This window comes from Dictyobacter arantiisoli (assembly GCF_008326305.1).
GTDB classification, from domain to species: domain Bacteria; phylum Chloroflexota; class Ktedonobacteria; order Ktedonobacterales; family Ktedonobacteraceae; genus Dictyobacter; species Dictyobacter arantiisoli.
Window position 1 is genome coordinate 1 of the sequence record NZ_BIXY01000033.1, and the last position, 57,671, is coordinate 57,671.

The 57,671-nt window shown below is 49.9% G+C and carries 40 protein-coding genes (1 of these 40 running past the window's edge); 20 read left to right on the plus strand and 20 right to left on the minus strand.

The features are described 5' to 3' along the window. Nucleotides 1-139: 139 nt before the first annotated feature. Nucleotides 140-1,792 carry a S53 family peptidase gene (locus tag F1593_RS12365; protein WP_149401875.1) on the minus strand — a complete coding sequence of 551 codons (1,653 nt, stop codon included), beginning with the start codon at nt 1,790-1,792 and terminating at the stop codon, nt 140-142. A gap of 335 nt (nt 1,793-2,127) precedes the next feature. Here F1593_RS12365 and F1593_RS28335 point away from each other — a divergent pair, with 335 nt between their 5' ends. After that, nucleotides 2,128-2,265: a hypothetical protein gene (locus F1593_RS28335; RefSeq protein ID WP_172632076.1), complete on the plus strand. Its 138-nt coding sequence runs from the start codon at nt 2,128-2,130 to the stop codon at nt 2,263-2,265. Between the two features lie 248 nt (nt 2,266-2,513). Here F1593_RS28335 and F1593_RS12370 read toward each other — a convergent pair whose 3' ends face one another. The 3 genes from F1593_RS12370 to F1593_RS12380 all read right to left on the minus strand — a co-directional run bounded on the left by F1593_RS12370 (nt 2,514) and on the right by F1593_RS12380 (nt 9,307). Continuing rightward, complete coding sequence (locus tag F1593_RS12370; RefSeq protein WP_149401876.1) at nt 2,514-5,294, minus strand: transglycosylase domain-containing protein; 2,781 nt, start codon at nt 5,292-5,294, stop codon at nt 2,514-2,516. 556 nt (nt 5,295-5,850) lie between these two features. After that, nucleotides 5,851-8,172: an alpha-xylosidase gene (gene yicI / locus F1593_RS12375; RefSeq protein WP_149401877.1), complete on the minus strand. Its 2,322-nt coding sequence runs from the start codon at nt 8,170-8,172 to the stop codon at nt 5,851-5,853. Nucleotides 8,173-8,557: 385 nt separating this feature from the next. Then, nucleotides 8,558-9,307, minus strand: a complete 750-nt coding sequence (locus tag F1593_RS12380) for a CAP domain-containing protein (protein WP_172632077.1) — start codon at nt 9,305-9,307, stop codon at nt 8,558-8,560. A gap of 581 nt (nt 9,308-9,888) precedes the next feature. On the opposite strand from F1593_RS12380, the gene F1593_RS12385 reads away from it, so the two are divergent. Continuing rightward, entirely contained in the window at nt 9,889-11,448 is a 1,560-nt protein-coding gene (locus F1593_RS12385; protein WP_149401879.1) for a carboxypeptidase M32, read from the plus strand. Between the two features lie 265 nt (nt 11,449-11,713). Here the strand turns inward: F1593_RS12385 and F1593_RS12390 are convergent, their stop codons facing one another. Further along, nucleotides 11,714-13,015, minus strand: a complete 1,302-nt coding sequence (locus F1593_RS12390) for a dihydroorotase (protein ID WP_149401880.1) — start codon at nt 13,013-13,015, stop codon at nt 11,714-11,716. A gap of 163 nt (nt 13,016-13,178) precedes the next feature. Here F1593_RS12390 and F1593_RS12395 point away from each other — a divergent pair, with 163 nt between their 5' ends. The 3 genes from F1593_RS12395 (at nt 13,179) to F1593_RS12405 (ending at nt 16,082) form a co-directional block, all read left to right on the plus strand. Next, nucleotides 13,179-14,225, plus strand: a complete 1,047-nt coding sequence (locus F1593_RS12395; RefSeq protein ID WP_149401881.1) for a quinone-dependent dihydroorotate dehydrogenase — start codon at nt 13,179-13,181, stop codon at nt 14,223-14,225. Between the two features lie 433 nt (nt 14,226-14,658). Next, entirely contained in the window at nt 14,659-15,084 is a 426-nt protein-coding gene (locus F1593_RS12400) for a transglycosylase SLT domain-containing protein (RefSeq protein WP_235932566.1), read from the plus strand. 419 nt (nt 15,085-15,503) lie between these two features. Next, complete coding sequence (locus tag F1593_RS12405) at nt 15,504-16,082, plus strand: YggT family protein (RefSeq protein WP_149401882.1); 579 nt, start codon at nt 15,504-15,506, stop codon at nt 16,080-16,082. A gap of 194 nt (nt 16,083-16,276) precedes the next feature. Here the strand turns inward: F1593_RS12405 and F1593_RS12410 are convergent, their stop codons facing one another. The 6 genes from F1593_RS12410 to F1593_RS12435 all read right to left on the minus strand — a co-directional run bounded on the left by F1593_RS12410 (nt 16,277) and on the right by F1593_RS12435 (nt 23,789). Continuing rightward, entirely contained in the window at nt 16,277-16,723 is a 447-nt protein-coding gene (locus F1593_RS12410) for a lipocalin-like domain-containing protein (RefSeq protein WP_172632078.1), read from the minus strand. 264 nt (nt 16,724-16,987) lie between these two features. After that, a complete protein-coding gene (locus F1593_RS12415; RefSeq protein ID WP_149401884.1) occupies nt 16,988-18,979 on the minus strand; it encodes a glycoside hydrolase family 31 protein in 1,992 nt (663 codons plus the stop codon). A gap of 170 nt (nt 18,980-19,149) precedes the next feature. Beyond that, nucleotides 19,150-20,007, minus strand: a complete 858-nt coding sequence (locus F1593_RS12420; RefSeq protein ID WP_149401885.1) for a carbohydrate ABC transporter permease — start codon at nt 20,005-20,007, stop codon at nt 19,150-19,152. A 35-nt stretch (nt 20,008-20,042) separates the two neighbouring features. Continuing rightward, nucleotides 20,043-20,999: a carbohydrate ABC transporter permease gene (locus F1593_RS12425; protein ID WP_216368856.1), complete on the minus strand. Its 957-nt coding sequence runs from the start codon at nt 20,997-20,999 to the stop codon at nt 20,043-20,045. Between the two features lie 155 nt (nt 21,000-21,154). Next, entirely contained in the window at nt 21,155-22,477 is a 1,323-nt protein-coding gene (locus tag F1593_RS12430; RefSeq protein ID WP_149401886.1) for an ABC transporter substrate-binding protein, read from the minus strand. A gap of 307 nt (nt 22,478-22,784) precedes the next feature. Beyond that, on the minus strand, nt 22,785-23,789 hold the full coding sequence (locus tag F1593_RS12435; protein ID WP_149401887.1) for a LacI family DNA-binding transcriptional regulator: 1,005 nt from the start codon (nt 23,787-23,789) through the stop codon (nt 22,785-22,787). A 729-nt stretch (nt 23,790-24,518) separates the two neighbouring features. Here F1593_RS12435 and F1593_RS12440 point away from each other — a divergent pair. The 3 genes from F1593_RS12440 to F1593_RS12450 all read left to right on the plus strand — a co-directional run bounded on the left by F1593_RS12440 (nt 24,519) and on the right by F1593_RS12450 (nt 28,619). Next, nucleotides 24,519-25,754 carry an amino acid deaminase/aldolase gene (locus F1593_RS12440; protein WP_235932567.1) on the plus strand — a complete coding sequence of 412 codons (1,236 nt, stop codon included), beginning with the start codon at nt 24,519-24,521 and terminating at the stop codon, nt 25,752-25,754. A gap of 21 nt (nt 25,755-25,775) precedes the next feature. Beyond that, nucleotides 25,776-27,143 carry a D-arabinono-1,4-lactone oxidase gene (locus F1593_RS12445; RefSeq protein ID WP_149401889.1) on the plus strand — a complete coding sequence of 456 codons (1,368 nt, stop codon included), beginning with the start codon at nt 25,776-25,778 and terminating at the stop codon, nt 27,141-27,143. Between the two features lie 75 nt (nt 27,144-27,218). Then, complete coding sequence (locus tag F1593_RS12450) at nt 27,219-28,619, plus strand: APC family permease (protein ID WP_149401890.1); 1,401 nt, start codon at nt 27,219-27,221, stop codon at nt 28,617-28,619. A gap of 149 nt (nt 28,620-28,768) precedes the next feature. On the opposite strand, the gene F1593_RS12455 is transcribed toward F1593_RS12450, so the two are convergent. The 3 genes from F1593_RS12455 to F1593_RS12465 all read right to left on the minus strand — a co-directional run bounded on the left by F1593_RS12455 (nt 28,769) and on the right by F1593_RS12465 (nt 32,915). Beyond that, nucleotides 28,769-29,182, minus strand: coding sequence for a response regulator (locus F1593_RS12455; protein ID WP_149401891.1), 414 nt, complete (start codon nt 29,180-29,182; stop codon nt 28,769-28,771). Nucleotides 29,183-29,187: 5 nt separating this feature from the next. Beyond that, nucleotides 29,188-30,756, minus strand: coding sequence for an ATPase domain-containing protein (locus F1593_RS12460; protein WP_149401892.1), 1,569 nt, complete (start codon nt 30,754-30,756; stop codon nt 29,188-29,190). Nucleotides 30,757-30,842: 86 nt separating this feature from the next. After that, nucleotides 30,843-32,915 (minus strand): glycosyltransferase family 39 protein, encoded by a 2,073-nt coding sequence (locus F1593_RS12465; protein WP_172632079.1) that lies wholly within the window; start codon nt 32,913-32,915, stop codon nt 30,843-30,845. Between the two features lie 704 nt (nt 32,916-33,619). Here F1593_RS12465 and F1593_RS12470 point away from each other — a divergent pair. From F1593_RS12470 to F1593_RS12500, 7 genes are all read left to right on the plus strand, one after another. After that, on the plus strand, nt 33,620-34,801 hold the full coding sequence (locus tag F1593_RS12470) for a S53 family peptidase (RefSeq protein ID WP_149401894.1): 1,182 nt from the start codon (nt 33,620-33,622) through the stop codon (nt 34,799-34,801). 296 nt (nt 34,802-35,097) lie between these two features. After that, entirely contained in the window at nt 35,098-35,622 is a 525-nt protein-coding gene (locus tag F1593_RS12475) for a PLD nuclease N-terminal domain-containing protein (protein ID WP_172632080.1), read from the plus strand. Nucleotides 35,623-36,302: 680 nt separating this feature from the next. Then, a complete protein-coding gene (locus tag F1593_RS12480; RefSeq protein WP_149401896.1) occupies nt 36,303-39,308 on the plus strand; it encodes a PAS domain S-box protein in 3,006 nt (1,001 codons plus the stop codon). Then, nucleotides 39,305-39,805: a response regulator gene (locus F1593_RS12485; RefSeq protein WP_216368857.1), complete on the plus strand. Its 501-nt coding sequence runs from the start codon at nt 39,305-39,307 to the stop codon at nt 39,803-39,805. Before F1593_RS12480 ends, F1593_RS12485 begins: the two co-directional genes overlap by 4 nt. Continuing rightward, on the plus strand, nt 39,771-40,925 hold the full coding sequence (locus tag F1593_RS12490; RefSeq protein ID WP_149401897.1) for a sensor histidine kinase: 1,155 nt from the start codon (nt 39,771-39,773) through the stop codon (nt 40,923-40,925). Before F1593_RS12485 ends, F1593_RS12490 begins: the two co-directional genes overlap by 35 nt. 430 nt (nt 40,926-41,355) lie before the next feature. After that, nucleotides 41,356-42,006, plus strand: coding sequence for a hypothetical protein (locus tag F1593_RS12495; RefSeq protein WP_149401898.1), 651 nt, complete (start codon nt 41,356-41,358; stop codon nt 42,004-42,006). Between the two features lie 267 nt (nt 42,007-42,273). Continuing rightward, nucleotides 42,274-42,735, plus strand: a complete 462-nt coding sequence (locus F1593_RS12500; protein ID WP_216368858.1) for an MGMT family protein — start codon at nt 42,274-42,276, stop codon at nt 42,733-42,735. A gap of 200 nt (nt 42,736-42,935) precedes the next feature. Here F1593_RS12500 and F1593_RS12505 read toward each other — a convergent pair whose 3' ends face one another. Both F1593_RS12505 and F1593_RS12510 read right to left on the minus strand, forming a co-directional pair. After that, nucleotides 42,936-43,520 carry a hypothetical protein gene (locus tag F1593_RS12505; RefSeq protein WP_149401899.1) on the minus strand — a complete coding sequence of 195 codons (585 nt, stop codon included), beginning with the start codon at nt 43,518-43,520 and terminating at the stop codon, nt 42,936-42,938. Between the two features lie 208 nt (nt 43,521-43,728). Further along, nucleotides 43,729-44,052, minus strand: coding sequence for a hypothetical protein (locus F1593_RS12510; protein ID WP_149401900.1), 324 nt, complete (start codon nt 44,050-44,052; stop codon nt 43,729-43,731). Between the two features lie 837 nt (nt 44,053-44,889). Here F1593_RS12510 and F1593_RS12515 point away from each other — a divergent pair. The 5 genes from F1593_RS12515 to F1593_RS12535 all read left to right on the plus strand — a co-directional run bounded on the left by F1593_RS12515 (nt 44,890) and on the right by F1593_RS12535 (nt 50,196). Further along, on the plus strand, nt 44,890-45,114 hold the full coding sequence (locus F1593_RS12515) for a hypothetical protein (RefSeq protein ID WP_149401901.1): 225 nt from the start codon (nt 44,890-44,892) through the stop codon (nt 45,112-45,114). Nucleotides 45,115-45,292: 178 nt separating this feature from the next. Continuing rightward, complete coding sequence (locus F1593_RS12520; protein ID WP_149401902.1) at nt 45,293-46,081, plus strand: aminoglycoside adenylyltransferase domain-containing protein; 789 nt, start codon at nt 45,293-45,295, stop codon at nt 46,079-46,081. A gap of 494 nt (nt 46,082-46,575) precedes the next feature. After that, nucleotides 46,576-48,249, plus strand: a complete 1,674-nt coding sequence (locus F1593_RS12525) for a hypothetical protein (RefSeq protein WP_149401903.1) — start codon at nt 46,576-46,578, stop codon at nt 48,247-48,249. Nucleotides 48,250-48,424: 175 nt separating this feature from the next. Then, nucleotides 48,425-49,246, plus strand: coding sequence for a VOC family protein (locus tag F1593_RS12530; RefSeq protein ID WP_172632081.1), 822 nt, complete (start codon nt 48,425-48,427; stop codon nt 49,244-49,246). A gap of 194 nt (nt 49,247-49,440) precedes the next feature. Further along, nucleotides 49,441-50,196 (plus strand): FkbM family methyltransferase, encoded by a 756-nt coding sequence (locus tag F1593_RS12535; RefSeq protein ID WP_149401905.1) that lies wholly within the window; start codon nt 49,441-49,443, stop codon nt 50,194-50,196. A 39-nt stretch (nt 50,197-50,235) separates the two neighbouring features. Here F1593_RS12535 and F1593_RS12540 read toward each other — a convergent pair whose 3' ends face one another. The 4 genes from F1593_RS12540 to F1593_RS12555 all read right to left on the minus strand — a co-directional run. Beyond that, on the minus strand, nt 50,236-53,880 hold the full coding sequence (locus tag F1593_RS12540; protein ID WP_149401906.1) for a WD40 domain-containing protein: 3,645 nt from the start codon (nt 53,878-53,880) through the stop codon (nt 50,236-50,238). Nucleotides 53,881-54,289: 409 nt separating this feature from the next. Beyond that, entirely contained in the window at nt 54,290-55,969 is a 1,680-nt protein-coding gene (ilvD, locus tag F1593_RS12545; protein WP_149401907.1) for a dihydroxy-acid dehydratase, read from the minus strand. Nucleotides 55,970-56,375: 406 nt separating this feature from the next. After that, nucleotides 56,376-56,750, minus strand: coding sequence for a class I SAM-dependent methyltransferase (locus F1593_RS12550; protein WP_235932568.1), 375 nt, complete (start codon nt 56,748-56,750; stop codon nt 56,376-56,378). A 295-nt stretch (nt 56,751-57,045) separates the two neighbouring features. Continuing rightward, nucleotides 57,046-57,671 carry the 3' portion of a TetR/AcrR family transcriptional regulator gene (locus F1593_RS12555; RefSeq protein WP_149401909.1) on the minus strand. 82 nt of this gene lie beyond the right edge of the window, so only the last 626 of its 708 coding nucleotides appear in the window; its start codon lies off the right edge, out of view — the gene reads right to left on this strand; the stop codon is at nt 57,046-57,048.

Sequence of the window (57,671 nt, forward strand, 5' to 3'; positions counted from 1 at the left end):
AATTGGTCACTGACTTCCCACGGTTTGGTTCGGGCCATCTTGGTTTCTCCTTTGCTTGGGGGATTCGTGTTCCTTTCCTTGTTCTTGATTCTATCATCTCCTTCCACGTTTTCGGATAAGTTCTGAAGGGTGGCTGCTACTAGTCGGCTGCGTTGGATATGCTGGTTGTTGTAGCAGTGGTAAGCACTTCTAGCAGGCGCGCTCCATCGGGAGTGCCAAGGCCGGTACAGGCATCCCAGCCGGAACCAGCACTGTAGCTACCATTATTGCCACTGGTAATGTCACGCAGGGCCTTAGCTTGAAGCAGGCGCTGATAGTTCTGGTACAGGAAAGGATTGAAAAAGCCAACAGGCTGGCCGCGTTTCTGATTCAGGAGAGCGATCAGCCCTGCCCAGAGCGGGGAGACGGCGCTGGTGCCGCCAATCGCCATCCCCTGACCATCGACATAGATCTGATAGCCAGTCTGGGGATCAGCATCGCCAGCCACGTCGGGTACGCCACGTCCACGGCGCTGACTACTGTTACTTGAAGTGGGCACTTTGGCCTGCGCCTGCCAGGAAGGAAGATCAAAGGTATCGCTGATGCCACCGCCTGAGGCCCCATTTCCCGTAGCACTCTCGTTCCAGACCACCTCGCTTGCCACCTGATTCTGACTGGCTTCCAGACGCGTCCCACCACATGCCAGGACATTCGGGCTGGAGGCCGGGAAGTCAACATGTGCCTGATTATCGGTGATACCATCACTGGAACCATTGTCACCAGAGGCACTACAGATGGTGATACCCAGCGTAGTTGCGGCCTGAAATGCCTGATCCATACTCTGCATGGCTTGCGCGGTCCAGTTGGATTCCGGGCCCCCCCAGCTAATTGAGATCACCGACGGCGAATTCTGAGTATCATGGATGGCCTGTGTGATAGCATCCAGGAAGCCACGATCCGTATTGGGGGCGAAGTAGACAGCTATCCTGGCTTTGGGAGCGATACTGCCAGCGACCTCGATATCCAGAACCACCTCGCCATCCGCGCTACTGGGATCACCAACAGGACTATTGGTCGCGCCATCGACCCCCACACTGACGACCTGCGGCGAGGACAATCCTAATTGCTGAAAGTATGTCGCGAGATCGCTATCCTGATAGCCACCACCCAGCTCAATGATACCAATACACTGACCGCTGCCATCCAGACCCGCCGGAAAATCATACAGGCCAGCCAACTGTAGAGGTGTAAAGGTAGTCACCTGCGTATTGACATGAGGGAATTTAATGCCCAGAGGAAGGAAGCGGAAGCGTGGATGGGCCTGAGGGCGATCATCCAGACCGAATACACCGGTGATAATCTGCTCCAGTGCCGCAGGTATGTGGATATGACCCGTACGACCCCGGAAAGTTTCATCGCCCGCCGTGTTCTCCGCTGCGTAGCGATGCAGATCGACCGCAAACGCCTGCGTCATATCCGCGCTGCTACCCGACAGGATGATCTGACGTGCGACAGGATCGCTTGAGACAACCGTGAGATGGTGTTGATTGGCGAAAGCTAAAACCTGCGCCACATCATCTGGCGAGGCGCTATGGGTTGCGGCATAAGCACTACGGCTCATACGCGGCCCAGGCTGCCGGGCATGTTCCTGACTGACATCATCTTCACCGCTGATCGCAGCAGGATCACGCAAATAGACGCTCACCTCAAGTTGTTCCTCTGGATCAACAGGTCCAATAGCGCGGGCGTTTGTGGGCGCCTGGCGCTCACTACCAGCCAGTCTGATAAATCCTCGTGGTGGTAAGTTTGCCATGATACTCTCCTTTTCATAGTCGACACAGCTTATAGTATACCATGTTATTCTATACAGTGTCAGAAACAAGGGCACATTTCTGCATAGCCAGACAGCTATCCTCTTTTAATGCGCAATAGAGAGGGCAAAAGGATACAACTCCAACAAAAAGTCCAGCAGGGGCAGGCATACAACTCAAACTGCGCCCTTTTTAGTGTGGTGTGGAAACTCATGCACAGAAATCGTAGAGAGCATGGAAGTCCGACACGAACTTAGATCTTTTCAGGACTTGACTCGTATCTCCAATAGAGGATCAAACAAAGGCGTGTTTATCTGGCACGAGAAAGAGTGAAATCATGGAGCAGAAACCTTCATTCGGGAAAACCCTTTCTGTAACTTATGGGGCCGTGATCGTATTCGCCGTCACGTTTATTCTGGGCGGCATCTTATTGGATAAAGCGGACAAAGAAAAACGTAAACAGGAAAAACGCTAGCAAAATACTTCACAATATGTCAGCCTCCCGTGGTCTCCACGGTCTCTGTGCATGCGTTTTCGCACCTGCGGTGCTCAAACATCTTTTTATTGTGTGGTGTTGGAAAAGTTCTTCGAACTTTTCCAACACCACACAATAAAAAGGGCGCAGGCGCGTACGCGCCTGCCAGCCAGAGAGCAGCAAGATCCCGCTGGTATTGGGGGGCTGACACATTCTCAAAGAGCGTGTCAGAGCAGGAAACAAAGTAGTTAATTGCTATTCAGCATTATATCCGGTACACCTGCATCCCCGGGCAGACCGGCAGGCATGCCCACTTTTAATCCACTGGGAACAGTAAACTTATACTGTGGGTGCTTCGAGAAAGGCAAGGAGATGTTACCGCAAGGAATACCATCAGTCGCATCGATACTTGGATCACTGGTGGGATTGACCTGTGTTTGCGCACTATAATTACACCAGCCCATGGAGCGTTCCATGACACTATGCCAGATCGGAGCGGCACCAGTAATACCAATCACATTGTTCATCGGAGAGTTATCGCTATTGCCAACCCAGGTACCCACTACCACATCAGGTGTATAGCCAATTGTCCAGTTATCACGAAAACTATCCGTGGTACCTGTTTTCGCCGCCACCTGATGATCACAAACGGCAGAGACGGCACAGTTTCGATCAACATCCGCAAAAGAGAGATCATGGTCGCCCGTAAACTCATAGGCACGGGATGGCTCATCGGTCAGGACTGATGTGACCTGATAGGCGACCTGTGGCGAGAAGACGCGTGACGAGGGTGGCTTCTGCTCATTATAGTGATACACCACGTTGCCCGCGTTGTCCCAGATATTGAGAACGGTCTGGGGCGCAACCCGTTTCCCGCCATTGGCGAAAGCCTGGTAGCCACCCACCATCTGCAGGAGCGAAACATCTTTCGAGCCAATCGCCCAGGAGAGACCACCCAGGCCATCAGTATTGCCAAAGGTAATTCCCAGGCGTTTTACGGTATTTAAGACATTTCCAACACCTGCATATTGCATAGCCCGAATTGCAGGCACATTATACGAGTTGGCCCAACCCAGACGGATGGGTAATGTTTTGTGCTGATAGGTATGCTGATAGTCGTAGGGAGCATAAACCGTCGGCATCGAGTCAGCCTGATCGTCTGTCAACGGCACTGCTGAGCCAGCCTGCGCGCCATTGGGGAAGTAGGTCCTATCATCACGCAAATCGATCCCTGGATTCCAGCCCATCTGGAAAGCGGTCGCGTAATCAAAAGGTTTAAAAGTCGAACCAGGAGGGCGGGCACCAACGGCTGCGTTGAAAAAGCCCGTGACCGTGCGATCTGACGAGTAATAGTTAGCACTACCAATCATTGACAATATCTCACCATTTTTGGCGTCTTCAACCACGACGGCACCATTGTTTACGTTGTTATTGTCTTTTAAAACGACTGTATACCCTTCTGTCTTTTGATAGTCTGCTTGATACAGGTGACGTTGAATGGCCGCCTGGGTATAGTTGTTCAGATTGAGATCCAGCGTGGTCTGGATATTTAAACCGCCAGTGACAAAGGCATTCACACCGGCGTTGGCATCACCATTGCCAAGGGCCGTCTCAACCTGATTAATCACATAATCCACGAAGCCCGGCGCAAGCTTGATTGATTTGGGTGGTGTAAAAGTCATCTTAGCTGTTAGAGCTTCTGCCTCTTTTACCATAGCGTTGGTCAGTGGCTTACCATCCACATACTTTCCCTGCGTGAACATCGCTTGTAGGACAAGTTTCTGACGCGCCAGAGCTGCAGCCTTGTTGGTAGGTCCCAGGGTAGGATCGAAAGAAACAGGTGAGTTCGGAATACCTGCAAGCAGGGAAGCACGCGCCAGGCCAAGCAAAGGATCATTTTTCTTAGTCTTCTGATCGTATTCGAGCTGCGAGATAGCAGGCGCACAGGGCTGATCAGGCTGACAGGTTGAGGTAAGCCCGAATAAGTCCTGTGCAGCAATCTCAACACCAGCATCCTGTGAACCGAAGGGCGCAACATTAAAATACAACTCAAGGATTTTCTGTTTGGGAAATTGCTGGGTCAGGCCAATTGCCATTGCCGCCTCATTCAGTTTGCGATTGAACGACGGATCTTTATCCCCGGTCAGATTTTTGATCAACTGCTGGGTAATCGTACTCGCACCACCATAACTGCTGGCGCCAGCACGGATAATTGCCAGAGGATCAATACCCGCATTGCTCCAGAAGTTTTTATCCTCAATAGCGGTCATAGCATCCTGCATGACCATCGGGATGTCCTGATAACGAACGGCCAGACGGCGTCCGCCATTGCCGACCTTGGAGTTTGAGTCGTAGGCTTGATAGAGCAAGGTATTGTTGCGATCATAAATGCGTGTCATTTGTGGCAACTGCTCATTGGCGTAACGCTCCATGCGTGGCTGCTGCTGTTGATAGTAGCTATAGCCATAGGCGCTGCTGCCAAAGGCACTCGTCAGGATCAGAATGAGCAAAACAGAGAGAATAATCACTACCGTACGGCGTGCTGCGTTTCTCTCTTGTTGCTTACGTAGGCGCATCTGACGGCTAATCTTGCGAACACGTGCATAGCGTCGAAATCGGTTCCGCTTGCGTTCAGCAGCATTGAGCTGATCCTGCCTGCGCGCAGAAGATCGATATCGATCAATATAAGGAGCAGGCGGCTGCACTGTATGGCCAGCAATTGCAGCCATCTTATTGGTCCAGCCTTTGACTTTCTGCAGCGGACCAGCAGGCGCGAAAAAATCCTCCTGCGGTGGTAACGGAGAGAATTCCCCAGGGACGGCAGGCGGCGTTGGCGTATAGGGCGCTGGCATCATCCCCGGCACCGAACCTGGCTGACCAGATGGAGACACAGGAGTTATAGATTGATTATTTTGATTGTTGCCTGGCTGATTTTGCTGACCAGGCAGGTTGCTTGCGCCCCCCGTCTCTGGTGGATGGTGATTATTTTGTCGTTTATTTGGGGATTGCTCATCCCTGTCATTACTCATATATATTCCTTAAAAATAGACGCATCGGCGTAGAGCATTTTTCACTATTTCTTGCGCACAACGCAACAGATCAACAATAGCTATCATCCTCACTCATTTTTGTACTCCTGCAATCGTTGTAGCATCAATCTCCCAAAAGCACGAAGTGACAAATGTAGATGTTTTCAAGGAGGACAATCTTTACTGTATATCTGAATACATTATTCCCGATCTATTGCGACTTCTCATCGACCTAGCAGGTCATGTAATACGTTCTATCTCAATAAGACATCTCTTTACAAGACGAAACAGGGAATGCAATCATAACAAGATCCCCTACCTGGGTGATGGCTTGTGGCCTCAATAGCCCAGAATAGCCCACACCTATACTTGTATAATGAATTGTACCCTCACAGACTTCTGTTTCCGCGCTTACATGGCCTATTTGTACCAGTTACAGAGAAGGATTTCATCGAGGATATCCAATTAGCTTCAAGTGGCTTCAGTGCAAGCCTCACGCAGGTGGGATTATAAAGAGCAAGCAGCCCTTAACAATCCCATTGAAACAGTTTTACGCTCAGGCGAGAACAATATGCAGTGTCTGATTGCCATTTAGAGGAGTGATACACACGCCCTGCGGAGTGCCGGTGTAATCCCCACCCTCGACGCTGACGATCTCGCTGATTCCTCTCAGCACGAGGCTCCAGGCTTTGCCAACGCCCGTAGCATGCACATTGATGCACTTCCCCTCACGCGTCACAGTCGCCTGCAACTCCGGCTCCCCATGAGTATTGCGGACCGTCGTGCTGGCCTGCCCATCCTGTGACAAGAAAACGTGCAGGACGACATCGGCAGCATAGTCATAATCCGGCTTGCTCTCTTGATTGCCAATAGCAATCATCGAGTTGTCGCGGGCATACAGTGGAAGGCTCAGATAGCCATGCTGCTCCTTGCGCCAGCTCCCTCCCTGTACCTGCTCGCCAGTCAGGAAGTTCATCCAGGAACCAGCAGGCAAATAGAACTTGACCTCGCCAGCCTGATTGAAGATAGGAGCCACCAGCAAGGAAGATCCCAGCATATACTGTCGATCCAGATAATCACAAGCCGGATCACCATCAAACTCAAGCAGCATAGCGCGCATTACCGGCAGGCCATACTCCTTCGCCTGATGGGCAACATCATAAAGATACGGCATTAAGCTACACTTCAAGCGCGTAAAGAAGCGCAGCACATCCACCGACTCTTGATCGTAGTTCCACGGCACGCGATACGAATTGCTACCATGCAAACGACTATGACTGGAAAGCATGCCAAACGCTAACCAGCGCTTGTAAATATCGGCTGGTGCTGTATTCTCAAAACCACCAATATCATGGCTCCAGAAGCCAAAGCCAGAGAGACCAAAGGACAGGCCGCCGCGCAGGCTTTCCGCCATAGACTCATAGGTGGCATTGCTATCACCGCCCCAATGGACAGGGAACTTCTGGCTACCCACCGAAGCCGAGCGGGCAAACAGCACCGCCTCATCCTCGCCCTTCACCTCTTTCAAGAGATTATAGACGGTCTCATTATAAAGATATGCGTAGTAATTATGCATTTTATGAGCATCTGATCCATCCGCGTAGACGCCATCGAGCGGGATGCGCTCACCGAAATCGGTTTTAAAGCAATCCACACCCATATTAAGCAGAGTTTTCAACTTGCTTGTATACCAGGTGCGTGCCTCAGAATTGGTGAAATCGACAATTCCCATACCAGGCTGCCAGAGATCTGTCTGCCAGATACTCCCATCAGCCTTTTTGATCAGATAGCCATTCTTGCGACCCTCTTCAAATAAATGAGAGCGCTGCGCAATATAGGGATTAATCCAGACGCAGATTTTGAGGCCGCGCTGCTTGAGACGCCGCAACATCCCCTCGGGATCTGGGAAGACGTCTTCATCCCATTGGAAATTGCTCCAATGCAGGCCCTTCATCCAGAAGCAATCGAAGTGGAAGACATGCACCGGCAAATCCCGCTCGGCCATGCCATCGACAAAATGCGTCACCGTCTGCTCGTCATAATTAGTCGTGAAGGAGGTGGAGAGCCAGAGACCAAAGCTCCAGGCGGGCGGCAGAGAGGGTTTGCCGGTCAGAGCCGTATAATTTCCCAGCACCTCTTTGAGGCTAGCGCCACCAACAATATAGTAATCCAGGCTCTCACCGGGCACACTGAACTGTGCACGCGCCACACGCTCCGTTGCAATCTCAAAGGAGACAGTTTCAGGATGATTGACAAAGACACCATAACCATTATTGGTAAGATAGAAAGGAATGCTCTTGTATGCCTGCTCGGTGCCAGTTCCACCATCAGCATTCACCGAGTCCACAACCTGTCCATTTTTCGCAAAGGCGGTAAAACGCTCACCGAGTCCATAGACATATTCACCTACCGCCAGATCAAGCTGTTCACGCATATAGGTAGTACCATCATCGGTCGTGATATGGGCCGTACTGCGATCTCCACTCCCGGTAAGCCTGCGTCCATCATACGTAAACTCAACATTCCAGGGATGCGCTTTCTGAACATGCACCGCCAGTTTGCCACTGCGCAATGTCGAAACGTGCTCTGCATCGCTCACCTCAACCGGCTGCTCATCAATCGCCTGCAACTGAAAATGCGGGCCATGATCGACCTGTCCTTTATGATGAACGATCTGCACATGCATCACATCGGGCAGAGGAGAGGAATAGCGAATTTCTAGCAGTGGATCACCAATACCGACAGCACGATTCTCCACATGGCGTGAGGGGGCAAAAATAGTTAACGCATTGGGCTCAATCAGACGTTCGCGAACCTCGAACGGATGAAGCATTTTGATGCCCGGACGGATCAGCCAGTTACCGTCAGTAAACTTCATACAAGGTATCCTTTCAAGTCATGCGAGAAAGAAATTTTGATCGCATTTGTAGATAATTTTTTAGAAAGAATGTGAGTATTCATCGCATCTGAAGAAGAATCTATAAAAAATACACATCTCGTGCCATTGCGCTCTTGAGAACAGATAATCATTCCTCCCTGTCCTTCACAGAGCCCATCCTTTGCCTATATCAATGCTTTTGGGGAACCTTCACCAGATAAAGAATAGTACTCTCTTGCATCTTATCATAGAACGACAAGTAAACCTCACCTTCACGGTAAACTTGTACTTTACACATAATCGCTCAATTTTGAAGACGGTAAGGCCAGTATCAAGAATGAGAACTCGCAATTTTATGGCAAAATCTACCATTTGGCGAAATCTATCATTTGGCGAAATCTTCAGTCAACCAGACACGCGCATGCACAGTATCTACCAGTACATCGACGCCAATCATAGTATTGCTGGACAGGATATTGCGGCGATGGAAATCGTCGGGTGGTCGCTCTCCAAACATCGCCTCATTCAGGCCCAGAACGGCGAGTTGAGGATTGCCACGCCCGATACCGATATTTTCCCCAAATCCGGTCCAGTTAATGTCCTCTTGCCGGATACGCGTGCCTGGATCAGCCTCCCCGGGCAATTGATGCGCAAGCGTGTTGGTTGCCGCCATGGCTTGATTATGTCTGAGTGCGCCCAGAGCTAGAATATTTGACCACTGAAATGCTGGTAAGCCAGCATTAGCGCGCTGCTGATTAATCTCCATGAACACCGCCTGAGCCGCCTGTAAGGCTGATGAACTACTACCAGTCCCTGCACCAGAAGAGGGGACTGGAATGGTGGTCGGAATGATCACCACGGTTGGAATGGGGGTAGGGATGGGTGTGGGTATTACCTTGTCTGGTTTGGGAGGAAGGGGAGGAAGCGCGCCCGTCGCTTTTATCGATCTGACACCTAATTTGGCCCCAATCAGCGTTGCGCCACCCTGCACGGCAGTAGAACGCGCTGTCAAATGGGGAGACTGATCCTGCCGCGCCTGAATGCTCTGATCGCGGGTGGACCCGCAAGCAACCAGCAACAACAGCAACATCCCGATCAAGAGAGATTGGACAATGCTATATGGTTTCTTGAACAAAACATATCTCCCCATCAATAAATGGCACACACGAAGATTCACTTTGTGCCATAATTACCTGCTAACAACTTCCTTATCATACAATGGTACAAGAAGAAATACATAGCGACAGGCCGGGAAATAGTACTTTTCGGACGGTACGCCTGAACAGGTTGATCTGACGTATCTCATCAGGTTAACCTGTTTCTGCATCACCCTGATGGGCAAAGAGATAGGGAACACTTCGTTCAGGAAATAATTCAAGCGTTTGCATTCTGGACACAGGCGGCTTCTCCTCGCTCTTCTCTTCCGTTCCCCGCCTGCGGCGAGAAAAGGAAAAATGAAATAGCCCTGGAAAACAAATGAAAAACTTGCCAAAACAATAGAGATGATTATATCATAGGAAGAATAATAGATCGATTTTTGTTTTAGTTCGCTTGCTCTGGCACAATATTTGCTTGAGAATGATATATGCAAATAACGTCAAGTATTTGAAAGAGTAAAAATCCCTACACAGCTCATACGAACAACACATAGCAGACTGTTTACAGTGCCAGGGATTTTATCTCAACATCGCTAACGTAGGAAGAGAGATACATAGCATGACGACTCAATCTCAGGCGCGTGAGGTGCGCGATTTCACAGCCAATGATGCGCGCATTCAGTCCCTTCTTGAACATGTACGCCCTCTGATGGACCTTACCGCATTGTCCGCATTGGCAGTCTGGGATCAGTCAACTGCGATGCCGCGTGGCGCGGGCGTGGTTCATATGCATCAGGCGGCCACACTGCAAAGTATTCTCCATGATCGCCAGACCGATCCTCGCCTGGGTGCGATACTCGATGAGCTTGAAACGGTGATCGCCAGCGATGCATTCAACGATAGCGACCGGGCACTGGTACGCGAGACACGCCTGAGTTATGATCGCGCTTGCAAGCTGCCTCGGCCCTTCGTAGAGGAGACATCGCGGGTGCGCTCGGCCAGCTTCAATGCCTGGATTGAGGCGCGCGAAAAGAATGACTTTAAGATATTCGCCCCCTGGTTGCAACGCACTATCGCCTTACAACGCGAATTGGCCGACTATTACGGCTATGCTGAGACACGCTACGACGCGCTGTTAGATACTTATGAGCCGGGTCTGACGACCAGCCGTGTAGAACAGCTTTTCGCTCCTGTCCGCACCGCCAGCACAGCCCTGCTGCGCCGCATTCAGGACAGCGGACGGGTAGTGGATACCTCTTCTGTTACCGGTACCTTTGCTATCGCGCAGCAAGAAGAGCTCTGCAATCGTATCCTGCGCACGATTGGCTATGACTTCAATCGTGGTTATCTATCGCGTTCCGAACATCCTTTCACCATCTCGTTCGGCTCACCGTATGACGTGCGCCTGACGACGCGTTATGAAGAACAGTACTTGCCGATGACCTTGATGGCGGTCATCCATGAAGGTGGGCACGGCCTCTATGAACAGGGAATTGCAGAGACGCTATCCCGCACGCCGCTGGCCGGTGGCGTCTCACTGGGTATCCATGAATCGCAATCCCGCTTATGGGAGAATTTGCTGGCTCGCTCACACGCCTTCTGGCAGGGACACTATAGTGGGCTGCGCGAAACCTTCCCCACGCAATTCGAGCATGTTGATCTGGATACCTATGTGCGGGCGCTCAACCAGGTCCAACCCAGCTTGATCCGTGTCAAAGCCGACGAAATCACCTATAATCTTCATATCATGATCCGCTTCGAGATAGAGAAAGAGCTGATTAACGGCAACGTTGCGGTCGAGAGCCTGCCGGAATTGTGGAATGCCAGATATCGTGAATATCTGGGCATCTCAGCCAGCAATGAGGTCGATGGCGTGCTCCAGGATATGCATTGGACCAACGGCTTTGGCTACTTCCCTACGTATACGCTTGGCAATCTCTATGCCGCCCAGATTACCCATACCCTCCGTCGCAGCTTTCCCGACTTCGATGCCCGCCTGAGTTCCGGCGACACCAGCTTTGTCCTCAACTGGCTGCGTGAAAACATCCATCAATATGGCGGCATCTATCGCCCCGACGACCTGATCAAGCAGGCCACCGGTGAAGTCTTGAATTCACAATACTTTATCAGCTATATCACAGAAAAATTCGGCAAACTCTACGGCCTGACAGAGGCCTGATAGCAACCACTCTTTGAAGCATGAAGGGATGTGTAGGTGCGTGCCGAGGTCGCAACCGAGGTGCGCTTTCCCGTTCCTCGTACGACCATCTCACCTCTCGGCATAGCCCTACCTCAACAGTCATGCCAGGGTACATCACAGAGCGTTGGGGCGAGTGCATCGTACGAGCAAGGGAGCATCGACCTGCACTTACGCTCCGTACGATGCCTACGTTTTTCGTCAAAATCCCTCTTCTTTTAGTGGGATTGCTCGTGAATGGCGGTTGCTACGCGTCAACATATTGTACGGCTCGTCCGCTGCCAGGGGTCGCCAGAATGGCTCCTTTGTGATAAGCAAGCGTGCCACGTACAAAGACATGCTCAATTTTGCCTTTGATATGAGTACCTGCAAAGGGAGTCCAGCCGCATTTGGAAAGGATTTCCCGATCGGTGATCTCATATTCCTGCTCAGGATCTACCAGGACAATGTCGGCATCTTTGCCTGCTTCGAGCGCACCTTTGTTCTTCAAGCCAAAGATACGGGCGGGATTGCTGACACAGCGTTTGACAACCTCTTCCAGCGTGATCCTGCCGCTACTGGCGGCGTTGAGGAGCAGTGGCATGAGCGTCTGGACGCCAGGCATACCAGAGGGTGCCTGAGCATAGGGCTGATCCTTGTCCTGGCGCGTATGCGGAGCATGATCGGTACCAATGGTGTCGATGACGTCAAGGTAATGCCAGAGCGCGTCCTGATCGCTTTGACTACGCAGCGGAGGATTCACCTTGCCGTAGTTCCCCAGTCGCTGCTGATCAGCTTCGGTCAGGAAGAGATGCAATGGCGTGACTTCACAGGTGACATGCACGCCTTTCTGCCTGGCCTCCTGGATCAGCTCCAGTTCACGTTGGGTGGTGGTATGGGCGATATGCAGTGAGCGTCCAGTCTTCTCGGCGATTGCCAGGGCGCGGCTGAGCGCAATCTGTGCGCTGATCGGCGGACGAGCCTGATTATGATCCTGCGAGCCCTGTGTCCCAAAATAGTGTAGGGATTGCTCATCCTCGGCGTGGACTACGATGGGCTTGCGCAGCGGAAAAGTCGAGAAATGGCGATAGATGGGCGAGAATTCGGTCACCAGCAGGGAACCCGTCGATGAGCCCATATATAATTTCAGAGCTGCAACCTTATGGGCTGCCTGCGCCACTTCATCGATATTCGTATCGGTAGCACCAAAATAAAAACCATAGTCCACCACCGCTTTAGGCGCCACCAGAGCTATCTTGGCGCTCAGATGCTCCTGAGTATCCGTGGTAGGCTGGGTATTGGGCATATCCAGGACAGTTGTCACACCACCAGCCAATGCCGCGCGGGTACCGCTTAAAAAGTCCTCTTTCTGGGTTCCACCGGGCTCACGGAAGTGTACGTGCGAGTCAATAAAACCCGGTAATACCAGTAGCTTACTGGCATCAATCACGTGTTCCCCCTGCTCGGGATTAAGATGCTCGCCAAGCTCAATAATCGTCTCAGCGTGGGTTCGAATATCAAGACGCTTGCGACCTTCGGGTAGGACAACCATACCATTGCGAATGAGCATGTCTGGACACTCCTTATCGCTATTCCCCGATTCTTCGTGGTCGGGGCCATTATAAGCCCGAACGTGCTAAATCGGGGTTACATACCTATTTTCAATTTGACAAATCACTATTATACTTGAAACGGAGTTCTGTTGCTTACAAAATTTTGAAAGATGAAATCGCATGCTGTATAAAGCTATCGTTCGACCGGCTGTATTTCGTATCTCTGCCAAAGATCCTGAGTTTGCACATCACCTGATCATGGAGAAACTGGCGTTTGCCTCCAAATTTCAGAGCTTGCTCAAAATTATTGAGGCCACCAGTGCCTATAAATCGCCCGCGCTGGAACGGGATGTCTTTGGCGTCCATTTTCCCAATCCAGTCGGCCTGGCAGGAGGATTCGATAAGAATGGTCTGGCATTGCCCGCACTGGCAGCTCTCGACTTTGGCTTTATCGAAGCTGGCACAGTGACGCGTTATCGTCAACCCGGCAATGATCGTCCGCGCATTTTCCGCTTCTCCGATGTCGATGCCCTGATCAATCGCATGGGCTTTCCCAACGATGGAGCGGACGCCATCCACGAACGCCTCTTAAAACTGCCCGCAGCTGGAGTTCCAGTCGGCTGGAGTATTGGAAAATCTAAGATCACGCCACCCGCAGAGGCCGTTGAGGATTATCGCTATTCACTGCGCAAACTCTATGATTTCGCTGCCTTCTTTACTGTCAATGTCAGCTCACCCAATACTCCTGGCTTGCGTACCTTGCAGGATAAAGAACCGTTGGATCAGTTATTACAAGCAATGGTCCAGGAAGCTACTGCACTGGCACAACAGCGCGGGAATGTTATCCCAAAACCGATACTGGTCAAGATCGCGCCAGATCTCACCGAAGAACAGATTCAGGATGTGATCGAGGTCTGTCTGGCACGCAATGTAGGCGGCATTATCGCCACGAATACGACCCTGGCACGCGATGGCTTACGCCATAGTACCGAACAAACGGGCGGACTCAGTGGTCGTCCTCTCTTGACTCGTTCACTAGAGGTTGTCAACTATCTCAGCAGACAGCTGGATGGCAAAATTCCCATCATTGGGGTCGGTGGTATCTTCAGCCCCGATGACGCCAAACGCATGTTCGACGCCGGTGCCAGCCTGATCCAGATCTACACCAGCTTCATCTACGAAGGTCCTGGCATCATTAAACAGATCAATAAAAAACTCCTCTATTAATTTACTGTCAACCCCATAGATAGATTTCCACTGCAAACAGAGGTTAGAGCGAGGGTACATTCCAACAAGTACCCTCCTGACATACTTTCCCCAAAAGCGCAAGCCCCCCCGGATACGCATAAATAGGACCACGACTCAAGCCGCTTCTGATGCGGCTCCACACGCCTATACAACCCGAATGGGCTATGTTTCATTGCGTATCTTTGTGTTTCATTTTGGTTGTGCTATGATAGATCTACAAGCACATCTTACTAATCGCTACTACCGATAAGCGATAAAGATAAATATCTAGCTTTCATCAGACTGAAATGGCAACAGTTGATGGGCAGAACATATTTACGACGCGCTTGCTTTAGTTGGTCCCTGGAACCTGGGTCCTCCTTTTAAAGATGTTAAATACTGTTAGTTTCGTTCCGTTAAAAAGGAGAACAGCTTGAATTCACATCAGGATGTACGCACAAACTTCATAAAAAAACCGATCATCGTCAAGATGAGCCTTGCCATCCTCTTTAGTATGATGCTCTTCTCGGCAGCCGTGGGATTCCACTCATCAAATTCTTATGCCGCAACCAATGGTGCTGATCCAACCAGCGTCATCCGACAAGTCTTTGGTGGCTATGCTGACCAGGCTCTACATATTGCACAATGTGAGTCAACAATGAACCCGGGTGCGACAAATACACAGGCAATTGGTAACAGCCATGCAGCAGGCCTCTTCCAGGTTCTTTACCCGAGCACCTGGATCACCACATCACAGGCCAGCGCTTCCCCATATGACGTCACAGCCAATGTAAAAGCGGCCTATGAGATCTTCCAGCGTGACGGCTACTCCTGGAGAGAGTGGGAATGCCACCTGTAATCTGGCAAAACGCCAGATGGCTGTAGCGGCCAGATAAAAGAGAAGCAAAGACAATTACAATTATCCATCTTCCTCTTTCTCTTCGCTGTTACTGAAAGCGAGGGGCGGTGAACAACACTGTTCACTGCCCCTCGCTTTTTCTCTTGATCTTATCTCTCCCGCCGGCGACGGCACCTAAAACTCATTTTTGGGGAACACTCCAAACCCCTATCATCACCATGCTGTGGAAAGTCAAACAAGTCAACGGCACTTTATCGTGAGCTGAACCGTGTTATAATTGAGCTTCATACGACAGCGCGTACTATTTCAGCATGGACGTCGCATATTTTAACAAATACTGCGAAGAACGTATTCAGCGGATGCCATATTGATACAATTGGATAAATTGACACCATAGAGTTGACAAAGGAGGTTATCGCATGCCATCACAACAATATCCACCCAACGATCCGCAATACCCACAATATCCCCAGGGGCAGGGAAACTATCCCTCACAGGAAAACTATGCACAACAGGAGTATAACGATACCACCGAGCAGATCTCCAGACAAGGGGATAACTATGTGCAGCGCCAGCATCAGACCTATAAGGACCCGGCGGGCAACCGTGTCGAGAAGCGCCAGGTAGTCAGCAAAGACTTCACGCAAAGCATGATCAACACGCGTTACTGGATCACCTCCGTGATCTACTTTCTCCTGGGAGTGCTCGAAGTCATCCTTGGCCTGCGCTTCATCTTCCGTCTGCTGGGTGCCAATCAGGGAAGCGCATTTATCGACTTTCTGTATAATCTCAGTCATCCATTTGTCGCCATCTTCAATGGCATCTTCACCGACCCGGTCCTTGGCAACAGTAACAGCGTCTTTGAAGTATCAACCATCCTGGGGATGCTCATCTACGCTCTCATCGCCTGGGGAATTGTCTCGCTGGTACGTATCGTCTTCTTTCCCAATATTCCCAGCCGTCGTGAAGCCACTACCACCCGTCGTCGCACGCGCTAAGATCAGCTCTCACGGCTAAAATCATCCTTCTCGTCGGGGCACGCATTCAGACCTGCCCCGACCATCCCTTCACATCATGCCTGAAGAGTGCCCGGTTTCATAGAGAAAACATGTCAGCCGTCTTCTTCATTCTGTTTGGGATCAATGCCAGGCCAACGTTTCCTGATCTTCACTGTGATCCCGCTAGTAATCCGTCATGCACGTTCCCAGATGAGTTCGGCGCGATAGATTTTACCGTCGAAGAGGGTGGAGTCTTCATTGACCAGCGAGAGTCGACCGGATGATAGGGTCGCCTTGTAACCCACATTCATACCAATCCAGTTGGGGAAAAGACTTAATTTGACCTCGTAGACAATCTCTTCACCGTCTATACGATAGCGACCAGTATAGGCGATGAATGTCTTGGCAGCGAATGCCAGTTCCTCCATCATTCCTCCCATCAGGTCAGGTTGTTCAAAGGGCGGACGGTGCGGAAGAGAGATAAAGAGAGACATATAATCATCAGGACCATACATCAGGTATCCCAGTGGTTCTGTACCAAAGGGATTAAGCACCAATCCATCCTTCGCAGTGAGGGTATATGAAAGCAGGCACCATGTACCGATGATAGCGGCCTTGTTAATTGATGTTGTCTCAGCCATGATGATCATTCCTATCTGCGCACTGCTAGCCAATCGACAACCATACTCAATACCCTACCTAACACGCCAGACACCAGCAACTTGTTACATCTCACCAGCGAGCCCCTGTCCACCCGTCCTAACATCTATCATGCATAGACAAGGATGATGATATTGCAGCAATCTGATATCTATCGCAGTGCAAAGCAAGCAGATAGTCACAAGCTAGATGATGTGGCTTTCTGCTTGCTTGATGGCTTTATCGCCAGGCTAGCCAGAAAAAATCTAGGCGTTACGGATAGGTAATTGAGCATCCGCACGCAAGTAGACAGGAATGCGCTCCAACGGGGCCGCGGCGGTGATGCGTTGCCCGCCAGCATAGCTCTCACCGCTCCAGGCATCGGTCCAGGTGGTACCGGCAGGGAGATAGACTTCTCGGCTACGGGCACCTTCAAAGAGCACTGGAGCAACCAACAGATCAGAGCCAAACAGGAACTGATCCTCTATCGCCGCGCAGGCCGCATCTTCGGGGAAGTCGAAGAAGAGTGGGCGCATGGGCGGCAAGCCCTTCTCATGGGCAATCCGCATCTGCTCGTTGATATAGGGGCGCAGGCGTTCGCGCAGGAAGAGCAGGTCGGTGATGATCCCATAAGCTTCGTCACCAAAGGACCATGCTTCATTCTCGGCCCCACTATCCAACATTTGCTCGGCTGACTCGGATTCCATGCGATAGCCGTGCAGGCGGAACAAGGGGCAGAAGACGCCATATTGGAACCAGCGTACCACCAGCTCTCGGAAATAGGCGGAATTGATATCGGCACCATAGAAGCCACCAATATCGGTGGTCCACCAGGGAATGCCACTCAGCGCCATATTCAGGCCCGCCCGGATCTGTGCCTGCAAGGTTTCAAAGGTACTATTGATATCGCCAGACCAGATGGCGGATGCGTAACGCTGGCTCCCGGCCCAGCCTGAACGGCAGAGATTCACAACCGCAGGAGCGCCCGCCTCTTTGATATGTTCGTAGAAACCACGCTCATGCAGCAGAGGATAGGCGTTGGCGACCGCCTGACCATTGCCAATATGGAAACGCACATTATCGGGGTCCAATGGGAACATTTCAGGCTCACAGGCATCCAGCCACCAGGTCTTGATGCCCAGTTGATAGTAGTGCTCGTTGACCTGCTCCCAGATGAAATCGCGCGCTTCGGGATTGCTGGAGTCATAGTAATAGACGCCAATCTGACCTTCGGGACGATTGTCCTGGAAGGACATCAGGAAAGGGATACCGCGCTCGGTGCGCAATAAGAGGCCACGCTCAAGCATAGTTGCGAAGTTCTCGCTTAAGGGATTCACCGTCGGCCAGATCGAGACCATCAGCTCAATGCCCAGCTCTTTTAATTCTTGCACCATAGCCGCGGGATCAGGCCAGGCCTGGGGATCGAAGCGCCAGTCGCCTTGCAAGGACCAGTGGAAGAAGTCGATCACGATCACGGAAAGTGGCAGGCCACGCCGCTTGTATTCACGCGCCACAGATAACAATTCGTCCTGATTGCGATAACGCAGTTTGCTCTGCCAGAAGCCGGTTGCCCAGTCAGGAAACTCAGGAGCATGTCCGGTTGCATCAGCATACCGTTCCATAATCTCAGCGGGAGAGTCACCCACGGTAATCCAGTAATCCAGTTGTGGTGTGGCCTCGGCTACCCAACGTGTCTCGTTGGTGCCCAGTTCGACACGCCCAATGGCGGGATTATGCCAGAGAAAACCATAGCCGCGACTCGAAAAGAGGAAAGGGATGGATACTTCACTATTGCGCTGAATCAGATCAATGGTCGCGCCCTTCTGATCCAACAGGCCGTGCTGATGTTGTCCCAGTCCATACAGGCGCTCATCCGAATATGCACAGAAGCGGGCCTCCAGGTGGTGGAGATCGCTGTGTTTGGATTTAAAGAAGCGGGCAGGGATACGGCTGGAATGAAAGGGCTTCTTCTCTGCCAGGATCTCCGCGCCACTCTGCGTATTCAGAAAACGGATACCTCCCACAGCCGAGACCTGGGCCGTGATATTGCCATTGACCAGCGTCGCCTCGTCCTCACCCAGCGTAATCTGTACCTCGGTTGCCTCTGCTGGCAGCAGGACATTCACGACGGGATCGTGAATATCTCCGTTGACCGACGCACGCACGCGCAAGCTATCGCGTCCCCACGGCTCGATAGCAACCGTCTCGTGCTGTCTCTCCCAGATTAAAGTAGTATTGTACTGACGAAAACCGTGCATGATAAACCTCTTACTTCCCATATCTAGCACTTATACATAGTGCGTAGAAACAATGCGATGTATGATCATGGAGTACATCTTATACTGCATCCCTTGATTTTAGTAGCAATCGAATCTCAGCGTACATCATATACTACATTCAGGTTGATCAAAACCTTCTCTAAAATGTGCTAGCCCTTGACGGCACCAGATGTCATACCGGCGGTGATGTAGCGCTGGAAGGCAACCAGGATAATCGCAGCCGGTATGGTCGCCATTGTCGCAACAGCCATCAGGCTATTCCACTCTGAATTGAACTGACCCAGATAGTTATAGATGCTCAGCGAAATCGGCTGAATATCATTGGTCGTCATTAAAGTTAGTCCATACATAAAATCGCCCCATGAGAACAGGAAGGCGAACAGTCCAGCCGTCACGACGCCTGGAACCGCGATTGGCAGCATAATGCGCAGGAACGCGCCCCATTCGCCGCAACCATCCACCATCGACGCCTCAACCAGTTCATAGGGAAGCGACTGCAAAAAGGCGCTCAAGATCATGACGTCAAATGGAACGGCATAGGTGGTATCCGCCAGGATCAGGCCAATATTGTTATTCAGCAAGCCGAGATTATTGAAAATCAGGAACATCGGCGTAGCCAGCGTGACTGATGGGATCATCTGCGTCAAGAGCATACAAAAAATCAGTACCGGCGCCCAGCGAAAATGAAAATGCGCAATCGCATAGGCCGCTGGTGTCGCGATTACCAGTGAAATGACCACCGTGCCCAGCGCGATAATCAGACTGGTCACCAGATGGGGAAACTGCGCCGAAAAGGTCGCAGCATAGCCCTGAAACGTAATCTGCGTCGGGATGATGGTCGCGGGAATACTGAAGATCTCATTGTTGGTCTTCAGCGAATTCGCTACCATCCAATAGACCGGGAAAAGCATAATGATGGTGAAGAGCACACCAAAGATGGTCGTGATCACTCTGCTGACCATCTGACCGCCCTCGCGCCTGCGCCTTGTCAGTAATTGAGCCTGCATTGGAAACTCCTTGTGCTGAAATGCTAGCCTGGTTGCTAGTCCACACTCTTATTGAAGCGAATGTAGAAGACGGCCACAATTAACGCCACAATCAGGATCATGTTGCCCAGAGCGGCCCCATTACCAAACAATTGCTGGCTGAAGGAAAGGTTATAGGACCAGGTGGCAAAGATTTGTGTCGAGTTGGCCGGTCCACCCTTCGTCATCACATAAATCAGATCAAAGACTTTCAATGTATAGATCAGGCCCAGCATCAACACGACCGCAACCACTGGTCGCAACAACGGCAGGGTCACATAGAAGAACTGCTGCCACTTGCCCGCGCCATCCATCGAAGACGCCTCATAAAACTCGGGCGAGATGTTCGTCAAACCGCTATAGAGCAGGACCATATTAAAAGGAATGCCGATCCAGATGTTGGTGATGATAATCGCAAACAGTGCCCAACTCGGCGACGTCAGCCAGGCAAAGTGAGCAGGCAGAATATGCAAGGCAGTCAGCACCTGATCAATAACGCCGTTAGTACCATCAAAGAGCCAGGTCCAGATGGTGCCTGAAACCACGATTGGCAATAGCCAGGGCAGCAACATCAAAGAGCGCAAGAAGCTACTGAGCGGAAACTTTTTGGTGAAAAAGACAGCTAGCGCCAGGCCAATCACAAACTGAGGCACAATCGAGCCGACAGTAAAGAGCAGGGTATGCAAAGCAGACTGCTGAAATACCGAGTCCTGAAGCACATCAGTGTAGTTTTGCAGGCCAATAAATGGGGCATTACCAGTAAAAAGTGCACTCAGATCATATTTTTCAAGGCTCACACTGATGCTATAGTACAAAGGATATCCAAAAAAGAGCACCAGATAAAGCATGACTGGAAGCACAAATAAGAAACGAATCCAGAAGATGCGACTTTTCTGTCGTCTTGCGCGCGGATGTAAGCTTGCTTTTACCACCTGCTTCGCTGGTGCTGACATCTCCTGTGCATGCGTCGTCACAATAGTATCTCCCTGACTAAGCAAGAGTAAGGATACTGGTTCTGGGCCAGTCCTCACTCCTGCTACAACCATCCGCCGACTGCAACGACAGAAGAATCTGTAGCTTCAGTCGGCAACGCTCGCAAGAGTAAGAAACTTCCTGGCAAGGGGGTTCATTACTTCTTGAGAGTCGCATCAATTTTAGTTTGAGCAGCATCTAACGCGGCTTGTGGAGATTGACTACCTGTCAACGCCGATTGCTCAGCGGTCCATAGCGCCTGTGAAATGGTGGGATATTTGGCTCCAACCTCAGCAGTACGAGCATGGGCAGTATTCAATTCATTGGTAAAGACTGCCAGTTCTGGATGGCTCTGAAGCATGGTTACGCCCTCACTCTTCAGCGGAGGCACATAGCCGTTGATCTCGTCAAAGGCGAGGATCTGAGTCGGCTGTTCTAACCAGTTCAGGAGATCCCAGGCCGCTTTCTGCTTGGCTGGATCACCCACAGGAATTACCCAGTCCTCACCACCCAATGGGGAAACCGACTTCCCACCAACAGCGGAAGCAGGGATCGACACGACACCATAATCAATGCCCTTGCCCTTCAGCAAGCTGATATTCCAGGGTCCATTGACCATCATTGCGGCGTGACCTTCCTGGAATTGTGTCAGTACATCGGCTTGCCCCCAGTTCAGGGAGGATTTTGAGAGTGAGCCATCTTTTACCAGATTGCTGACATATTGCAGGGCAGCAACGCCATTCGTATTGTTGACGTGCGTAATGTCGCCACCATTTGACCAGAAGAAAGGCTCAAACTGCCATGATCCCTCTTCAGTCGCCGGAGCAGCCATCGCCAGACCATAGACATCGCCTTTAGTCAGCTTTTTAGCGGAGGAACTCAGTTCAGACCAGGTGGTGGGAGGCTTCAGACCAGCATCAGTAAACATCTTCTTATTATAATAGAGGGCCAGATCATTATTACCAACGGAATATCCATAGGTTTTGTTGTTATAGGTCATGGTTGACAATGAACCAGCATAGAAATCGGAAGTACTGATACCGCTGCTCTTCAAATAATCGTCCAGCGGAGCCAGGATACCAGTGGCCGCAAAGCTCGCCATATCAGGATTATCGATGGAGATCAGGCTGGGCAACGTATGTGAGGCCGCTTCCTGATCAATCTTCGAGTTCAAAGAACCCACTGGAACCGGATCACGCTTGATGGTGATGTTAGGATGCAACTTTTCATATTGACTGAAAAGAGTGTTGATCTCAGTATTAGAAGGTTCGGTCGGCCAGTGATCAAGTACGGTGATGACGGTCTTACCATCCGAGGTTGTGGTTGAACCAGTTGACGAACCACCGCAGGCAGCCAGTACACCCAGCATCATAACCATCACACCACAGACCGAGAGGCTACGCAGTAAACGTGCATGGGATTTTCTGTGTGGAGCTACCTTGTGTTGCTTGCTGGAAACATCGTGAAACCGCAAGTTCATAGTCTATCCTCCCTTGGATCGAGCACATTTGATACAATAAAAAAGACCTTGTATCAACTTTTTTTATGCCTGCAAAGATATAGTCTTATTGAATAGAGTCTTATGAGCTCTTACGAGCCTATACCGATGTATTGGATTGTCAGGTATATCCTCTATCTCCTGCGCATGGCCTGACAACCAGACATAAGTATGAGTTTACTTTATGAAATACTTCTATATCATCGCTCAGGATTCTTCGTCGAAGCGCTTCGCTAAAGTCTAGTATAGAACCTGAAGATAGAAGTGTCAAGAGGAGATGAGCCTGCTTTTACGCTCTGGGTCCTGAACTACGCCGAACAGTGAGAGGAGGCTTTAATAAAATTTGTGCTGCTTTTTCTTCTTCTTTCCCCTCAAGCTTTTGGATCAACATCTGTGCGCCTAAACGCCCCATTTCATTAAAGGGGAATTCGATAGAGCTCAGGGCAGGTGTGGTCATCTCGGCCATACGTGGTGAAAAGATCGCCACCAGTGAGGTATCCTCTGGCACACGCAGTCCCTTATCGCTAATGGCACGTAGCACGCCACCGCTCGGCCACGGCGTGAGTAAGACAAAGGCGCTTAACTCGGGATCTTGTTCGAACAGGCGCATCACCGTCTCATAGCCCGCCTGCTCGCTTTCATCACAACAGCTATCCACGCCACTCAAGCCATGATGTTGAATAGCGCGATAAAAGGCCGTTCTGGCACGCACGACATAGCCAACTTCGCGCTTGAGCATGGCCTCCGATTGGTTGATCAGGCCAATGTGCGTATGACCGGAAGCACGGAGATAATCAATCGTGGTTTCGACGGCATTGTCAAAATCGAGATCCACAAAACTGAGGCCCTCATTATTTTCACATCGTCCAATCAAGGTAAATGGCAGGTTCTGTTCCCGCAACAGATCGACGCGTGCGTCATGCAAGGCCACTTCCATCAAAATCACTCCATCAATAAAACCTTGATGGGTCATATTCATGACCTCTAGATTCTCGCTGGGAGATGTCCAGAGGAGAAGAGCATAGCCGTGGGTCGTAGCCATCTCGGCGATACTGGTCACGAACTCCTGCTGCCCGGAACTCAAGGTATACGATGGATAGAGTAAGGCAATGATTTTAGTGCGCTTGGTCACCAGCGCTCGAGCCAGGAAATTAGGCTGATACCCCAATTCTTCCATAGCCTGATACACTTTTTGTCTGGCCTCTTCCGAAATAGGTCGCTTGCCACTAAGCGTGTACGACACCGTACTTAAAGCTACGCCTGCTCGCCTGGCAATGTCTGACATTGTTGCCATAAATCTGCACCCCTTAGCTCCTGATACTGTATCTATGAAGCTTCCATATAGGTTTATTTACCAAAAAGGCATGGCTCACTGGCAGTCCATCACTGGACACCCTGAACCACCTTGTTCAAAAGAGTGTTTGTTTCCCATGCCCTCCATGATCTCTGTACATGCGTTTTCGCACCTGCGGTGCTCAAACAGATTTTTAGTATGTGGCGCAGGCGCGTCGGCGCCTGCCAGCAGGTGAGCAGCAAGATCCCGCTGGGAGTGGAAAACAAACACTTAGTTAGACAGTGTTTGATTCCCATGGTCTTCGCCATCCTGGCGCATGAGTTTTCGCACCAATGGTGCTCAAACAGATTTTTATTATGTGATGTAGAAAAGGTTCGAAGAACCTTTTCTACATCACATAATAAAAAGGGCGCAGGCGCGCAGGCGCCTGCCAGCAGGTGAGCAGCAAGATCCCGATGGTGATGGGAAACAAACGCTTTGTTAGTAGTTGTTGAAAACGGGTCACTATGGAGAAGAGGATAATTCTATCATACACTGTTTTGGAACAGATAGCTAGAGCTAACTGGAGCCAGGGGACGGCAAAAACTACCGTTCAAGCCAGTTCATCCCTCTCGAAGTAAGCAAGCCAGATTAAAAATCTCCTCCTTAATTACTTGACTTCTTCTACGTCTACCGTTACGCTTTATGCGAGCATCCACTTATCTCAATGGACATAAAGGGGTAGACATTGTGAAGACAGCCATCACGCCTTCCTCTACGGAGAACACAGCACCTGATGCTGATAGATACTACTATTACAAGCAGGTCTTTGCAGGACGGACCTTGCCGTTTGCTTATCTGGATCTGGATTTATTGGAACAGAATATCCAATCGATTATAGCCAGGGCAGGCGGCAAGCGGTTACGGCTGGCCTCGAAATCCTTACGCAGCGTCGCAGTGATCAAACGCATCCTGGCGGCAAATGATATTTTCCAGGGCATTATGTGTTTTACCGTGCGCGAAGCGATCTACCTGGCTTCTCAGGGATTAGATGATCTCTTGATCGGCTATCCAAGCTGGCATGCACAGGATATTGCAGCGGTCGCACAGGCTATTCAGGGAGGTGCACAGATCACGCTGATGATCGATAGCGTGGCACATGTTCAACAGATTGAAGCGATAGCCAGTCAACATGCTGTGAGTATCCCCGTCTGTATCGATCTGGATATGGCGCTTTCGCTGCCGGGCCTGCACTTCGGGGTATGGCGCAGTGCTCTCCTGACTCCCGCACAGGTACGACCGGTTCTGGAGAGTATCCAGGCCGCGTCCCATGTGACGCTGGATGGCATTATGGGCTATGAGGCGCAGATTGCGGGCGTGGGCGATCAGTATCCTAAAGGACAAGCGAAAAATCAACTCGTGCGCCTCCTCAAGCAGCGTTCATTGCGCGAGGTAGCCCGGCGGCGAGCCGACATTATGGCTTTCATTCAGGACTACCACTTACCGCTGCGCTTTGTCAACGGAGGCGGCACTGGCAGCTTGCATACCACCCGCGCCGAGGCTGGTGTAACCGAAATTACCGTTGGATCGGGCTTCTATGCACCGGCCCTCTTCGATAATTATCGAGATTTTCACTATCAACCAGCCGCTGGCTTTGCGATTGAGATCGTCCGTCAGCCACAGAAGCATATCTACACCGGCCTCGGTGGCGGCTATAGCGCCTCTGGTCCCGCCGGGAGTGATCGTTTACCAAAACCCTATCTCCCCCAGGGAGCCCGTTTCGTCCCTCTCGAAGGTCCAGGAGAGGTACAGACGCCGATTATCTATACCGGTGAAACCGTGCTGGCCCTGGGAGATCCCATCTTTTTGCGCCACAGCAAAGCAGGTGAGCTATGCGAACGCTTTACCCACCTCCTCCTTGTGAAACAGGGCGCTATCGTCGAGGAAGTCACTACCTACCGGGGCGATGGATACTGTTTCCTCTAGCTAAAATGAAAGGACATCAGGATGGCAACACGACAGCCACCGCGCTGGCACAACTGGTCTGGTTCTGTGCAGGCCCATCCCCGACAAATCGAGAAACCCGGCAGTATCGCGGCCCTGAAAGAACTGGTGGGTACATGCGGACGCACAGGACGACACATACGCGTGGTAGGATCGGGACATTCCTTCACCCCGCTGGTCCATACCGATGACGTACTCATCTCGCTTGACAATCTACAAGGCGTAGAGAGCATGGATGAAGTAGCGGGAACCGTGACCGTCCTGGCAGGAACCAAACTTAAATATTTAGGAGAGACGCTGCTGGCACGCGGCCTGGCCCAGGAAAATCTTGGCGATGTTGATGCCCAGAGCATCGCCGGGGCCATCAGCACGGGCACCCATGGCACGGGCATCAACTTTGGCAATCTGGCAACGCAGGTCGAGGCCCTGACGCTGGTCACCGCCGACGGTGAACTCCTTGAATGCTCAGCCTCACAACATCCCGATATATTTAAGGCCGCCCAGATTTCGTTGGGCACGCTGGGCGTCATTGCCAGGGTCAAATTACGCGTCATCTCGGCCCAACTCCTGCACTTCAAGAGCCGACGTGAAACACTCGCCAACTGCCTCGCTCATCTCGAAGACTATAAGAATAACAATGACCATTTTGAGTTCTACTGGTTACCCTATACACCGTGGGTCCAGACGAAATTTCTCAATGAAACCACAGTCACAGTATCGAAAGGAAATCTTTGGAGCAGTTTTAATCAAATTGTACTGGAAAATGGACTCTTCTGGCTCCTATCAGAGATCAGTCGACTCTTGCCTGCTTCGGCCAGGACCATTAGCAGACTTTCAGCACAGGGCATCGCAACGACGAGTGAGGTGAACTATAGCCATCGCTTATATGCGACGCTGCGTGTGGTGCGCTTTCAGGAGATGGAATATAATATTCCAGCCGAACACTTTACCAGTGTACTGCAAGAAATCCGTGCATGTATCGATAAGCATCAATTCGCCGTGCACTTCCCGATTGAGTGCCGCTTTGCACGCGCCGACGACATCTGGCTTAGTTCCGCCTATCAGCGTACTTCAGCCTATATCGCCATCCATATGTACAAAGGCATGCCCTATCAGGAATATTTTCAAAGCATCGAAGCCATTTTTAAGCGCTATCAGGGCAGACCGCATTGGGGCAAACTACATACCAGGGATGCCGCCAGTCTGGCCCAGCTCTATCCCCGCTGGCAGGATTTCCGCCGCATTCGCGCAACCCTCGATCCACAGGGAATTTTCCTCAATGACTATCTATGCCGCTTGCTGGATGTGCCTGACACATCATCCGGGCGTGGTCAGCAGGATACAGAAGCAGCCCGCGAATCATCCTTTTGAAAGCATGGGGTCATCATACGTACAACATGACGTCTTTACAGAAAACAGTAGAGAGTCCAAGCAAGGAGAGCATATATGAGCGATGCACCCTCGCCCGTGCCCGGGATTGCCGCTGATCCGGCCTTGAGGAAGGGAAGTCTCGGCCTGCGCCATGCTATTGTGATTTCGGTTGCGGTCATGTCACCTGCCGCCTCTATTTTCTTTAATACCATTCCGCAGGCGGGTGTGGTCGGTGGAGCCCTCCCACTCTGCTACGTGATTGGCTTTATTGTGGCACTTCTGGTCGCCAATCAGTATAGCGAATTAGCCCGTGAACTGCCTTCCAGCGGCTCGGCCTATACCTTTGTCCAGCAGGGACTCAATCCTTACTGGGGCTTTCTGACTGGCTGGATTGGCTTGATTGGCGTCGCCCTGGGAGGGCCCTATACCTTTGTCCTGATGAGCGCAAATTTGCAGGCGCTTGTGCTGCGCTGGTTTGGCATCAACATCCATTGGACGATCTGGTTTGTCATCGCCGTCGGCATTGTCTTCGCCATCTGTTACATCGGCATACGTCAATCATTAACCATTGATCTCACGCTGCTCTGCTTCGAGATGGGGATCTGTGTCCTCCTGGCCCTGCTCATCCTCTCGCATGTAGGAGCGCAGAGACAACTCAGCCTGATCCCCTTCACGACTGGTCCTATCCCTGGCGGAGGTGATCTCACAATCGGCATCATTCTAGCTGTGCTGAGCTTTATCGGCTTTGAAACCGCTGCCACCCTGGGCGAAGAAACCAATCATCCCGGCCGCAATATTCCACGTGCCGTCTATGGCTCAATGCTCGTCGTCGGCGTCTTCTATATTTTAATGGCCTATGTTGCCACGATGGGCTATGGTATACAGAACATGTCTACCGGTTATGCCAATGATGCGGCGCCCTTTGATACCATTAGCCGTCATCTTGGAGGCAATATCTTCGCCCTTTTGATCGATCTGGCCGGTATCTTCTCCTTCTTCGGAGCTGCCCTCGCCATCATCAATGGGGGAGCACGCATCATCTATAGTGTTGGACGTGATGGCCTGCTACCGAGTTGGACCGCCCGTACCCATGCTATCAACCAGACACCTATCGGGGCGATCACTCTGCTTTGCGTCTTTGCTCTCATCTGTGGTATCCCATTGGGACTGCTCATGACCCCGATTGAAGCCTTCGCCTTCCTCGGCACGCTCGACGCCCTCTTCATCCTCTTGATCTATCTTCTCGTCAACATCGCCTGCATACGCTTCTTCCAGCGTCAACGGCGCTCGCAATTCAACCTCATCAAGCACGGCGTCATCCCTGTCATCAGTACCATCTTGATGACCGCCATCTTTATTGCGGCCTATCTAGAGCCAGGAGCCACGCCACTCAACCTTATACCCTACATCGTCACCGGCTGGATCGCCATCGGGCTCGTCGTCTTACTCATCATCAGGAGGAAAATCGTCGCCTGACCTCATAACAACCAATCTTACGGACAATACTCCCTTGCTCGTACGACTCTCTCACCCCAACGCTCCACACTGTTCCCTGAGAAGGATGTTGCGGTGGGGTGAGAATGGCCTACGGGCGGGATGCTCCGAGCAAAACCTTCTCTCTCTGGTTAAGAGAAAGTAGCTTGGAGTAAGCGACGAATGACGTTTTCTAGCTGATCAAGATCAAATGGTTTAGCCATTACAACATCTACAGGCAAATCTTTTAGCGCCGGTACACCAACGGCGGTCAACAGAATAATGGGAGGTGGCAATCTTCTTTGCGCGACTGCCTCAACATGTAAAGCACGCACAAGATCAGCGCCATTTAACTTTGGCATCATAAAATCAGTAATCACGAGTGCAGGCCAGTGCTCATACACACGCTCCATCGCCTGCTGCCCATTTTGAGCCACAGAGGGAGTATAGCCTAGATCGGTCACGAAATCCGAGAGGAGGTCGATAATGGCATCTTCATCATCAACAATAAGCACCAGGAAGGACTTTCCCTCTTGTAAATAATGCGCGGGTTCCCTGTCCGTCATGGTCTCTACCTCTCTGTCGATTTTTTCTTCAATGTATGCGGCAGTAATTCTGCTCCTTGCTGCTCGATCAGTCCGAGGATAACCTCTAGTCCGCTTTCATCATGGGTCAGGACACGTAATCCCTCTGGCGGCTTAATTTGAAACTCGCGCAACATATAATCATGAGATGAAAAACGCATTTTTAGCACAGAAAGGACACGATGCAACTTACCACGATAAGCTATTTGTTGCAAAAAGATAAGATTTTCGGCCAGGACAGCCAGCGCATCCGACGAGAAATCAAATTGCGTCGTAACATTTCGGGGCGTTTCTTTGATCGCCAGCAGCGTCACGCTCCGTTCGCGTAAGACAGACAGCAAGGCCGACAAATAATTAGAAGTCCGTTCTTTGCCATTACTTTCCTCAACAGCGCGCTCAATTTCAGCAATGCTATCCACCACCACGCGTTGCGCATGTGTCTGCTCTAAAGCTGTAATCAATCGTAGCGCAATCTGATCGGGATCTAATTCAACAGGTTCCCAGCGTTGCAACGTCAGGCCACCATCTGGCGCGAGTGCGGCGCGCAATTGCTCGCCCAGCGCAAAATCGTCAGCCTTCTGAATCAATTGCCGACTGGTCTCGCGAAAACTGAGAAAAAGCGTCGGCTCGCTATTATGGACGCCATTCAATGCAAACTGCAACGCTAGCAAGGTTTTCCCCATCCCCAGGCTGCCGGTGAGCAAGGTACTTGTCCCACGCGTCAGACCGCCGCCCAGGAGCGTATCAAGTTCTGACAGACCGAAATCCGCTCGCCCACTAAATTGTATACGGCTGACTGGCGCCGTTAGATTGGTCGGCTCTTCTTGCTTTACGCGTGATTCCAGACGTGGAAAGACAGTTACGCCACTATCACTCAATGTCAGGCTATGTAAACCCGAGAGTGGAGCGCGTCCCCGTACTTTAATCACCTCTAAATTGCGAAATGTGCGTACCCCAACGATCTTAAAATACAAGCCAATCAACACATCGCCCGTGGTCATTTCTGGGAAAAGCGCGGGATCATGTGGATCAGACTCGGTTGTGATCAGGGTGGTCGTGCCATGTAAACTCAGACGCAACCCCAGATCATAGAGTAAACGACGTGTGGCATCAAGATTGGGCTCCAGACTGCGGATACTCTGAAAACCATCCAGCACCACCAGATTGGCCTTCGTTTGACGCACAGCAGCCACAATCTCCTGGCTCGTCGCCGCCAGGCCCTGTGGTAAAAATTGCTGCAAACTAAAAATCTGCACACTTGTACCAATCAAGCTCGCAGCATAGAAATGATAGGCACTCAGATGCGACAGCAGTTTTGTTGTTGGCTCCGAAAGTGCAGTTAAGATTATCACCCTTTGCCCGCGTTGCGCCGAAGCAAAGGCAATCTGGCTTGCAAGAGTCGTCTTGCCACTTCCAGGAGGGCCAAGAATAATCGATAAAGCCCCCTGTGGAATACCACCACCCAGCACAAGATCAAGTTGAGGTACACCCGTTGGTTCAAGCTGTACTAATGGCAGCGACTCCAGATCGGGGATAGCTTTCTGCGAATTATCCATAAACTCCCCTTTTTCATTTGAATATGAGGATAGTATGACACACAGGGCGTCCTGAAACAAGAGTAAATCAACAAAAACAGTCATTCTTATTTTGCCGTTGCTCTATTCACCATATCCGCGCAATCATATAAGTGCAAAGTGCTGGTATTGCCACCCCCCTTAGTAGATCTCCACTTGCTGGTGGGCACGAGCTTACAATTACTTGCCACCCACGTGGGTACCCCTTCCTGCTGACCGCTTCCTCCCAACTTGCTGCCAGCCGCAGAGACTGAAGCACGGTACGCACTCGACAAGCCATCAACTACAGCATGCACATTACGGGTTGAGGCACTGAGCAGAAAGAAGCGCACTTTCTGCTGGACGATGAGCTCTTTGAGGTCAGCTGTCGTCACAATAGGATCGCTCCCCCCAAAGCCACCCAGAGCCATCACCGGTTTATTGGTGCTCAGAATCAACGGATCAGCGGTCCCTGAACTGGGCGTCGCCACCAAAAATTGGGTGTTTCCCTGATGGGCAATAAGATAAGCAACCAGCTTATGATCGACGTTGACCAATTCCACAAGCGCTTTGGGTAGAGCAGGAGCTGTCTTTTCATGCGCATTTGGACCAGCTGTAGGGAAAGACGATTCGGTATTATGCATGACGACGTAGCCAGACCAGAGTGTAGGAGCGATCAACAAGGCCAATAAGGCCAGACAGACCAACGCCAGGCCACTGCCAACAAGCACGCTATTCATGCGCCCCAATCCCCAGGCCAGCAGACGCAGAATCAGCAAGAGAATCACAACCAGTAGCATCACACCACCCACCAGAGGGATTAGCCATTGCGACCAGAGAGGATAAGATGTGACTATGTACACCTGGGCAAACGCGGTCAGCGCCAGGGTCAAGGGAAGCAGCCAACCACGCCAACCTGCGCGCCGATAATCCTGCCACATCGTGACCAGACCAATGCCCACGCAGGCGCTCAGGCCAGGAGCCAGCACGACCAGATAATATTGATGGAACGAATTATCCAATGAAAAAAAGACCGCCATCGTCAGGAACCAGATACCCCAGAGCACCAGTCCTAACTGCTGACGATCCTTTTGAAAGTTCGGGCGTCGCTGCCAGACCAGAGCCAGCATTCCCAGTAACGCACATGGCAAGAACCAGGCGATCTGCGAACCCAGTGAGACAGTGAAGAGATGGAAGAGAAGCAAGAAACTACCGGATGAATTATTAGCCGCCGGACGAGTAACCTTTACATCCTCTCTACGAACCGTTGTGCTCTGTTTCCCAGTCGCGGAAGTATGATTATTATCACCCACTGTAATATGCAGGCGATTTAAACCATTATAGCCAAAGGCCAGGCTCAATTCAGAATTATCTTTGGTTGAGCCAACATAGGGACGTTGCGAGACTGGCGTCAAATCAACAATAGCCGCCCAGGATAGAGATACTACCAGCAATACAAGCAGGGCCAGCAATAAATGCCAGCTACGAGTCCAGATTTTGCGTGGTGCGCAGAGCAAATACACCAGTCCCAGAGCCGGGATGATGAGATACGCCTCCGCCATCTTCACGTTAAAGCCCAGGCCCACCAGGCCAGCGGAAAGAAGCAACCAGCGCAATTTTCCACTTTCCGCCGCCTGAATGACTGCCCATGCCGCCAGCAGCAGGGCCAGCGCCAGCACACTATCAATAGTATTATTGCGATTCGTCACTACACTGATAGGAGTCAGGGCCAGCACCAGAGACGCGACCAGTCCCGCTACAACCCCAAAATGGCGACGCACCAGCATATAGAGTAATAAGACCGAGAGAACACCACATAATGCCTGGGGGAAAAAGATGCTAAAAGGAGTAAAACCAAAAATTTTGCTACTCAATGTTTGTAACCAGAAGCCGACCGGCGGCTTATCCACTGTCACAAAACCACCGGGATCCAGGGACACAAAAAAGAAATTATGCCAGCTATCGGTCATACTTCTGACACCAGCTGCATAGTACAGATTGCCATAGCCATTCTGGCCGAGCTGAAAAAAATCCATCACAATTGACAGCAGCAAAACTGCTCCCAATGCGCTACGACTCCATATATTCGGTTCAGCTACCTGACGCCCAGGAGCTGCTTCAGTTACTGGTATGCCTGTCGATGCTTCAGCGACATTTGTCATACAGGTTATCTCCTTACATGACATGGGAATAAAATGGGGAGCAGCAAACATTCCTATGGTTAGAAATTTTAGAGCAGAAACTTCAATAAAAGCTCTGGAAGTGCTAAAGAAGCAATTACTAGTTTCCAGTATTTTAGTCACGCCTCCACACAAAATTCTGAACCAGACGAAATTATGCCAATATAGACGAATAGACCACAATCTATAGTACCATATAACACTCTCTTTTGCTGCTTTTTGTGCAAATAGTACGCCCGCCGTTACCATCAATACATATCTTTCTTGCATAGAGAAAGATTCAATGCATAATCGTACTTTATCAAGCGCTTAAACAAGTCATTCTCATCTATATGATACAAAAAAATCTAGCTATCCTTTACCATGTTCTATGGACGATCTCTATAGCACATTAAAAGTGGGTATTGACTTTTCTGTATTCATGTTGAATACTTCTTATATAAGAGTGTCGGTGCCAAACGAAGAATAAATTTATTCTAAGTGATACTCTAAGCACTATTTTTTGAAGTGCAGTATAGTACCCACATTCCTTTACTTTTTTATTTATGTAGTCTCAAGCAAAGACAGCATGTCACGCTCTACCATGCTTGCTTGCCCTACAAAGGAGAAGCTGTCCTTAGAGATGCTCTACCTTTGAACAAGCTGGCAATGATATGCAGACAGCAGTCAACGGAAAGGAAGCCGTTATGCGCAGACTTATCACCTCCTTCTCATCAATGGCCGTGCTCGTGCTATTGCTGATGGGAACATCCGCTACCGCGTTCGCCGCGCAAGCAAATGTCACCCCGACAGGCTTTTCATCACACCATGTTTGCAGCGTAGCAGCCGTAAATCACGCTTATTGTAATGCCATTCAGATCGACAAAATCAAGGGGGCCATCGTACCCAACGCCTCACCGTCAGGCTTGAGTCCTGCCAATCTGCAATCCGCGTACAAACTCCCCTCATCCAGTGCAGGGAGCGGCCAGACCGTCGCAATTGTCGATGCATACAATGATCCCAACGCAGAGTCTGATCTGGCGGTATACCGCTCCCAGTTCGGTCTGCCAGCCTGTACCACCGCTAACGGCTGCTTCAAAAAAGTCGGTCAAACGGGAAGTACCACCAGTTTACCAAGCAGTAATAGCAGTTGGTCCGAAGAGATCTCACTGGATCTCGATATGGTCAGCGCCATCTGTCCCAATTGTCATATTCTGCTCGTTGAAGCGAAAAGCACCTCTTTCTCGAATCTGGGAATTGCAGTCAATGAGGCTGTAACACTGGGAGCCAATACCGTCAGCAATAGCTATGGCGGTAGCGAATCAAGCAGTGAAACAAGCTATGCCTCCTACTACAATCATCCCGGTCATATCATCACCGCCAGCTCTGGAGACAGCGGTTACGGTGTTCAGGTACCAGCCGCGTTCAACACCGTCGTCGCAGTCGGTGGAACATCTCTTTCCAGCAGCAGCAATAGCCGTGGTTGGACAGAAAGCGCCTGGAACGGGGCTGGTAGCGGCTGTAGCTCATACATCAGCAAACCGAGCTGGCAGACGGATAGCGGTTGTTCCAGAAGAACTGTCGCCGACGTCTCCGCAGTAGCCGATCCCAACACGGGTGTCGCCGTTTACGATACCTATGGAGTTAGTGGCTGGTTAGTCTTTGGTGGCACCAGCGTCTCCTCGCCGATCATTGCCAGCGTCTATGCTCTGGCCGGGAACGCGAGCAGCGTCAATGCCGCACAATCGCTCTATAGCAATACAAGTAGCCTGTTCGACGTCACCAGTGGTAGCAACGGCTCTTGCGGCGGAAGCTATCTCTGTACAGCGAAGAGCGGCTATGATGGCCCCACAGGACTCGGCACACCGGATGGAACCGGAGCCTTCTAAATTCGCTCTCATTGCGTCTGAACATACGCCGGATAAGCTATCCTCGATAGCCTATCCGGCCTTTTTTGTCATCAGCGCAACAGAGGAATCAACGTTCTATCTTTATGAGAGGAAAGCGCTAAAATTTCTGGCAGATATGACATGGGGAACAGGAAAAAAGTCATATTTTAGCGCCGCTTTGCCACGATTGTGGTGCTGCAAACATTTATGTATAGGAAAGAGTTGTATTCTAAAGATAAGAGAAGTGATAGAATTATAGATACATACTTCCGCAAAGTCAGGAAAGGATGTGCTTTATGCGTGAGATGGAAATATTGGCACTGCTCAGCACGCTGTTCTGGATCATTATGCTCATCCACTGTCTGTTCAATAGAGGGTTAAGAGGTGGACAGAAGCTGTTCTGGTTGTTTTTGATCTTTCTAATCCCCATCTTTGGGACTGTCCTCTATTTCTTTTTTGGCCGTCAACAGGCCATCAGACAACGCTATCAAGTCTATCGATCCACACAACGTCAACGACAATCAACCTATTGGAATCAGCAGCCCTACTACCAACCACGTCAACCACAGCAACCGTATTATCAGCCCACACCTGCGCAGCCCACACGGACAGAGCGAGCGGCAGCACAGCAATCAACCTATTATCAACCACAGGCCCGACCGCCGGAGCCAGAGCAATCCTATCAGACCGGCTATAGTGCGCAAAGCCCATCCAGAGAAAAAGCAGGCTTTGAGACTGAGCCCGGCTACAATCAATACGACTATCCGCAGGCCAGTTATCCCGATCCTGAGCAGCCGCAACAGCAAGCGCAGGCGCAATAGTGAATTAAAATAATATAAAGGTTTTCTCAGGGAATTTTCTTTCCTAAACTTTCTCTGTGCTTTGATTTCTGTGCATATAACGTTCATTAGCAAATAACTGCGGCATAGAGCATCTCTGATTCAGGGAGCGCCGTCTCAATCTTCACTGATCTGCTCTAAAAATTTTTCACCTCTCGTATATCAGGCAATTGACAACACTTTGACTCTCATGGTATATGTCTTTGTGAAATAAATAAGCAACTGTCCAGGCGCTTTGACATCTCGGATACCGAGTACCGGGTACCATTCTCACTGCAAGAAGGCAACATCTTCCGTGCGGATTGGCCCCGGTTTTCTTTTTTCGTTTCTTCAACACTGCTCTAGCTCATCCACCTTTGTGCTCAAATACGGGCAAGTCCGCAGGTAACCGTTTCAGAACCCTTGCAGAGAGAAAAGAACTTCTGTTAAGATAGCATGACAGAAGAGTCTGGTACCCTATATCTCCCAGTAGAATGCGATCCTGAGCATGACCCCTTTCAAATCGTTCAGATTACAGGGTATAATAATGCCCGGGATGTCTGCATGGCGCGGCAAAGCCAGACTGATAAACAAGGGAGGCACGCTGCTACATGTGGCTATCGACCTGACCTGACCTGACCTGATTGCTGAAAACGGACTGAAGAAAGAAAAGAGAAGACAGCATGACATATACCCCTGAACCCACCTCGCAAGACGAGAGAAGCTCGCTTTCTCAATTGCGAAACGAAGTCAGGCAAACCGAACAGCGTTTCAAAGCAACTTTCGAGCAAGCAGCAGTTGGGATGGCACACGTGGCGGTGGATGGCCGCTGGCTACAGGTTAACCGCAAACTCTGCTCCATCGTTGGCTATAGCCAACAAGAACTACTCACACAGTCATTCCAGGATATTACCTATCGGGATGATCTGGATACTGATCTCGCCTCTATGCAGCAACTTCTGCATGGCAATATTGATACCTATTCGATGAAGAAACGCTATATCCGTAAGGATAATGCAACCATCTGGATTCATCTCACGGTCTCATTGGCCCGCGATGAGAACGGAGCACCATTGTATTTTATTTCTGTCATCGAAGATATCAATGCACAGCAACAATTAGAAGAGAACTTAAAACAGCAGCAGCAAGCCTTCCAGACCGTTGCCGAGAATGCTCCCGATATCATTTCCCGCTTCGATCCGCAGTACCGCTTTATTTATATAAATCCAAGTGTGCGGCGCGCGACAGGACGAGAGCCAGAAGAATTTATCGGGAAAACACATTTAGAAGCAGGTTTACCACCAGAACACGCTGATAAATGGCGCACCTATCTGACACAGGTATTTGCCACCAGGCAATCCATGGATGCCGAGTTCCCTTTTCAGGGTCCCGAGGGCCTGCGCTTATATGAGGCCCGGTTGACGCCGGAATTTGACGCGTTTGGTCAGGTTGTCTCGGTGTTGAGTATCGCACGCGACTATACCGAGCAAAAACAACTGGAGGAACAACGTAAACAATTATTGATCCGCGAACAAAATGCACGTCAGACGGCCGAGAGGGAACGCAAACGCCTCTATGATCTCTTCATGCAAGTTCCGGCTCTGATCGCTCTGCTCCACGGTCCAGAGCATGTGTTCGAGTTTGCCAATAGCTCCTATCTCCAATTAGTCGACAACCGTGACCTTACAGGTAAACCCATCCGCGAGGCGCTCCCCGAGCTGGCCGGACAGGGATACTATGAGTTGCTGGATGACCTGTATAAAACAGGGAAGGTGCTGGTTGGCAATGAGCAGAAATTCGCGCTTGATCGCCATCACACAGGCACCCTTGAGGATACCTACTTAAACTTTATCTATCAACCTGCCCACAATCTGGACGGCGAGATCGATGGTATCCTGGTCCATGCGGTAGATGTGACTGAGCAGGTCCAGAGCCGCGAAACCTTGAAGGTTAGTCAGGAACGCCTTCAGCTAGCTCAACAGGCCGGTCACATCGGCACCTTCGAATGGCGGGTCAACGACGATCAGGTCCTCTGGACCCCCAATCTAGAAGCCTTATATGGACTCCCTGCCGGCGGTTTTGAAGGCACCTATCATAAATGGACCGAACTGGTCCATCCCGATGATCTCCAGGCGGTTGAAGAGAATTTATGGGATTCCACCAGGGGTGGGCCAGCTTTTAACATTGAGTTTCGGACCATCTGGTCGGATGGAAGCATCCATTGGCTGCTGGGCAAGGCAAATGTCACAGACTGGGAAAATGGAGTGGGCACACGTGTGGTCGGTGTCAATATTGACATTACAGAACGCAAAGAGATAGAGCTGCAACTTGCACGCACCCTCCAGCAGGTGGATTTCCTCTCGGAAGCCAGCAAACTCCTGGTGGCTTCACTGGATTATCAGGATATCCTCAAACATGTGCTTGAGCGGGCTATCCCGGCTCTGGCCGATTGGTGCCGCATTGATATCAAGAGCAGCGAGGCGGGGATTGAGCCGCTGAGTATCTCTTATCCTTATGCGGTTGAGGGCACACAGGAGTTACAATTCATCACTGATATTCCGGTTGATGCTGGCACGCCTTCCGTATTAGAAACCGTCTGTCGACAAAAGCATTCGGCCATCTTCGCCCATCTTGGGAAACAACAATTGAGACAAATTGCAGGTACCGCCAGCAATTATGCCTTGCTCAGGAAAATAAAGGCGGATTCCGCTCTGGTCATCCCGCTCACCATTCAAGATATGATCGAGGGCACAATAACCTTTATCGCCACAGCCGACCGCGATCCCTACACAGACGCGGATCTCAATATCGCGCAGGAACTGGCGAACCGCGTAATGATGGCGATTGAGCGCGCGCAGATCTATCAAAATCTTCAGGAGTTGAATGCCAATCTGGAGGCACGCGTCACACAACGCACAGAAGAGTTACGCCTGCTCAATACTGATCTGGAACGCAGTAACCAGGAATTGCAGGAATTTGCGTATGTGGCTTCACATGATCTTCAGGAGCCATTGCGCAAAATCCAGGCCTTCGGCAATCTACTTGAAGAGGAATATGCCGAGGGTCTGGGTGATGGAAAAGAGTATCTGGAGCGCATGCGCAATGCCGCCTCGCGGATGCGTGTCTTGATCGATGATCTCCTCACTTTTTCACGTGTGGCGACGAAAACTTTACCATTTACGTCCAGCGACCTGAATCTGATCGTGCGCGATGTTATCGATGATCTGGAAACACGCATCCAGGAAACGCAGGGGCGCGTAGAGGTCTCACCACTCCCAACCATTGATGCCGATTCCCGCCAGATGTATCAGGTCTTACAAAATCTGATTGGCAATGCCTTGAAATTTCATCGACCGGGCGTCCCACCAGTGATCAAAGTCGCCGCCAGCCTTATAGATACACTGCCAGAAGAGGAAGAGGGAAACGCTCAGCAACAGTGCATTCTGACCATCGAGGATAATGGAATTGGTTTTGATGAGAAGTACCTCAGCAAAATCTTTACCGTCTTCCAGCGCTTGCATGGTCGCAATGAATATGAAGGAACTGGTATTGGCCTGGCGGTGGTGCGCAAAATTGTGGAGCGACATGGCGGACAAATCACCGCCAGGAGTACTCCTGGCGCAGGGGCTACCTTTATTATCACCTTACCCGCTCACCACCTAACAATGAAAGAAATAGAAATAGTATGAGCACAGCAAAATCAATCGTGATCCTGATGGCTGATGATGATGATGATGATATTCTCCTCACGACGAAGGCCCTGCAAAAAGGCAAATTGATCAATACGTTTTATAGCGTGAGCGACGGTGAAGAACTATTGGAGTATCTCCTCCGACGCGGCAAGTACGAAGGTGCCGATGATAGCACCGCACCGCTGCCTGGTTTGATCCTGCTAGACTTAAATATGCCCAAGAAAGATGGACGTGAAGCATTGCGCGAGATTAAGGCGCATCCCGCGCTACAGGAAATACCTATCGTAGTCTTTACGACATCGAAGGCCGAGGAAGATATTTATCGCTCCTATAGACTGGGTGTCAATTCTTTTATTACCAAACCAGTCACGTTTGAAAAACTCATCGAAGTCATGCAGGCTCTGGGGAAATATTGGTTTGAGGTTGTGACGTTGCCTTCCAAGTCGAAAAAGGATTCCTATGGACATACAGCGAACGACGATACTGCTCATTGAAGATGATGAAGAGGATTATATCCTCCTGAAAAAAGCACTGACAAAAATTCCCCATGTCCACTATGATTTACGCTGGGAAAGCGATCCACAGGCTGGTCTGAAGCGCATGCTGGTAGACCAGCATGATATCTGCTTGCTCGATTATCGTCTGGGCGCGCTCAACGGCATTGAACTCATCAGAGAGGCGCGCCGCCAGGGCTATGCGCTGCCAATTATCTTACTGACAGGGGCCAATGAGTCGGAAATTGATATCCTGGCCCTGCAAGCGGGGGCGGATGACTATATTGCAAAAGAACGACTCCAGGTGGACCTGCTGAGCCGCATTATCCGTTATGCGATCGAGCGCAAGAAGGCTGAACGTGAACGTGAAAAGCTTTTAAGCGAGCAACTGGCGATTCAGGAATTAGAGAAACGGCGTAATGAGTTTGTGAACATGGTCGTACATGAGTTACGCACCCCACTTACCAGTCTTAAGGCGCATGCGCAAATCCTGCGTAAACACTTTTCGCTGACAGGTGATGAGGCCGTGATCCGTACGACAACACGCATGAATACTCAGATCAACAAATTAACTGATTTGATTAGTGACTTTCAGGATATTACACGCATTGAAGGCGGAAGATTACAGTTCCGCGAAAGCTACTTTGATTTTGATGAGCTTGTCAATGAGATCGTGGAAGAGATGCAGCCAGTCACTGATCGCCAATTGTTGCTGCGCGATGGAGAGACGAATAAGACCGTCTGGGGAGATCGCTCACGCATTGGTCAGGTCATCACTAATTTGATTATGAATGCGATTAAATATGCGCCCGACTCTGACCGTATTGTCATAAAGATGCAAAGCGATGACACAACGGTCACCTTGCAGATACAGGATTTCGGACCAGGCATTCCACAGACAGTACAGGATAAAATATTTGCTCCTTTCTTCCGGGTGGAAGGTGCCACAGCACGCACAATCTCGGGCCTGGGCCTGGGCCTCTATATCTCCGCAGAGATTATTCAACGCCAGGAGGGTCACCTCTGGGTGGAGAGCCAGGAAGGGAAAGGGTCAACCTTCTGCTTTACGCTCCCTATCGAGCGCGAGCACCCGTTAGAAGAAAAAGAAACAGCCTCATAAGCTATGGGGCGCGTCAGGCTCGGAATTCCTGTATTCGCCGCATGTAGGTGCGTGCCGAGGTCGCAACCGAGGTGCGCTTTCCCTTTCCTCGTACCACCATTGCACCCAAAAACGTAGGTCGCAACCGAGGTGCGCTTTTCCCTTCCTCGTACGTTGAAGGGGACAGCTACTGACTGGGTTTTCCGGGCATTCAGGCGGCGAGGAAAAAGATGGTTATCCACATGAAAGATGGTTTTTGCACACGTGCCTGCGACTTTTGCACAATGCTTGCACATTTGTCAGCGCAGAGCTGTGGATAAGCTACTGGCCCTCTGTCAGCACATCAGTTACACTTCTCATAACAGCATTTATTCAGTTATCTCCGGTGTCAGCCACTGATCGCACCCGTTGGATAGCTTCTTTATTGACGTTTGAGGAGAGGAGTTTCTTGATGTCATCATCAGAAGTCGCTGAAGGCGCAGCAACCGGTGCGCTACGTTATAGTACATTACGCCATCGCCCGATCCAGACAACCACAGCAGCTGTGTATGTTACTACACCGCGAGCCTCTCTGGGCAGGGGTGCTCAAGCAGCACCCATCACCGAGAACACGCTTCATCCTATTCAGAACTATGCAGCATTGCACGCTCAACGCATCAAACGTCAACAGCACTGGACAGTGACGGTGGGCATCTCAATGCTCGGTATGTGTCTGCTCCTATGGCTGGCACAAAGCCTCTGGCACTGGGGAACCATCACCTATGATGACCTTACGTATGGACGACCTCGCACGATGCAGACAGATGCCTATGTCGGGCATGAAAGCAGCAGCCATAGCACTCCCAGTCACTTTATCGCGCTTAATCAGCACGGCCGTATCGAGATCATTGAACTGCCGGGGGGGGATGCCAGCCATGCGCACATTATCCTCGGACCACAGATCTGGGGACCAGACGCTGATCTTGTACCCATCACGCTCAGTTTTGTACCATCCGCAACGGGACAGGGTCGACAACAGGACATGATCATCTCCTTTCAAGGATCACGCATCAGGCTGCGCAACGAAAAAGGCACCTTCGTTCTACCCTCTACATCCAATTAAGCACAGGAAACATAAATCAGGTGACCTTTAAACAAAATACTATTGAATAACGTGCTACTGATATACATCATACTTGAAATTAGCGCTTTCTAGCATTATAGTTAGAAAGCGTAATATAGTAAAACGTATAGCGCAGAGCCAGAACTATTAACACACGAGATCCGAGCATTCTTTCGCCCACTGCGTTAGCCCAACACGCACTGGCAGTGAGCATGAGGGCATAACATAACTTTATATCTATCAAATAATTGCAGAAAAGGAAGATGGATGATGTCAGAAGAAGCTCTATTGTTCCGTCAACACATCGAAAAACTCATGGGACAGGTTTTCGCGCTGGTGCAGGCCTGCCCAACTGGACGCGTCACAACCTATGGCTGGATCGCCAAAGCACTCGGGTATCCACGTGGTGCCCGCATAATCGGCTTTATCATGCATGAAGCGCCAGAGGGAGTGCCAGCACATCGCGTCGTGAATAGCAAAGGAGAATTAACCGGTAGTCGCGCCTTTGGGCAAATCGGTCGTATGCGAGAATTGCTAGAAAAAGAAGGGATAATTTTTTCCTCCGGGGATCATGTCAATCTCACGCGCTATGGCTGGAATCCTGAATATGAGCTGAACGAAGCCGAGCGGCAGCAAGCTCTGGAGGCCGCCAACAACATTCCTGTCGAGGCGAATGCTCGCACACTCCATCTTATGCAAAGCGATTCCGCCTCACCATTTCGCGCCTGACACCAAAACTGCGAAGCAGCACAATGAGATAAATCCTTTTACAAAGTGTTTGATTCCCACTCCCAGCGGGATCTTGCTGCTCACCTGCTGGCAGGCGCCTGCCAGCAGGTGAGCACCATCGGTGCGAAAACTCATGCGCCAGCATAGCAAAGACCATGGGAGTCAAACACTGTCTAAGAATAATCGTCACATGTTAACGCTTATGCACCAGGAGATCCTGGACTGGGATTGGCATTGGGATTGGGATTGGTCAGACTGCTATCAGTGAGAAGGCCAACCATTAAGTGCTCGGGCAACTCTAACGCGGACGCCATTTCATCCAATATGCGCACCTCTTCCGGGCTAACATTTATACCGCCAACATTCAATAAATTCGCGCCCTCATTCGCAGCACTGGCTACATTTTTCCCAATCATCAATAGCCATTGCTTGTACTCATCCGCTTCCTGGGTAGTACTTTTCATTTTCAATATCTGACAGGCCTGCCTGCAGGCATCTAGTGCTTGCGTACGAGCTATATCGGCCTGCTGAAACAGATTACTCGCCATACCCGCCAGGGTATTCACCTGCTCACGATTGATCCCTTTCGGCACGATCTCATTGATCAATTGATTACTGGTGTAGCGATGTGCCTCATTGACCATACTATTAGTAATCGCCAGCGTCTCCTTCACATTGCCAACCACGCCGCTGGGGGCCGAAGCCGCAACCGCGCCACCAACCTTCAATGGGGTTGTGCACAGGATATTCCACTCTTCCGAGGTATAATCAGCATGTGATGTCATGATAAGCATCCTTCCCCTGCATACCGTCTTGTGCCTGCAACGCTTCTTGAGGCCCAGGTGCGCAATCAGTAGCAGGTATCTACATTCAGCATCATGTCCATCCCTGGAATCACTTTTTATGGCTCTTCTTAAGAAGATGTGAGGGTATTCCCCACTTCTGTATACGCAGGAGCAATCCGCTTAGTGACACATGCATAGCAGTCGGGCATTATTCTGGTTGCGCCCAACCCGGTAAATCTGGTCGCTTCTCATTGTTATGATGCAATTGAGTTATGGTGGTGGCGCGTCCCAGATACGGGCTATGGATCTCATTGCGTAAATTCACTAATTGCGCCAGTTGTTCCTGAATTGCAGGATGTAAGAGCGGCGTCACTGTATTGAGGGCCTGGAGCAATTCGCGATCAGCCACTTGCCGTGCATCCTGCTCATTTTCGGAATGCTCCTTCACATCCTGTAACAATTCGATAGAGCGTTTAAGCAACGTGCCTATATTTTGCACAAGAGGATTATTGATAGTTGCTTTATTCTTCATAACATATCCTTCCCATGGTCGCTTCTATAAAAGTGTTTAATTCCCAATACCAGCAGGTGAGCAGCAAGATCCCGCTGGTATTGGGGGCCTGACACTCTCTATGAGTGTGTCAGCCTCCCATGATCTCCACGGTCTCTGTGCATGAGTTTTCGCACCTGCGGTGCTCAAACATCTTTTTATTGTGTAGTGCAGGAAAGGTGCACAGCACCTTTCCTGCACTACACAATAAAAAAGGGCGCAGGCGCGCAAGCGCCTGCCAGCCAGGGAGCAGCAAGATCCCGCTGGTATTGGGAGGCTGACACTCTCTATGACAGTGTTTGATTCCCATGCTCTTCGCCATCCTGGTGCATGAGTTTTCGCACCTGCGGTGCTCAAAACTGTTTTTAGTGTGTGGTGCAGAAAAGGTGCATAGCACCTTTTCTGCACCACACACTAAAAAGGGCGCAGGCGCGCAGGCGCCTGCCAGCAAGTGAGCAGCAAGATCCCGATGAGAGTGGGAATCAAACACTTTGTATGAGTGTGTCGGACTCCCATGCTCTCCACGGTCTCTGTGCATGAAGATCGCAGGGACATGAGAATCAAGTACTCTCTAAGTATAAGCGATGAAATCAATAATTATAGAGGTAAGAGAAATTTTTTCTCTTTTTCACAACCGCTTACAAGATGCTCCATTTGGTGGGCCGATTTTTTGCGCCTTCTGCCCCTTACCTTCCTTCGCAAGACAGTTATTAACCAGACATTCAAGCGATACAATTATTCCTGTTTATTCTTCTCTTGCAATTTTTCTCCAAATATGTCAATATACAGGCAATATTGCATCAGGAGACAAAAAAATATATGACGAGTAATCGCTATCCAAGGCGTTTCCAACCAACGCGCGTGAATGCAAAACAACGCCTGCATGCTTTGCTCCGCGAAAATCCCTCGCTTACCCCACAAGAGCTGGCGCAGGCCGTAGGCTGTACTCCAGCTTCGGCACGCATCTGGAAAAGCACCTTCTTTGCCAAACGCTATCCCTCCATTTCTGACGATAGTACCTCATCAATGGATAGGTTGGTCTAGCTTAGCTCTATGTATTCTCGCTACGATCCTTGCCAGCAAGACAGAGCACCGTCAGCAAGGAAGGAGTCCCATAAAAGACTGAACGACTTGCCACTGGCTGCTCTCATCTCGTAAAATTGGTAGGCAATGATACAGCTTGTATGGTTGATGACATTTTCAGAAAATAGAGGATGAAACAGTGGATTACAATTGGACCAATTGCTCGAAGGTCGTTAAAACGGAGGTGCTCACGCTGGTCGCTGAGTTACAACGTCTATTAGAAGATAATCTGACCGGTATTTATCTCTACGGATCAATGGCGGCCGGTGGCTTTAATCCTGAACGCAGCGATATCGATATCCTGGTGGTGACACCTCATAACATGTCTGGTGAGACCAAAAAAAATCTGCTGGAATTGCTCTGGCGCATGTCACGCGTACCCAGTGCCTTGGATATTACCTTTCTCGTTTCAAGCGTGCTGCATCCTTTTCAGCCAGCCCTCCCGATTGAATTCCATTATGCTGAGAAACTGCGCGAGTTCTATCTGCAGGGACTGCGTACGCAAGGCGGTACAGCCTGGCTGGATGCGACAAAAGAGGATGCTCATCTCGTCCTCGCTCTCACTGCCCTACGACACTATGGTATTTGTCTATACGGAACGCCCATAGCCGAGGCGATCCCTGACGTGCCTGAGTCGCTATTCCGTGCAACCCTGTTAGACGTCATGCGCAATACATTGGAAACATATCTCAGTGATCCTTTTACCTGTGTATTAAACGCCTGCCGCTGTCTCGCTTATCTACGTACAGGCAGTTATCTTTCAAAAAGCGCTGCTGGAACCTGGGCCTTAAGCGCGCTCCCCGCAGAGTATCACCCCTTGATCACTCAATCGCTGGCCATCTATCGCAGTGAACGCCTGGGTCGTGCCCTGGGCCGCAAAATTCTGGATGATTTTGTCGCTTTTACCCAACAAGAAATAGCAAAATAGGTACTTTATATCAGCCTCACTTCCCTATAAGTGCTTCCTTTTCTGCTCACTCTACTTTACACTCTCGATATCTGAGCTTTCTTAACCTTCATCGTATTACGCAAGATAAGCGTCGATGGTAAATAGAAATGCCTATAAGTGTGACATTTTAGCTGCCTACCCGTTTTCTCTATTGTAGAGAAAGTCTAAAGTGGCATGTAGTTCGATTTTTAAATACTTAAAAATCGAGAACTATTTTCGCTTCTCAGGCTCACAATATATAATCTCGTGTAGTATAACTACTCTGTACTCACTAATACTCTTTTTTTATTTCTACTAGTAAAAAAGGAAGCCTTTTTAGTCTGGAGGCATTCACTTCCATGCGTAATAATATACGTGCGCAATATATTTTTTTGGGGATACTCGTGGGGCTGATAACAAGTCTGATTGTGATAGCTTTTTATATTAACCATCCAGCTGCAGAGATACTTCCAGATACATGGAGTTATCTTTATGTGGTAAATCTGATCCAAACAAGCGGGCACCTTGTTAATTTCTGGCGCCTGCCAGTCTATCCCCTCTTTATCACAGCCATTTATGCCATGGCCGGTCAGGGAAATGTTGAAGCAGTCAGTATCGGGCAAGCGGTACTCTTTGTATGTGCCACCCTTGAAATTTATTGGGTTGCAGCTCTTATCTTTAAACGTCCCTGGATCGCGTTTGTGCTTGGTTTGACAGTCGGTGGAAACCTTATGCTTCTATCCTATGTCAAGCCACTGATGACCGAGGGCATGGGACTCTGGCTACTCACTTCTTTGGTGCTCTTGACGTTGCTCTTCCTACGTACCTTCAAACGTCGTTTCTTATGGCTTACAGCCCTGGTGATGTTCCTGCTCTTCATGACACGCCCCGAATGGCTCTATCTCCCTCCCATCATCTTCGCTTATATCCTCTTTATTGCTTTTACGAGAAAAAATTTTCGGCGCACGCTTTTACACGTTATAGCATCTGGCATTCTCATTTACGCTATTGTCGTTGGATACATATTTGTCAATACCACCCAGAATCATTTTATGGGTACAACGTGGATACAAAATATCAATGAAGTGGGCAAGGTTATCCAGTATCGCATGCAGACAGAATCAAGCTCCACAAATCCTCGCGATGTAGCCATCAGTCAGGACCTTAATAGCGAAATAAAAGCAGGCAACCTGGACCCTTACAGCATCATGGAAAGGCATCCAGATGATTTTAAAAACTATGCCAGCGAAACAGGAAGTTTTTCACAAGCGATTATTATTCGCCATCCCCTGGAATATATTCAAAAATCGATTCCCATCATCTTATCTATACCTGCTCTAGGTGGGCGGGAATCCTCTTATGATTCTGCTGGTCCATTTGCAGGATTTTTACAACCTTTAACCAATGCTGGCAAAATTTTCCATAGTTTCAACGTTTGCTTCTTCCTGATAGTGATCCTCTGGATCTGCCTCTTCTGCATCAAACGATCACGAAAGCAACAGATTACACCAGGTATGATATTGCTACTCTTGATATGTAACTATGGTCTTATCATCACTGTCGTTGGTGGCTATCGATACATGGATTATGTGCGAACGGATATTCAGTTCAATCCATTGATGTTCATCATTATATGGGGAACACTATTGCTGGTAATAGATATCTTTATTACGAAAAATTCTAGAGGTGCTTTTTTCAACGGAATAAAGAACTGTACGCGTATAATCTCTTCTTACAGAATAAAAGGCAAAAAGCTTGTCCGTACGAGTGCACTCCTCAGTATGCTCTTGATGCTCTGCTTGAGTGGATGTGGTATACAATCCCAGATATCCACGACACACAGCGTACTCAAGCTTAGCTGTCACCAGGAGGGAGGAGTTGGCTTGCTATTTATAAACATCAGTAATGCTGGTATTGATCAACCACCTGCGATATTGAAGGTAACATTTACAGCACAAGATGGCACCACTATCCATCTACAAACAAGCACGCCAACGATTCCAGCCACCCAGGAACGTCTACTCACGGTCAACGTGCCGCAGTTCCATACATCAGTGGTTAAAAATCCTTTTATGATAGATTACAAAATGCCAGCCGGGACAATTCATCTACAACTTGCTGCTCCAACTAGTGCAGCAACTTCCTCTAACATGCAGTATACCTGTTAAGCATCGCGTCCCTGGTAAGGATGCTTCCCAGTTCACAACCAGGCAGTATCCTTACCTTCCGCATCCTCAAAAATAATGGCCCCTCCATGTTATCTTCAAAATGTGCTATACTATTATCACAAACAAACAATAAGTAAGTAAACAACCAGCCACCGGGCGAAAAGAGATGAAGAATATGACAACAACAGATACTTCGACGACTCAGCAGGAGATCCAGCCTTCTAGCTGGCCTTTGCAACGGGTAGGATTGCGTGTGCAGCATATGAAGCGCAGTATTGCATATTATCAACGGCTGGGCCTGAAATTGGTCCGCGATGAGCGCGATGAGACGGGCAATGGCAGTGTGGGACTTGGTGTTGGCAGCCGTGAGGTGCTACAATTGCGCACACTGCCTGGCGGTCGTCCTCGTCCGGCGCGTACGGCAGGACTCTATCATTTCGCGCTGGTTGTGCCAACTGAGGCCGAACTGGGAGCCTTCCTGTTGCATGTTCAGGATGCCCACAATAATGTCCCGCTGGGCGGTGAAGCTGATCATCTGGTGAGCGAGGCTCTCTATCTGACAGACCCAGAAGGGAACGGCATCGAGGTCTATTATGATCGCCCGCGCACACAATGGCCCTATCGCGGCGATCAGTTGCTGATGGATACCCTGTACTTGAATCGACCCCATCTTATCGCACAGGCCAGCGCCAGCTTTACCGGCTTCTCAGATAGCCTGCGCCTCGGCCATATGCATCTCAATGTCAGTGATCTGGAACAGAGCCTGACCTTCTATAAGAGCCTGGGCATGCAGCCCACCGTCAAAATGAAGGATCAGGCCTACTTTATCTCCTGGGATGGCTATCATCATCATCTAGGAACCAATCTCTGGGCGGGCCGCAATGTCAGCCCGGTTGAGCCAGATATGTATGGCATCGACTTTTATGAAATCAAGCGACCAGGATTGACACCGATGACAATACAAGATCCCAACGGCGTCACGATTGTTGTCCTGTAATAATAAGCTGTGCCTGTTCTACAAAGCCAGGACTTGCCTCCTTATCCTGGCTTTGCTTTATCCCTCTCTACAATTCCTGCCTCTTCAGGTGACTCTGTCGGAACAATTGACGCCGATTGGATGAATAGGGGATATGTTCGTTCTACTAGTAGAACAGACAGATAAATACAAATAAGCTGTAGGAGAACGCATCCATGTTTTACTTCCGGGACGATACAAACGATCATCTTATTTATGACGAAATTTTTAAGCGCAATGCTTATAACTTGCCAGCATCATTTTCTGATACAGATATCATTATCGATATTGGCGCACATCTGGGATTCTTTACCTATGCAGCGGCTGAGCGTGGCGCTGGCATTGTCTATGCAATAGAAGCAGAAGCAGAAAATTATAAATTAGCGAAGGAAAACTTACAAGCTTTTATTGACCAGAATAAAGTAAAGTTACTTCAGGCGGCCATCTGGCGGTCAGATGAAAAAGGGGCCGTGCTGTTCCATAGCGGGCATCCCAGACGCTTTGATTGCCAGATCGAGAGTAAATTGATCAATACGGGTGGCGGCGATGTGCTATGGCAAACATCTGGCACCCCTATCTCAACCCTGGCCTTTGATGATCTTGTCACAGAAGCAAGCCAGCAACAGACAAAACGTATCCATATCCTCAAAATTGATTGCGAAGGATCTGAATGGCCGATCTTGCTCACCTCACAAACCCTCCATCTCATAGATGAAATCCACGGAGAATTTCACGAAATCGGCGGCCCATATGATACCTTTAGCGCGCCCTTTTCCATTCCTGGCTATCAGCGTTTTACAGTGGAAGAGCTACAAACCTTTCTGGAGCAACAAAATTTCACCTTCAGCTATACACGACTCACACGTTCTGATGGTTTACCCTCCCGTTTAGGGATGTTTACTGCCATTAACAAAGCTCATGTAGTTGGATAGACCACAGGTCATCTGGCTACATGAGTGAATAACATAACATCAGTGATCAATCGCACCCAGAACTTTCAGAGTTTCTCGCTGGACCTCTGTTAAACCAGAGGCTCCAGTGATATCCATATGCTCATATGGTCGATCACACTTAAGGATTTTATAACAGGTGCCAGCAGGTACATCCCAGAGACGAATAGAGCCATCCCGGCTACCACTGGCAAGGTGATTCCCCTGTCCATTAAAAGCAACTGCACGCACATGGTCGGCATGGCCTTCTAGAACCTGAATACATTCACCCGTCCGGGCATCCCAGAGACGAATAGTCCGATCATCGCTTCCACTCGCAATCACCGCATCAGCACCAATGGCAACCGAACGTACCCAGTTGGTATGTCCGAGGAGTATATGTAAGCAACGCCAGGTGTCAGTCTGCCAGACTCTCACAGTATGATCTCCACTCGCACTAGCCAGAAAGCGTCCATCCGGGCTAAAAGCGACAGACCTTACCCGGCTGGTGTGCCCATGTAAGGTTGTAAGACAGGTACCCAGTTGCACGTTCCAAAGGCGAACCTTCTGATCATCACCGGCACTCGCCAGCAGAGTGCCATCAGGACTAAAAGCGATAGATCCAACTCTATGTGTATGGCCAGTCAGGGTATGGATAGCTTTACCAGTCTGAATATTCCATAAACAGATCGACGCATCTTCGCTTGCACTCGCCAGCACATTCCCATCCGGACTAAAAGCGACGGACGTAACCCAACTATGATGTCCTCGTAATGTTTTCACATACTGCTCACGCCTGACATTCCACAAGCGAACTACGGTATCTTCACTCCCACTGGCTAACAAATTACCATCAGGACTAAAGGCTACAGTACGTACCCAGCTATTGTGCCCGGTTAGCATATGAGCGGTTTCTTCAATCTCTGTTTGCCACAAGCTCAGGGTGTAAGTATCACTATTGCTTGCCAGTAAGCGCTCATCAGGACTAAAGGCTACGGTTTTTATCCAATTACTATGGCCGCTTAAAGCTGTCAGGCAGTGATTGGTATTCGTCTCCCAGAGGCGAATCGTCTGATCATCACCGCCGCTGGCGAGAACGCTCCCGTCAGCGTTGAACGCAATTGAGCGTATCCAACCCGTATGTCCGACCAGGGTATGGCGCCGCTGCCCGGTGAGCGTATCCCATTGCCGAATGGTTTGATCTTCGCTGGCACTGATCAACAGAGGCTCCAAAGGATGAAAAGCAACCGAGCGTACACGCCTGGTATGTCCCGTCAAGACGTGATGCAGCGCATGTGTCTGGCTATCCCATACACGAATTGTTTGATCATCGCTCGCACTGGCGCAGAAGCGACTATCAGGACTAAAGGCTACAGACCATACTTCGCTGGTATGCCCCGTGACGATAGCGAGGCAATCCCTGCTAGTGAGATCCCAAAAGCGCACTGTTTTATCCTGGCTACCACTTACCAGACGTGTGCCGTCAGGACTAAAAGCAATCGAGCGCACTTCACCCTCATGTCCCTGCAAGATATGCATACATTGTCGAGTAGCAACATCCCAGAGGCGAATCGTCTGATCATTCCCACAACTCGCTAGTACCTTGCCATCCGGACTAAAGATAACCTGGCGTACCCAGCTATTGTGGCCTCGCAAAACGGACAAACATATCCCTGTATTGACATCCCAGAGGCGAATCGTCTGATCATTCCCACAACTCGCTAATACATTGCTATCCGGACTAAAAGTCACGGATCGCACCCAGTCAGTATGTCCTGTGCAATCCAGATGCGGCGACGCATGCATCCCCTGCCAGCGCCAGATACGCACGCTACTCGTGGTTGTCCCCCCGGCAACAAGATCCCCCACAGGCGCAAATGAGAGAGATAAGATATTCCCTAATGTATCGGTAAACATTGATTTATCAAAATGAGTGGAGCGAAAATTAACGTTGGAGAGATTCACTTTCTGGAGATAGGCTTGTCGAATGAAGAGATGCGAAAAATCATACTTCTCTAAATCAAACTTCAGAAATATTAGCAGGGAGAGCATATTTCCAGCTGCATAGGTTGGTTGTGCGGCAGGAAATGTATGGATAAGGGACAATATATGCTGGCACTTCTGTTGTAATTCTGACTCGCCAAAATTGTCCAGTAGCCGCTTCGCCAGGGGAGCCAGAAAAAAACGTATCTGACTTTCTCGCACATGTTCTTTAGCATCGGCCTTCATCAGAGCATATTTGCCAAATATATTGATATCTTCGTTCAAGAACTCTTCATAGATCTGGTCAACAAGTACATCAGCAACATGCTCCATAATAAGAGGGAGCAACGTAAATTGTACTGAACTACCAGTGGTCTCAATGAGAAAACGCCGGCGTAATGAGAGCAGTGCATCCAGTAACTCTTTTTTTATAACAGAAGTGACGAGGTCTACGCGCAATTCTTCTAAAGATACACGCTCACGCTCTACTGCCAGCCAATAGATAATTTCTAATTCAAGCGCTGATAGTCTTTTAAACTGTTGATCAAGGAGCGCGTGAATGCCTGTACTACCGTCACGTTCACGCAAGAAAACCTCAATATTCCCTCCAAATATCTCACGAATAAACTCGCAGACCAGCTTTAAAGCCAATGGATTCCCGGAATAAATTTGTACGAGCATAGACCATTGGTCGTCGGAACCAAACAGCGTCCCATCCTCGATAATGGCACGGCCCACTTTTGTATCTAAACCCGCCACAGATAACGAACGAACACCAGCGGAGGCGCTTTCCAACAGTACAAGTTCCTTCGTTTTCTCACGACTCGTCAAGAGCAAACAACTACTATGCCTGGTTGTTCCAAAACGGCGAATGAAATTATCATAATCTTCATAGCCATATTGGTATAAGCTAGCATGATTCCCATCCTGTAAGATGGTCTCTAAATTATCAAAAATAAGCAAGCAACGCTTCTTCTTTAGAATATCAAAGAGCAAAGCTAAAGCTGCTTCCTCATTTTCAGGAAGCGCAGTTATCTGTTGCTCTGAAAAAAAGAGCAGGGATTCCTTTAATACTTCTCTTAAGGGAGGCGCATTTTGCAGGGTACGCCAGAAGACATAATCAAATAAAGTGTTGACTTGATTCACTAATGCTACAGCAAGACTGGTTTTTCCAATTCCTCCCTGCCCTAATATCGATAAGACACAACAATGCTCATGTTCAATCCATTTTTCTAGCGTGGTAAACTCTTCCAGCCTGCCGTAAAACTTTCCTTGTTGCGGCGCGCCATCCCAATCTATCCTCGTCTCATTTGCCATCCGTGCTACGGATGTCGATTGATCCACATCTGGAGCACGCGTCACAGTGTTATTTGCGCTAGCAGGGGATGTGGTCAGGATAGCGGGTACAACTCTATGTGCATCCACAAGAGTAGTAGAAACATGGGATGATGATAAATCCGTAGAGGCTATCTTTATTGAGGGCTCCTTCTCGGGCAGAAGAAGAGTGGGTGGAAAAACTTGAAAAAAAGCTAGCACCACACCAATAACAGTTATTACAACCACAGGGATAAGTGCCTGGGCCCCCTGAATAATCCAAAGAATTGCCAGTCCTATGACCAATAGTAACACGGCAATTAAAATAAGCCAGCGACCCCATAGTGGCAAAGGATGTTTAGGTTCCGCCTCAGGTGCTCTGGGTATCATACCTGTTCTCCATCAGCATGCAAAAACAAAAATAATAATCTATACAGCTTTGTATAATACAATAATTATGAATACAACAATGTATTTGCTATTCAAGCATTTTTTTATTCCTATTCGGGATGATATAGATTTATAGCTATACAGCAACATACTTGAATAATAAAAACATTTTATCATAAACATCGCTGAATAGTCATTACTTTCTCACCTGAAATTCCTATCACCATTCATATAACGTCTTTTGTACTCACGCACATGCGCTGATTTATACATATAGATTATAAGAATCCTCTTTTGGTTGTAGAGCCTATCTGGTACTAAACGCACGAAAGCCCTCGTTCATCCTTTTTCAGGAGACGAGGGCTTTCATTTACATTCAGAGATTGTTATCTCTTAAGCTAGCAAGCGATTAGATTTCGGGGACGGCCAGGACTGCGCCAGTGTTGGCGGAGGTGACCATGGAGGCGTAACGACGCAGCCAGGAGCTCTTGACACGTCCTTTGACATGGGTCACCTGGCTCAGGCGCTCGGCGATCTGCGCAGGAGTCAGATTGACCTCCAAACGGCGCTCAAGCAGATCCAGATGGATCATATCGCCATCCAGCAGGGCCGCGATTGGTCCGTCGGCGGCGGCCTCAGGCGAGACGTGACCGATACAGGCACCACGAGTACCACCAGAGAAGCGACCATCGGTGATCAGAGCAACCTTATCGCCCAGTCCCATACCCATGATATTGGCGGTGGGAGCCAGCATCTCCTGCATACCAGGACCACCACGCGGACCCTCGTAGCGGATAACCACAACATCGCCAGCTTTAACCTGACCATTCAGAATACCAGCGCAGGCCTCTTCTTGTGAATTATAGATACGGGCAGGTCCGGTATGATTCATCATTTCAGGCGCTACAGCGGCCACTTTGACGACCGACCCCTCAGGAGCCAGATTGCCAAACAGGACCGCTAATCCACCTTTTTCGCTATATGGATTATCAATGGAATGGATCACTTCGGAATCCAATACATCGGCGTCAGCAATATTCTCGCCCAGGGTGTGCAGCGTCACGGTTGGCCGATCCAGATTGAGGACACCCTCTTTTTTGGAGAGCTCTTTGAGGATGGCGCTAATGCCACCGGCACGATCCACATCCTCCATATGCCAGCTACCAGCCGGGCTGACTTTACATAAATGAGGTGTGCGGGCCGCTACTTGATTGATGCGCTCCAGCGAATAATCGATCTCGCCTTCGCGGGCCAGGGCCAGAGTATGCAAGACAGTATTGGTCGAACCCCCCATCGCCATATCCAGGGCAAAAGCGTTATCAATGCTCTCCTGGGTCACGATTTTGCGGGGGGTCAGATCGGCTTTGATCAGCTCAAGGATCTGGGCACCGGCCCGGCGCGCCAGTTCTTCGCGGGCCTCAGTTTTCGCCAGACGGGAACCATTGCCCGGCAAGGCCAGGCCCAACGCCTCCATCAGACAGTTCATCGAATTGGCGGTGAACATACCTGAGCATGAGCCACAGGAAGGGCAGCTCTTCTGTTCCAATTCCAGCAACTGAGCATCATTAATCTTGCCCGCTTTATAGGCACCCACGCCCTCAAAGATACGGATCAGATCAGAGCTACTGCCATCAGAGAGCTTACCAGCTGCCATGGGACCACCACTGATAAAAATAGTGGGAACATCCAGACGCATCGCCGCCAGCAGCATCCCCGGAACGATCTTATCGCAGTTCGGGATACAGACCATACCGTCGAAGCGATGGGCCTCAATCATGGTCTCAACGCTATCCGCGATCAACTCACGACTGGGCAGTGAATACTTCATACCGATATGGCCCATCGCGATACCATCATCGACGCCAATTGTATTGAACTCAAACGGTACCCCGCCAGCGGCGCGAATCGCTTCCTTCACCAGTTTGCCAAAAGCCTGCAAATGCACATGACCTGGAACCACATCCACATACGAGTTACAGACGGCGATAAATGGCTTATTAAAATCGTTCTCACCTACAACACCTGTTGCACGCAGCAAACCACGGTGAGGAGCGCGCTCGAAGCCGAGCTTAATCTGATCTGAACGCATTGCGCCTCCTAAAAGCTAGCAGGAGTTTTCTTTCCCCTGTCCAATAGAGTATGAAAAAACATGCTTCCGGTCAGCGAGACCAGAGATTTTCCTTACATCTTAATACATACAATCAAGGACGCCGCCCATGTGTGTTCGCACGTAAGAAGTGTCGCTCGTTGACTGCCATGCCATGCTGACTTCTTTTTGTAGGGCAATACACAAACAAGCCGGTATTGCCAATGGATGGCAAGCCAGCTTCAATAAAAAGTGTTGCGAGTAGGGTTATCCCCCCACAAAAAGAAACTAGTAGGACTCAAGTATAACACAGGCGCGAATTTATGTATCTATCCAAATGGAGATAACAAATGCTACGACAAGGGTTGCTGTGGCTGGCCCCAACTCACAATCCCACGCACACGAAACGTCACCAGACCATCGGGATGGCTCTGCCACAAGACCTCACGCGCCTCCCGATCAAAGGCCTCGGCATGGCCGGACTGCATCCTGGCGCGTGAAAAACCACTACGTGCATGATAGGACTCGACATAATCATCAACTGACGCACCTGCTCCAGCATCGCCTGCGCATAATCCACCGCATCGATCCGCTCAATATCAGCATCGCGAGCTGCCAGTGAGCGTGCCAGATTCCCATTCCCGCAACCAGCATCCAGTATCGAGCAAGGCTCATCCTGGATCAAATCCCGCAAAATATCAAACGTACCCACAGGATATGCGGGACGCAACAGATACGCAGCCGCCACATCCTCATCCGTAAAAGCCGCCGCATGCTCTTGCATCAAGTATTCAGGCTTCTCCTGCATCGCAAACTCCAATTATTAAAACATATAAACAATCACAAAAATTACGCCTCTATAATCTTCGTCCACAATCTGCATGTTCTGGCTCGTTCCCAGCCGCTTCAAGCTGATCTTCAGGACGCTGCGTGATTTCTTGACCGGCTCTCCAGGCCCTGCGTTACACAGAGAGCTTCATTAAGGCTCTCTACGGGCTAGTTCAGCTAGTTATTCCAAGTTTTGGTTCCTACTGTGGGCAAATCCCGGTTCTTAGAAAATTGTGCCGGGTAACCAGTTTTTATGGCTGGGACTTATATATGCCCAGCGAAAACTTGTGTACCACTCGATCAATAAATTCGCTGACAGGCACATCGTCTATTTGCTTGGCAAACTCAGGGAGCAGCCATTGGTACTTCTGGAGTTCATAGTAATCATACAGCAGCATTCGCAGCGTCAAATCGCGCTCCATGAGGAATACAGGGTCCATGATGTTACGCAGGAAGAGTTCATTTTGCAGCACCGCAAGCACCGGCTTAATAGGATGGAAGATGCCCTGAGCAATGCCCTGCTCATAGAACCGCTGGAGCTGCTGCTGCCATTCTCGCTGGGCCTGTTTGACACGTTCCCATAAGAGCGGCGAGAGCTGTTTCACGTCAAGCAAAAGTGTCTCAGGGAGATAGCAGGCAATGTCCAGGGATTGCATAAAGGCCTGCTGAAAGCGCAGAAGAGGAGGAGAAGACTCGTCTCCTACAAGCGTAGCAGCCTGCTTGAGAGAAGCCACCACCAGATCCACTCCTTGCTCAACGACATCTTCTTTTGAGGAAAAATACTTATAGAACGTGGCTTTACTGATATCCATAAAGCGCACAATGTCGTCAAGCCTCAGATGGCCCAATCTCTGGTGTTGGATCACAGGCAGTAAGC

What these genes read in the sequence shown, in the direction of transcription:
- F1593_RS12365 (WP_149401875.1), bottom strand. Translation starts at nt 1,792, where the DNA reads ATGGCAAACTTACCACCACGAGGATTTATCAGACTGGCTGGTAGTGAG.
- F1593_RS28335 (WP_172632076.1), top strand. Translation starts at nt 2,128, where the DNA reads ATGGAGCAGAAACCTTCATTCGGGAAAACCCTTTCTGTAACTTATGGG.
- F1593_RS12370 (WP_149401876.1), bottom strand. Translation starts at nt 5,294, where the DNA reads ATGAGTAATGACAGGGATGAGCAATCCCCAAATAAACGACAAAATAAT.
- yicI (WP_149401877.1), bottom strand. Translation starts at nt 8,172, where the DNA reads ATGAAGTTTACTGACGGTAACTGGCTGATCCGTCCGGGCATCAAAATG.
- F1593_RS12385 (WP_149401879.1), top strand. Translation starts at nt 9,889, where the DNA reads ATGACGACTCAATCTCAGGCGCGTGAGGTGCGCGATTTCACAGCCAAT.
- F1593_RS12390 (WP_149401880.1), bottom strand. Translation starts at nt 13,015, where the DNA reads ATGCTCATTCGCAATGGTATGGTTGTCCTACCCGAAGGTCGCAAGCGT.
- F1593_RS12395 (WP_149401881.1), top strand. Translation starts at nt 13,179, where the DNA reads ATGCTGTATAAAGCTATCGTTCGACCGGCTGTATTTCGTATCTCTGCC.
- F1593_RS12405 (WP_149401882.1), top strand. Translation starts at nt 15,504, where the DNA reads ATGCCATCACAACAATATCCACCCAACGATCCGCAATACCCACAATAT.
- F1593_RS12410 (WP_172632078.1), bottom strand. Translation starts at nt 16,723, where the DNA reads ATGGCTGAGACAACATCAATTAACAAGGCCGCTATCATCGGTACATGG.
- F1593_RS12415 (WP_149401884.1), bottom strand. Translation starts at nt 18,979, where the DNA reads ATGCACGGTTTTCGTCAGTACAATACTACTTTAATCTGGGAGAGACAG.
- F1593_RS12420 (WP_149401885.1), bottom strand. Translation starts at nt 20,007, where the DNA reads ATGCAGGCTCAATTACTGACAAGGCGCAGGCGCGAGGGCGGTCAGATG.
- F1593_RS12430 (WP_149401886.1), bottom strand. Translation starts at nt 22,477, where the DNA reads ATGAACTTGCGGTTTCACGATGTTTCCAGCAAGCAACACAAGGTAGCT.
- F1593_RS12435 (WP_149401887.1), bottom strand. Translation starts at nt 23,789, where the DNA reads ATGGCAACAATGTCAGACATTGCCAGGCGAGCAGGCGTAGCTTTAAGT.
- F1593_RS12445 (WP_149401889.1), top strand. Translation starts at nt 25,776, where the DNA reads ATGGCAACACGACAGCCACCGCGCTGGCACAACTGGTCTGGTTCTGTG.
- F1593_RS12450 (WP_149401890.1), top strand. Translation starts at nt 27,219, where the DNA reads ATGAGCGATGCACCCTCGCCCGTGCCCGGGATTGCCGCTGATCCGGCC.
- F1593_RS12455 (WP_149401891.1), bottom strand. Translation starts at nt 29,182, where the DNA reads ATGACGGACAGGGAACCCGCGCATTATTTACAAGAGGGAAAGTCCTTC.
- F1593_RS12460 (WP_149401892.1), bottom strand. Translation starts at nt 30,756, where the DNA reads ATGGATAATTCGCAGAAAGCTATCCCCGATCTGGAGTCGCTGCCATTA.
- F1593_RS12465 (WP_172632079.1), bottom strand. Translation starts at nt 32,915, where the DNA reads ATGACAAATGTCGCTGAAGCATCGACAGGCATACCAGTAACTGAAGCA.
- F1593_RS12470 (WP_149401894.1), top strand. Translation starts at nt 33,620, where the DNA reads ATGCGCAGACTTATCACCTCCTTCTCATCAATGGCCGTGCTCGTGCTA.
- F1593_RS12475 (WP_172632080.1), top strand. Translation starts at nt 35,098, where the DNA reads ATGCGTGAGATGGAAATATTGGCACTGCTCAGCACGCTGTTCTGGATC.
- F1593_RS12480 (WP_149401896.1), top strand. Translation starts at nt 36,303, where the DNA reads ATGACATATACCCCTGAACCCACCTCGCAAGACGAGAGAAGCTCGCTT.
- F1593_RS12485 (WP_216368857.1), top strand. Translation starts at nt 39,305, where the DNA reads ATGAGCACAGCAAAATCAATCGTGATCCTGATGGCTGATGATGATGAT.
- F1593_RS12490 (WP_149401897.1), top strand. Translation starts at nt 39,771, where the DNA reads ATGGACATACAGCGAACGACGATACTGCTCATTGAAGATGATGAAGAG.
- F1593_RS12495 (WP_149401898.1), top strand. Translation starts at nt 41,356, where the DNA reads ATGTCATCATCAGAAGTCGCTGAAGGCGCAGCAACCGGTGCGCTACGT.
- F1593_RS12500 (WP_216368858.1), top strand. Translation starts at nt 42,274, where the DNA reads ATGATGTCAGAAGAAGCTCTATTGTTCCGTCAACACATCGAAAAACTC.
- F1593_RS12505 (WP_149401899.1), bottom strand. Translation starts at nt 43,520, where the DNA reads ATGACATCACATGCTGATTATACCTCGGAAGAGTGGAATATCCTGTGC.
- F1593_RS12510 (WP_149401900.1), bottom strand. Translation starts at nt 44,052, where the DNA reads ATGAAGAATAAAGCAACTATCAATAATCCTCTTGTGCAAAATATAGGC.
- F1593_RS12515 (WP_149401901.1), top strand. Translation starts at nt 44,890, where the DNA reads ATGACGAGTAATCGCTATCCAAGGCGTTTCCAACCAACGCGCGTGAAT.
- F1593_RS12530 (WP_172632081.1), top strand. Translation starts at nt 48,425, where the DNA reads ATGACAACAACAGATACTTCGACGACTCAGCAGGAGATCCAGCCTTCT.
- F1593_RS12535 (WP_149401905.1), top strand. Translation starts at nt 49,441, where the DNA reads ATGTTTTACTTCCGGGACGATACAAACGATCATCTTATTTATGACGAA.
- F1593_RS12540 (WP_149401906.1), bottom strand. Translation starts at nt 53,880, where the DNA reads ATGATACCCAGAGCACCTGAGGCGGAACCTAAACATCCTTTGCCACTA.
- ilvD (WP_149401907.1), bottom strand. Translation starts at nt 55,969, where the DNA reads ATGCGTTCAGATCAGATTAAGCTCGGCTTCGAGCGCGCTCCTCACCGT.
- F1593_RS12550 (WP_235932568.1), bottom strand. Translation starts at nt 56,750, where the DNA reads ATGCAAGAGCATGCGGCGGCTTTTACGGATGAGGATGTGGCGGCTGCG.